This is a genomic window from Phormidium sp. FACHB-1136 (assembly GCF_014697375.1).
Taxonomy (GTDB): domain Bacteria; phylum Cyanobacteriota; class Cyanobacteriia; order Phormidesmidales; family Phormidesmidaceae; genus Nodosilinea.
The window spans coordinates 1-46,444 of the sequence record NZ_JACJRS010000046.1 but is presented as its reverse complement, the minus strand read 5'-3'; the positions used below and the strand labels follow the sequence as shown (position 1 = coordinate 46,444).

Here is a 46,444-nt window from a genome sequence, read left to right as displayed (position 1 = left end):
TTGAAGACTTTGAGCAGGATGGCCCTAAGATTCTTATCATTTTAGACAATGCAAGTATTCATAAAAAGGCAGAGATTCTAGAGAAGATAGCGAAGGAGATGCCCAACATTGTTTTAGAATTTCTGCCACCCTACAGTCCGGACTATAATTTAATCGAGTTAGTTTGGCACTCTGCAAAGGAATTCATTGCCAATCGTCTATTTGAGTCGATTGAGGATTTAGAAGCGCTTGTTCATAACCTATTGAACGAAGGGCAGCTTGTCATCAACTGGGATCGCAAGATCAAAAACAAAGGAAACACAGTCAATGCAATTTAAATGCATATCAGCTTATGCCCAACGTAGACCCGCTGGTACAGCTTCTCTGTCTGAAATGCCAAAACAAGAAATCCAAGGTCGTTATCGTTCCTTTAGTGGAGATATTGCAGTCGGCCTTGAAATATTTGAGGCATTTGCCCACATAGGTAGTAGCGGAGGAGATAGTTTCAGATCAATAATTGATCAAAGAGATCCTACTCAAATAATCTTTAGGCTGGCATCATCTAACGAGTCTTCTCAATATAGAAGGCTAACATTATCTTTTGGGGTTCCAGACAGCAGCCGATACGCAAGGGATGGAGCTGTTTCACGTTTGTCAATCTATAGAGATGGTCAGTTTAGTGGCTATAGGGATGTCAGACCGGGAGATCAAATCACTTGGATTATTGACGTCTCAAATACAAGAAGTCTAGCTCTTGAAGCTACGTGTACAAGAACGACGAGTGCCTATTATTCAGGAGGACGAGCCTGCTCATCTATTTACTTTTTTGAGGAAATTCTAGAGCCATGAAGCGCAGAGATTTTATTACGTTTAGCTCGGTTGGTGCTTGTGCCTTTACGGTTAGTTTAGGTGCATTAAAACCGCCAGAGGCTAAAGCGATTATTTTTCTTTTCTTTCTCAAGACAGTTGCTGCACCTAGCTTGATGAGTATGGCGTTAGGTGGGTTAGCCCTTGCCGCGCTTGGGTCGGGTTCTAGGGTGGGGCGTCAAAGGCAAGAATGGTTTGACTCACGCTTAGAAGCACAACTTGCCCAGAGAGAATTTGTTCGGCGATCCTTTACCGATATCAATATCGCTGAAAGCACTAGGCCGGGGCAGACCTACATTGTGGGTGCATTTCGTGAGGAACCTCTGGGCAACAGTGTGGGGCTGGCTTTTCCGCGTATGAACAATGGCCAAGCTACGATGTCGGCTTTTGCTGGCCCTGGCCCCATTGGGATGGCTGTGGCGGCTGAATACCTCAAGCAACACGAGAATCTTTCTCCTTCTGATGTTCAGGCGGCTATTTTGCCGCGTCCTAGAGGGGGCATTCAGCTAGCCGACTGGAGGACTTGGAGTTCAGGGGGATCGATTATTTACCCGAATACGTTCTCAGATACAGGCACTCGCATTTACTACAACGCGGTTGAACCTCGATTGGGCGGTTTTGGCACCATTGATGTCACCATCAATGCCCATCGCATGGTTCGGATACCTCGAATTCGGGTGGAGTTCGCTTGATCTAATACTCGTCCAGAATCAGGGAATCAGCGGGAAAGCTACCGACACCGACTTTGCCTCCATCCGCCACGGTTCACGCTTTCGGGGCTTGGTGGAAGGGGAATCATTGGGCTAAGATCCCAGGGTTCTTTGGTGTTTTGGCGATCAATTATGGGGCACAGCGGGGTAGAACCCTGGGATCTGGGCTACAAAGGAAATCACTAGGAGAATAGCGATGACAATTCTGGTTCCGCCATCCTTACAAAGTCTTCCGGCTTCTCTCTCCATTGAAGGGGCTGTCAGCATTGTGGTTGAAGAGGGAATCCCTATCTTTAGGGCATCCCAAGCCCTTCAGCATCGCATTGAGACCTTGCTGCAAAAACAATCCGAGGCAACCCTCACTCCAGAAGAAATCGCCGAGTTCGACCGCTACGAAGAAATCGACGACTATCTCGGTTTTGTAAATCGCACCATTCGCAACCTGTATCTTGAGAATGTTCATCCCATCCGCCACGGTTCGCGCTTTCGGGCCTGGGTAGAGGGAGAATCATTACTCCACGATCATGCAGGGGCCAAAGATACCCCAAACGCCTGAAGGTCAAGCACATCGACATTGTGGGAATAGTTATCTAGGGTGATGGCGACAACTTTTCCTTCATTGTCGTAATCCAGAATGAGATCGTCGGTAATCGCGTCGGTTGTTACCACGGGCTTACTGGTTAGCTCAATGGCTAAGGTGTCTGTTTCTGGAAAGTACCGGATTTTCATCTAGGTTCTTCACCTCGCTGTTGTCGTCGATAGAAATTGCGATCAAAAAATGCGTTATGAACCGTTTCACCATCGTCTAGCGTGATCACCCGTAGCACACGGTTATTGGCTTCAACAATGTTTCCCCAGTAGGAAATCCGGCGATTTTCTTGTTGTTCCGTCTTGACCGGGTTCGCTAAAACACGCTCGATCCACTCCCGCTGAACTTCAGGGTGCTTGTGACGAGCAAAATCCTCGAAGTAGTCTGTCGTTTTGACCATTATCCTACATTCGCCCTAGGCAGCGGAACCGGGTGAGGCTGTCTATAGGGTAGATGTATTGTATGGTCTCAGGAGATTTCACCCCCTCATCAGGGGGGAGTGGCGATGGCTAGTAAGCGCTGGTTGGCGGCCTCTAGGTTGAATTTTTCGGGGTCAAAGTCGTAGCCAGTTTGTTCCCAGAGTTTGGCATAGTCGGGGTCTTCGGGGTCGTTGCGGCGGTCTAGGAGGTCTTCGTAGCCCCAGACTCCGGCGCAAAATTCCGGTGGGCAGTGGCGCTCTCCGGCGATGCAGCTAGGCAGGGGGCGTCGGGCGGGGCGGGCTACCAGGTGAAGCGGAGACCTTGGGAGACGAGGAAGGCTTGCAGGGCTGGCATTTGGCCTGTGACCACAATCTGGGCCGGGGTGAGATCGGCGGGTTTGCCCTCCCGCAGCAGCCAGCCAGCGGTGGCCCCAGCGGCCCCACCAATGCTCCATTCACCGTAGTGGACGCGGGTGACGCCGTTGACGATGTGGCTGACGGCCATACTCTTACCGCCAATCAGCACGTTGTCTACGCCCTGGGGCACGATGGCTTCCAGGGGAATTTGCAGGGGCCGCACCACAAATTCCTTAATGCTGGCGGCGGCGGCTTCGTAGGAAGGTCTCCAGTCACGGTAGCGGCAGCCGTGGATGTCGATGTCGTAGTGGGCGAGGGCCACGGCGGTGGGGCTAAAGTCTCGGCCCCCGGTCATGTCTTCGCGCAGATCGGCTTCCACGGCCATAAAGCTGTCTTGGCCATAGGCGGGACGGCCCAAAATACGGCGACCCTCGCGAATGTAGGGCACCATGCTCAGGCCCGACTGGGTGCCCAGGGGTGAGTCTTTGCCCATCAAGAAGGTGAGGGGCAGTTTGTCGGTGGTTTCTCGGTCAATCAGCCATTCCGCAAACATCAGGGCGTGAATTTCGCCATAGTTGAGGGATTCCACCGACAGCCCACCCATCCAGTCCTGCTTTTGCCCAGTGAGGCGAATATCCTCTTCGGTCAACACCAGGGGCGGATCCATAAAGTGCCAGTCGTTGCCCTTGTTCCAGTTAATCAGCGTCATTTCCCCCGGTCGGGTGACGTTGACATTGCCGCTATCGGTGGCATGGCTGACGATGCGGCGATAGTTAAATACGCTGCTGCTGTTGAAAAAGGGGAACCCCTCTAGGTCAAACTCCTGCCAGTGCTCTTCCTTGGTGAAGGCGGGCTCGATTTTTTGCAGTTCCTTCAGGCTGGCCTTGCCATCATCCAGCGTAGCCAGCACGAAGGGATAGGTGTAGGCTTGGGTGCATTCCGGGTTTTCGCGGGGGGGCGCGTTCACTTCCCCAGTGAAGGACTGGGCATCGGAACCCGTGCGGTGGGGCAGGTTGGCCCAGCCCACCAGTTCCCCGGTGTCGGTGGCGTCAATCACCACCATGCGGCCACCGGGGGGTGGTTGCAGGCGCACGGGAATTTTGTTGTAAATATCGCTGTCCGACCAGCTATACCATTCCGAAAGCTCGCGGGAGAGCCTTCCGGTGGGGACATAGTTGGGATCGAGGGGAATCCGTCGCACCCCATAGACCGCCGTTACCACCCGCCCCGACGCATCAAAGGCCGCTCCTTTAAAGGCCGTAGAGGTGGCCCAACGGCTTTCTGGCGCACTCTGCACCGCCTGCCGCAGCCACATTTCCGCCGCCGTGGCCCCCGCCCTGGGGGAAAAGCACAGTTCTCCCACCCAGCAGCTATTCACCGCCGCCACCGATTGCGGACTGCCCAGCCCCGTCCAGGCAGGCAAATGTACAGGCTGTCGGCGAATGAGCGTTTTAAAGGCCTCCCAACTGGGGGAAAAATTCCGCCGCCAGCGCATGGCCCGCGATTCATCAATGGCCGACACCCCCTGGGAGCTGATCTGCCCGCCCAACCAGGGGGTGAGTTCAATCATGCAGGTGGTGGCCCCGGTTTTCATGGCGTGGGAAGCCGCCGCTACCCCGCCCAGGGTGCCGCCAATCACTACCACCTCGCAGGTCCACACTTCCTCGGCAATGGGCAGAGGGTTCAGCACCGGACGCCCGTTGGCGGTCTGAATTTGGCGAATTCCCTGGGCCACCTCGGCCCGGTTCACCACCTGCCCCACCGGACGCTGGGCCATCACCATCGGCCCCCGCCAGGAACCGCTCACGGTGCGAAATGCCGCCAGCAGTACACTGCTCCCCAATACCGCCCCCATTACCAGCCCCGATAGCCGGGTCATGCGGCGCTGGGCGCGTCTGCGCTTGAGGGGAAGAGAACGATACCGACGACGTTCCAGCATGGGCCAAAGGGCAACAAAACTCAGGATTTCGCTTAAGGGTAACAACGAAATTCAAAGACGACGCAGGAACTTTCCGACCGGGCTAGATGCCTATCTAATTTGGGCTTAAAATTTGGGCCACGGGGGTTAGGGCTTTGGGGCATCTGTCTGGCCTCGGCCTTCCCCCGGTGATTGTGGTTCCCTATGCTAATGGCCTAACGCAGTGGCTTCACCCTCCTCCCCTCCTTCTCCCTTGACCTCAGCCCTGCGTCGGCTGGGGGAAGTCCCCCTGTGGGTGATGCTGTCCCTGGTACTCAATGGGCTGCTGTTCCTCACGGTGCTGGTGCTCTTGCGGCAAGTTAATCGTCCTCCTAATGCGGGGTTGTCGGCAGCTAATGCCTTTGCCGCCGAGGGCCAATCTGCCCCCGTGGCTCCGCCCACCCTCGGAGATCGCCGTACCCTCGACTACCAACAATGGGTGGCCCTGCTCGAAGCCGAAGCCAACGCCGCCGCCTTGGCCGATCTGCCCAGACAAACCGTGCTGCTGGGCGACTCCATCTCCCTATGGTTTCCCCCCGCCCTGCTACCGGGGCGCAGAACCTGGCTCAACCAAGCCATTTCCGGGGAAAATTCCAGCGGCCTGCTCCATCGCCTCTCCCTGATCGACCCCAACCCGGTAGAATCCGCCTTTATTATGATCGGCATCAACGATCTCATCTGGGGCGGCGACGAGGCAACCCTAGTCAACAATCTGCGGGCCATCGTCAACCATCTACACACCCAACATCCCCAGGCCAGAATTGTGGTTCAGTCCATCCTGCCCCATGGAGGCCCAGCGGCTACCTGGGAAGGGCGGGAACGGCTCCTGGCCCTGCCCCCCGAACGCATTGTGGCCGTGAATGCCCAACTCAAGCAAGTCGCTGCCGAATCTGGCGTGGAATACCTCGATCTCTACCCGCTCTTTGTCAACGGCGAAGGTTACCTCCGCCCCGACCTCACTACCGATGGCCTCCACCTCAATGCCAACGGCTACCTGGTTTGGCGCAGCGCCCTCGCCCTCTACAACGAAACCGACTATCGTCCCTAAGCTCTTTGCCCCTAGCCCCCTAGGATAGGGTAGGCTCTGCAAAGACTGTGTAGGGGAAGCATGACGTGAAGTCATGTCGTTCACCCATGGGTCACCTGGGGGTGATTGGAATCCGCTAAAGAACCCGTGCTTTCAGCAGCGCACCCGGTAAGGTCACCAGCTTGCGAGGGGAAGGCACGTAGGCCCGCCGAGTAAACACGTCGTAGCCGTTCTCTTCGATCACGTCCAGAATTTGGCGATACAGATCCAACGCCGCCCACACGGGCCAGCGGGCATCGGGGCTGAGCAGGCGAATTCCGGCTTCGGCTTCGGCGTAGTAGTGGCGGGCGCGGTCGATCTCAAAGGCCATCAGGGCGCGCCAGCGGTCATCCACCACCCCAGCCATCAGGTCGGCTTCGGTGTAGTGGAACTGGGCTAAATCCTCTAGCGGGAGATAAATTCGGCCTCGGCGGGCATCTTCCCCCACGTCCCGCAGAATGTTGGTGAGCTGGTTGGCAATGCCGAGGGCTACCGCCTGGGGGGTGGGGTCAATGGGTTCTTTGGGGTGCCAGGGGGCGGTGTAGAGTTCTGTATCGATACCCATCACCGTGGTAGACATCAGGCCCACGGTGCCCGCCACCCGGTAGCAGTAGAGTTCTAAGTCCTGGAAGGTCTCGTAGCGGTTGCGGTGCAAGTCCATACGTTGGCCCGCAATCATATCCCGGAAGGGCTGGATATCGAGGGGGAACTTCTCTAGGGTATCCACCAGGGCCACGTCTTCGTCATCGACGGGACAACCTGCAAACACCGATTCCAGTTGGGCTTCCCAGCGGTCGAGGGTTTTCTCGTTGGTGAACTGGGCTTGGGGGCCATCCACCAGCTCATCGGTTCTCCGGCACCACAGGTAAATAGCCCAAATAGCGCGGCGCTTGGCGGGGGCCATTAGCAGGGTGCCCATGTAGAAGGTCTTTGAGTATTTTGCCGTGACTTGACGACAAAGCTCGTAGGCTTCCTCGATGGAGGAGAGGGATGGGCGTGGGGGAGAATCAGTCAGTTGCAGCATCAATGTCCCAATCTGGAGAAGGTAAATCTCAAACCGACCACAGGTGTATCTGCTTAACTAGCCTCTCATAACTGCACCCAACATGGGAAAAACAGTTAGGATTGGCCCAAGGCGACCCAGATTACACGGCATTTCGCGATGGACATAGCCAGGGAGGGGAAATGCTGCAACAGGCAACGGGCTGTGGCATCGATACAAGCGTCTATACGAGACACGGGGGCTAGTTGTGTTGATTATATGTTGCAATCCGTAACATATGTCGAAAAATCCGATTTGGCTAGGGCGACCTCGGCGGTGGCCTCGTCCCAAAGTTGGGCCAGCCCGGATAGAATAGAAAGCCGCACTCACTCGGTTCTGGCTTGGTTTTGGCAATGACCCTGGGGTCTGGGTTGCCCTAAAATCAACGGCCCACTCTCCTAGGCGAGTCCCTACTCCGGGACATAACCGGAACCGAGCTGGTGCGGATCGCCTGTCCATCTCGATGCTTGCGGGGAGCCCAACTCGTGCCTGAAACTAACTTTGATTTGCTTGTTCAATCCGATCCATTGTTGGCCACCATTGTGCAGCGCGAACTGCAACGCCAGCGGGATCATCTGGAACTGATCGCCAGCGAAAACTTCACCTCGGCGGCGGTGATGGCGGCCCAGGGGTCGGTGCTCACCAACAAATACGCGGAAGGGTTGCCCAACAAGCGCTACTACGGCGGCTGCACCTTTGTGGACGAGGCCGAGCAACTGGCCATCGACCGCGTGAAGGAACTCTTCGGAGCCGCCCACGCCAACGTGCAGCCCCACTCCGGTGCCCAGGCTAACTTTGCGGTGTTCCTGGCCCTGCTGAATCCCGGCGACACCATCATGGGCATGGATTTGTCCCACGGTGGGCACCTTACCCACGGGTCCCCTGTGAATGTGTCGGGTAAGTGGTTCAAGGTGGTGCAGTACGGCGTTAGCCGCGACACCGAGCAGCTCGACTTTGACAGCATTCGCGCCCTGGCCCTAGAGCATCGGCCCAAGCTGATCATCTGTGGTTATTCCGCCTATCCTCGCACCATTGATTTCCAAGCCTTCCGCGCCATCGCCGACGAAGTGGGCGCGTATCTAATGGCGGACATTGCCCACATTGCTGGATTGGTCGCTGCTGGGCTGCACCCCAACCCCGTGCCCCACTGCGATGTGGTCACCACCACCACCCACAAAACCCTGCGTGGCCCCCGTGGCGGACTGATCCTCACCCGCGATGCCGAACTGGGCAAGAAGTTTGACAAAGCGGTATTCCCCGGCACCCAGGGCGGCCCCCTAGAGCATGTCATCGCCGCCAAGGCCGTGGCCTTTGGGGAAGCCCTGCGGCCTGAGTTTAAGACCTACTCTGCCCAGGTGATTGAAAACGCCCAGCGCTTGGCCTCTCAACTGCAAACTCGTGGATTCAAAGTGGTTTCCAACGGCACCGATAACCACCTGGTGCTGGTGGATCTGCGCTCCATCGCCATGACTGGCAAGCGGGCCGACCAGCTAGTCAGCACCGTCAACATCACCGCCAACAAGAACACGGTGCCCTACGATCCCGAATCTCCCTTTGTCACCAGTGGTCTACGCCTGGGTTCCCCCGCCATGACCACCCGTGGCCTGGGCAGCGACGAGTTCGCCACCATCGCCGACATCATTGCGGATCGTCTATTGAATCCAGAGGATACGGCCATGGAAAGCCAGTGTCGGGATCGGGTGTCGGCCCTGTGCGAACGCTTCCCCCTCTATCCTCACCTGGGCGGTCGGGTTCCGGCCCTGGTGTAGATCCGAAAATCTCTCCCATCTAGGGGCGCACGTTAGGGGCGAATGGTCGCTCCCCTAGGACCAAACGCCATGGGGTAATGACAGAATGGACTCCGTTTAGCCTTCATGATCTGTCATAATCTCCATGGAGTTTGGTTTGTCTGGCCAAAGTCGAACTATCCTATGGGCTGAGTCAAGTTCCTAGGTTCTCGGCTTTTGTCCCTTTCCTGAGTCTCACCCTTGGGCGTTACTCCTAGGCGTTGACTGCTTGGTTACGCCCTGACCTAGCCGATCACGTCAACAAAAATTGTCCGGCCATTGTTAAGGCCCGGTAACGCTCACCAAACGCTGCTCTGCCCTTGATTCAATCAGACTCTCGTTGGCGCTGTTAGGTTTCCTTCCTGAGGAGTTCAGATGCCGTTTTATCTGTATCACTTTCTGGCCTTTGTGGTCTCCATGGCCGTTGTGCTGTTAACAACGCCTATTGTTCGTCGCATTGGCTTGAAAAGTGGTCGGGTAGATTTGCCGGGGGGGCGCAAGGTCCATAACCAGCCCATGGTGAGACTGGGCGGCGTATCGATTTTCCTCGGCACCTTCACCGCTCTGATCCTAGCCTGGGCCACGGGGGGCTTCTTGGACGGCAGCGGCCAATACCTGGCTCCGCCCCAGGAGTTTCAAATTTGGGGTGTTACCGTTGGTGGCTTGGCCTTTTTCCTGATTGGCTTGATGGACGATCTGTTTGGCCTATCCCCCATCAGCCGTCTGATTATGCAAGCCCTCGTAGCCACCATTGCCTGGCATGTTGGTGTCAGCATCGATTTTTTAACCATTCCGACCTACGGCCTGGTTCCCCTACCAGACTGGATTAGTCTGCCCGTCACCATCTTCTGGTTGGTGGGCATGGCCAACGCCATCAACTGGATCGACGGCCTGGACGGCTTGGCTGCTGGGGTGTCTGGCATTGCGGCTATGGTCATGATGGTGGTGTGCCTGTTTATGGGGCAACCCGCCGCTGCTCTGATTGCCGCCGCCCTAGCCGGAGGTGCCCTGGGTTTTCTACGCTATAACTTCAATCCCGCCAAAATTTTTATGGGCGATGGTGGAGCCTACTTTATGGGCTTTACCCTGGCCGGAGTGGGCATTATCGGGCTCGTAAAAACCGTCACCACCGCCGCTGTGTTGCTGCCCTACCTGATTTTGGCGGTACCCATCCTCGATATGTCTGCGGTGATTTTGGATCGCCTGCGTTCCGGCAACTCCCCCTTCATTGCCGACAAGCGCCACCTCCACCACCGTCTTCTCAAGGCCGGATTGTCTCACCGAGTCACCGTTCTATTTATTTACGTCCTTACTCTCTGGGCCGGTAGCCTTGCCTTAGCCTTTGCGGGCATCCCGAGCGGTGTGGCCTACGCCCTAGGAGCCACCGCCCTGCTTAGCTATACCGGATGGCGGCTACGTCAGCAGGCCCGGTAAGGCCTGGAAGAATTGACGACGAATTAGACCTATATTCCCCTATCGAACAGATCCACCTGTTCCCACGTTGAGCGGCGTAGGTTTAGGGTAGGCCGTGCCCACCCTATGGTGATGGGTCGTCCCGGTGTGGGGAAGCAGGGGATGGGTTGTCCCGAAGAGAAGGATCAGCCAAATTGTTTTTTGGCGGCTTCGTAGGTTGCTTCGGTAATTTGGGTGATGCCCTGATCTTGGGCAAATTTCTCGATTTTCTTGCGGGCAGCGGGACGTACAAAAAAGGGGATTTCCTTCAGACGAGCTTCAGCTTCAGCAGTCCAATCCATTGTGATTCCTCTCCTCAACCGGGCCGTGGTCGCGCCGTGCCAGCCAACACGGCGATTTTTTTGCACTTTGATTCAAACTTCTTTACGATACCAGGGTCAGGCGATGCCTTGGCAACGGGTTGACCGATGGTTAGGAGGAAATGGACATGAAAAAATTAGGACTGATGGCCCTGGCGGCGGTGCTGGCCTTGGGGATGGTACTGGGGATTGGCCAAGTCGTTCGGGCCGATATCATGCAGGAACCTGTGGTCTACACCATCGATGGCCAGCCCTACGAGGGTTACTTTGCGATTAACCCAGGCTTTGGCAACAACCAACCCCTGGTGCTGCTGGTGCATGATTGGAACGGGCTGGATAGCTACGAAATGCGCCGTGCCCAAATGCTGGCGGAACAGGGCTATGCCACCTTTGCGGTGGATCTCTACGGTCAAGGGGTACGGCCTCGCAATACTGAGGAATCCCAAGCCGAAAGCGGTAAGCTCTACGCCGACCGAGCCACCATGCGGGCACGTCTCGCGGCAGGTTTGGCCGAGGCCCAGCAGAGGATGGGCGTAGATGGGGATCGGGTGGTGGCAATTGGCTACTGCTTTGGCGGTGCAGCGGTGCTAGAAATGGCCCGTGCGGGGATGGACTTGGACGGTTTTGTCTCCTTCCACGGCAGCTTTGAAACCCCCGCAGGCCAAGACTATCGCCAAACCCAGGGCCGAGTGCTGATTCTACATGGCTCCGACGACCCCGTGGCCCCCATGGCCGACGTGGCCCAACTGGCCGCTGAAATGGATGCCGCCGATGTGGACTTTGACATGGAAATCTACGGCGGCGTAGACCATGCCTTCACCGTGTGGACAGCGGGGGATCGCTACGATGGGCGGGCCGACCGCAAATCCTGGCGGGCGCTGCTCACGTTCCTGGGCGAAACCATCGACTAGGGAGGGTTAATCATCCAGCAAAACAGAGGGGTTGCCAGGAAGCGTGGCGGGTTGCCCCGTTCGCTGGGGATGACGGTTACCGAGGGAATTACGGCTGCGGCTATCGCCCTTACCCTGGGCGATGGGCACCGTGAAATGGAACTGGCTACCCTTATTCTTGCCCTCCGAGTCGGCCCAGATGGTGCCGCCGAGTCCCTCAACAATCTGGCGGCACATGGCCAACCCTAGCCCGGTGCCGCCAGTGGTACGACGGAGGGCTCCTTCCTCTTGGTAGAACCGATCAAACACCGCATCGAGGCGACTGGGTTCAATGCCTCGTCCGGTGTCAGCGATGGTGACCTGGAGGTGGGTGGGACTGGATCGGGTCACCTGGATGGTAATTCTGCCACCAGCGGGGGTAAACTTACTCGCGTTATCGAGCAACTTCACCAGCACCTCCACCAGCCATTCTCCATCCGCCCGCACCAGGGGCGCAGACTTAGGAATTTTTACCTTAATGTTGGACACCGGGGCACCCGTGTTGTGGGCGTTCACACTGCTGAGGGCCAGATCAACGCATTCCTGGATCGAGAGGGCTTCCATATTCCACTCCACCCGTCCGCTTTCTAGTTTCGAGAGCGTCAGGAAATCCTGCACCAGTTTACGCATCCGTTCCGCATCTTCTAGAGCGGCCTGAATCATCACCTGGCGTAGTTCAGCAGGCATATCCGGCTCCGTAGACAGGCTCTCTAGGCAAACCTGAATGGTAGACAGGGGGGTGCGCAGTTCGTGTCCGGTGATGGCGATCAGGTTGGCGCGAGTCAAATCTAGGGCTTCGAGCTGACGGTTGAGGTCTTGCAGGTTGGCGTAGGCTTCAGCCTGAATGATGGCCACACTAAGCTGAGCGGCAATGGCATCGACCAACTCCTTGTCGTCCTCCGTCCATTCGTAGGGGTTGGCCTGACAGTGATGGAGCTCAATCATCCCCACCAGTCGGCCCTGGTAGGTGAGGGGGGCCATCAGCCAAGACTGAATCCGCCACCGATCCAGCAGCAGCCGAATGGCATCCAATTCGTAGCGGAAGGGGGACTCTGGATCGTGGGTGTCGGGGATAGCGACAATGTCCTTCGTATCCTGTACGTAGTCGAAGAGGGGACTGGTGGCTAGGGGCCAGGTTTCCCCCAACAGCGACTCCACCGTGGGCTGGCGATGCTCATACTCAATGGTCGCGGTGGCGTCGGTGGCGGCACAGGGGTAGATGAGGCAGCGACACACGTTCAAGGCTTGCCCCAGTTCCGAGGCCGCTTTTTCAAAGATTTCCGTGGCATTGAGAGACTGCCGAATCACCGAAGTAATGGAATTTACCAGACGTTCCCGCTGCTCTTGGGCCGCGATGGCTTTGTAGGCCTTCAGCAGCTTGTACTGCCCCGCCTGCAGATAGGTCACCAACCGCTGGGTAAAGGGATCGGGGTTACCCTTGCCATCTAGCCGTTCTGAGGGCATAGCGGCGGGGAAGAGGTAACGGGCCTTAGCCGACTGCACCTTGTTCAGAATGTCGGGTCGATATTGGGCAATGCGATCCAGCAAAATGTCCGCCGACCGCTGGGTCACGTAGGGATCCTGAGTCCAAATCCCCTCAAAGCGACGGTTTTGATCGAGGGAAGATTGCTCAGAATCGTCGTGGGCGGGGCGCTCACGGCAGATCAAACAGGCTTGGTAGTTGTCGCTGATCACCACTAAATGCCATTCATGAACCAGGGCATCCTCGGCCTCGAAGGCGATGGTTTCGTAGTTTTCAGATCGGCTAGTGAAGCTGGTGCCCGCTGCCGACAACACATAGATCTGATCACTCAGATCTGCGATGCGCAGATAGCGGCTGGCCTCTTGTAGGTAAAACCGCTCCTGCTGAAAGCTAGCGACGACGAGAGCCCCGCCCACACCGGCCAAAATATGGTCTTCCATGGCGTGGGACAGGGCGGTTAGGGATGTCTTGAAGTAGAGTCTAGGTCTAAGCTGGGGAATTGCCGTTAACAATTCTTCCACGACAGATGTGGAATTGCTCATAGTTCAAGCCAGAGAACCGTCATTGCAATCTCGCCCTAGGGGTGCGCAGGCAAAGTCAACCCCTTGCGATGACTGCTTTCGCAGCATTACTTCACCCTAGCCTACCAGTTGACGACATGGCCTTAGCACTTTGTAACCTTTCGCCAAGGTATAGCCACGGTGGGGATTGACGAGCCACCGTGGCATGGCGATTAGCCCCCTACCGTCACGCTGTTGTAAAGACTCATCGCCTTCTCAACCCCATCGGTTAGGCTTTTTTCCAGTGCCCGCACGGCCACATCCACCACCTCATCCATAACCTGCCGCTCCGCCTTCGAGAAATTGCCCAACACATGGGACACCACCGCCTGATCCCGTTCGGCCTCGGTGCGGGCGGCACCAATGCCAATGCGTAACCGACAAAAATCCTGGGTTTTGAGATGGGCAATGGCCGATTTCATGCCATTGTGCCCCCCCGCCGACCCCGCCAGCCGCAGCCGCAGTTTTCCCACAGGTAGATCCATATCGTCATACACCACCAACACGGCACCAGGGGTGATCTTCACCCAATCCAGCACCGCCCGCATCGACTGTCCCGAACGGTTCATGTAGGTGAGCGGCTTGAGCAGATGGATTTTCTGGCGATGGAGGCCGATGCCAGCCCCGTATTCTCCCTGAAAACGACGCTCCTCCTTGAGGGGAATCGCCCATCGCTTGGAGAGGCGATCCACCACCTCAAAGCCAATGTTGTGGCGGGTGCCTGCATATTTGGGGCCAGGGTTGCCTAGCCCCACAATCAGGCTAATCGGCAGACGCTCTGGGGTCACAGCGGCATCAGTCATAGCGCGTTCGCAAGATCACACAGATGGGATGGGTGGGGTCGGCGCTTGTTGTCCCTAGCGGTAAACCTACCGGGCAGACGAAGGTGCCATTCCCCGGAAAGGGGTCAATTACTGGGCCGGGGAGTTGCCAGCAGTGCCATTCTCGCCCTTGAGAGTCTCTTCGTGAAGACTGGTCTCAGCGGGAGAGTCCTCCACTGCCGCCTGGGCTACCACCGCTGGTTCAGCGTCCACCACAATTTCCGCTGGCTTCTCCTGGGGAGATAACACCTTCGAGGGCTGGGGATCCAGGGTAGCCTTCATGGGGCTGGTGACGACCTTCTCGATCTGCTGGGCTTCCTTTTTAAATTCCTCCTCAAATTCCTTAGAGGCGTCCTGGAACCCCTTAATGGCCTTCCCCAGGCTACGGCCAATCTCCGGCAGTTTTTTGGGGCCAAACACCAGCAGGGCCAAGACCAAAATCACGGCCATCTCCGGTAGGCCAACACCAAACACATTCATACACCAACTCCTACCCGCACCGGGTAAACCACAACCATCGGTCTTTCCCCATTATGCCGGGGCAACCATCGTAATCCGCCGTTGCTGTTCCTAATAACGCTGCCCCAATTCTGAACACCAGCCATCGAAAAAGGGCTAGCTCGGACAACATCCGCACTAGCCCAAGGGGTTAGGTTGAACAGTTTCGCCCTAGGCCAACCACCCTACATGCCGATGCTGCGCCAATCAACGTCGAAGCTATCGAGGATGATGGAGGAGTTGTAGAGCTGGAGAATAATCAGCAAGAAGACGAAAAAGAGTCCAATGAAAACCCCCATCAGGGGTGTGGTGCCCCAGCCAGGGGCTACTTTCCCATACTCAGAATTGAGGGGCTTGAGAACATCTCCCAACCAAGTCCGTTGTGCCATGGATCCTTCCGCTATCAATACTTTAATAGTTCGTAATATTATATGATGGAGAGGTTTCTACCTCTCATAAAGTTTATGGAACCCGCAACAGTTCTTATTATTTCCGTCGCAGCGGTGTTGGTCGCCGTCACGGGGTTTGCCGTCTATCTCTCCTTTGGCCCCCCCTCCAAGCAACTGGCCGATCCCTTCGATGAACACGAAGACTAAAAACGGTAGGCCATGGAGCTTGGCTAGACGAGGGATTCCGCAATGGGCCTCGGCTACAAAGCCTCTAGCCCCAACCGCTCTAGCTACGACAGGCCGTCACCCCGCTTAAGTGGTTCGGTTTTTAGCGATTCGTTGGGGAAGGGAGCACGGTTCGGTGCTATGATAGGTAACCTGTGCTTGGCATAGCGGCCTTCAAGGCCACCTGTTTTCACTCCTAAAATTTTGCTGCCCTTGTCCTATGATTAAGCTCCGCCTGAAGCGTTTTGGCAAAAAAAGAGAAGCTAGCTACCGCATCGTCGCCATCAACAGCGATGCCCGCCGCGATGGTCGCCCCCTAGAGGAACTGGGCTTCTACAATCCCCGCACCGACGAAACCCGTCTGGATGTGCCCGGTATTGTGCGCCGCTTGCAGCAGGGAGCACAGCCCACCAAAACCGTGAAACACATCCTCGAAAAGGCTAACGTTTTTGAGCAACTGAAGGCTCAAGCCTAGTCCCGTATCGGATCGACAGCATGAGTAGTCCCGACTTTTCCGGTCTGGTCAAGTTCTTGGTAGAGCCCTTTCTAGACGCTCCTGAAGCGTTGCGCATTGACTGTGAGCAAAATGCTGTGCAGGCTAAGGTCTGGATTCGGGTTGCCTTTAGCGGCGATGAGCGCGGCAAAGTCTTTGGCCGAGGGGGACGAAACATCCAGGCGATTCGCAACGTGGTGCGGGCCACGGCAGCACTTTGGGGCTGGTCAGCTTATTTTGATGTCTTCGGGGCATCGGAACAGGAGGGAGCTACCCCTCATCGCGGTAGCCATCCTCCCCGGAAACCCGCCCAAAAGCCAAAACCTCAGCTACGCCACAAATCCTAGTTACATCGGCCTTACCCGATGGGGTTTGTGGCTTTTTGCCGTTTCATGCTGTGGTCATGACCTCCACCGTTCGGATTGAAATTCCTCGGCCCGATGGGGCCATTGCACTCTCCGGCTACCGAGGTGAAAACTTTAAACTGTTGACCCAGCAGACAGGCGCAACCTTGGTGCTGCGAGGTCAAGAGCTGCTGATTTCAGGCACCGAAGCCACGGCAGAACGGGCACGTCGTTTGGTGGAAGCCCTGGAGCCGATCTGGGGCCAAGGGCAAACGGTGACTAGTGCCGACATTATGACGGCCTGTCATGCCCTCGACACCAACCAGGTGGAGGAACTTCAGGCCATTCACCAAGATGTGGTGGCTCGTACCCGCCGGGGCGAAGTCGTGCGGGCTAAAACCTTTCGCCAAAAACAGTACATCAAAGCCCTGCGTAGCCACGACCTCATTTTTTGTGCGGGGCCAGCCGGGACGGGTAAAACCTTTTTAGCCACCCTGGTTGGGGTGCAGGCATTGCTCAACAACGAATTTGAGCGCCTGATTCTCACCCGTCCGGCGGTGGAAGCTGGGGAACGGCTGGGCTTTTTGCCGGGGGATCTTCAGCAAAAGGTGAACCCCTACCTGCGGCCCCTCTACGATGCCCTCCATGAACTGGTCGATCCCGAAAAAATTGCCAACCTGATGGAGCGGGGCATTATTGAGGTGGCTCCCTTGGCCTACATGCGAGGACGCACCCTCAGCAATGCCTTCGTGATTTTAGACGAGGCCCAAAATACCACCCCCGCCCAAATGAAAATGGTGCTGACCCGCCTAGGGTTCCACTCCCGTATGGTGGTGACGGGGGATACCACCCAAACCGATCTACCCGATTACCAAGCCTCTGGGCTGTCCGTAGCTCAGCAGATCCTCCAGCGGGTAGAGGGGATTGCCTTTTGCAAACTTGGCCAAAGCGATGTGGTGCGCCATCCCCTCGTTCAGCGCATCGTCGCCGCCTACGAAACCTACGACGCCCAAAAAGCTAAGCGCTCCAGCTAATCGGATCTGGTCAGAATCAGGGCGAATCGGCGATGGGAACGGGGTATATCCTCTTCCCTAGAAAGCTGGTTAAAACCTGTTGCTCTGGACGTTGTCGATGACCTTAAAGCTGCACTACATCCAGGCGTGAGGTGATCAGGCGATCCATCCAGGCGGCTAGAAAGGTGCGGTTGTTGACCTGTTCTTGGGGGTCGGTGGTGTCGGCGGCGTGGGGGAGTAGCCCTTGCAGAGAGGCGCTGGTGACGCAGAACATCGACTTTTGGAAGCTTTGGCAAATCTTCACCCGCACATCGTCTAGGCCGCGACCGTGGGCTAGATAGAATTCGGTCAAATAGTCTGGCAGAAAATGGCGCATGTCCTGCATCAGCAGCGTCGGGGGAATGCCTGCACCGCCCACGGGGATGGGGTCGGCGTAGAGGGCACCGTACTGGAAGCGGCTTTGCTCAGCGGGGATTTGGTCGGCCTGGGCGTTGTAGGAGACCGTACCCAAAAACGGCGCACCCCGAAAGAAGACGGCCTCCACGTAGGGCACCGCCACATCCATCAAAAAGGTTAGCCCCGCCGACTTGGGCAGGAGGTCGTAGGTTTGGCCGTTAATTTCGACGTTGTAGGTGATGGGATTGCTGGCGGCGGCAACCAGGCCCGCTTTAATAAAGGCGACCACTTCGGGGATGGTTTTCACCGTCCCGGCATCGTAGGCATCGGAGAGGTCGATGAACAGATCGCTCATCACCCGCCAAAATTGACCCAGGGCGCTGTAGTAGGCGAGTTGGCGCACCTGCTCGGTCAGGAAATCGGGGAAGACCGCGTTGATACTGCGCACCAGGGGATTGGCCTTGGTTTTGGCGGTGGTGGCTTGGCGGCAGAGATCGAGAAATGCCTGGGAATCCAAAAACTCGTCCATTTTGCCGCCGCCGTGCCAGAGCATGGCCTTCATGCAGTATTCGGCGTACTCAAAGTTGATGCGGTCGTGCCACCAGTGCTTGAGTAGTTTGCCGAAGGACACCTCGCCATTGAAGTATTTAAAGAAGGGAAATAGCACCAAAAACTGGTGGTCGGCAATGTAGATTAGGTTTTTCGAGTAGGCATCCAGCACCACTCCATAGCTTTTCAGAATGCCCACCACCTCTAACACGTTGGTTTCCGAGTCGGGCAACAACGCATCCGCCGACAGCAGACGGTCGATAAACGGCTCTAGGGGATGAACCGACGCGGGTTTGGGGAGGGTGTTGGTCATGGCTGCGAGGTTTCGATAGGGCTATCGGCAAGGGGGGCAAGGGGGGAATTGACGATCAGGACAGCAGCGGGGAAATCACCGGGGCATCCAGCACCAGGGTATCGGCAACGAGGGAGTCATTCAGGGGCGCTAACCGTAGGGTGCTGGCCTGGACAAAACCTTGGTAGGGCTCGTGGAGGGCCAGGGTAGTGTGTTCGCTCCAGCGGGCCATCCAGTTGGGCTGAAGGCCAAAGGCGATGATCATACTGGCCAAGGCCAGGGCAGGAAGGCGGTCGCGCCAGGTCACACTAGGTAGGTCAACATCCAACTGGGGCGAGGCACTGGGGAGGGACACCGCCAGTCGCCCAAAGAACGCCCGATTCACCAGCAGCAGGAAGTACACTGCCGTGAGACCTGACCCCACCATGCACAGGAGCGTTTGCACCGGGAAAATCAGGAAACTACCGCGAAACACCAAGAATTCCGAGATAAAGCCCACCATGCCGGGAATCCCCGCACTGGCCATCACCCCCAAAATCATCAGAGAACCGACGAAGGGTAAGCCCCGTTCGGGGTTCAGCAGCCCCCGCAGCACGGTGAGATCGCGAGTGCCCGTCGTGTGATAGACCACCCCCACTAGCAAAAACAGCAGCCCCGAAATCAGCCCATGGCTTACCATTTGGAACACGGTGCCCACAATGCTGAGGGGCGTGGACGCCGCCGCCGCCAGCAGCACATAGCCCATGTGGCCGATGGAGCTATAGGCCACCATTTTCTTCATGTCCGTTTGGGCAATGGCTGCCAGGGATCCATAAAGCACGCTGATCACCGCCCAAGTTGCCATCACCGGAGCCAGGGCCATCCAGGCATCGGGGAATAGCCCCAGACCAAACCGCACCAGGCCGTAGGTGCCCAGCTTCAACAACACCCCCGCCAGCAGTACGGATACTGGGGTCGAAGCCTCGACGTGGGCATCGGGCAACCAGGTATGGAAGGGAAACAGGGGCACCTTGATGCCAAAGCCAATCAACAGGGCCACCAGCAAGATGATTTGCTGCGCCAGGGGCAGGGCCGTGGCCAAACCGCTGTCGTAGTCGAAGCTGGTGTTGCCCGACAGCCAAACCAGGCCCAGAAATGCGCCTAGGATCAAAATTCCTGATAGGGCCGTATAAATTAAAAACTTGGTGGCCGCATAGCCCCGTCTGGCTCCGCCCCAAATGGCGATCAGCAGATAAAGGGGAATCAGTTCTAATTCGTAAAAGATAAAGAACAGCAGCAGGTTAGCCGAGAGGAATGCCCCCGCCACCGCACCGTTGATCAGCAGAATCAGGGCGTAGTACAGCCGAGGCCGATGTAGCTGGGGATCGCTGATGTAGATCGCCACAATCCCCAGCAGGCTATTCACCGCCAGCAGGGGCAAGGAAAGGCCATCCAGACCCAAGCGATAGCTCAGCCCCAGCGGCTCCACCCAGGGCAGCAGTTCCTCGAACTGAAAGCCCGGTGTGGCGATGTCAAACTGGGTGGCCAGGACGATGACCCACAGCAGCGTCAACCCAATGGTGAGACCGCTGACTAGCTTGGCGGTAAAGGCCGTAATGTTTCCGGGCCAGAGGATAACCGCCAAAGCCCCAACTAACGGGATCAGAATCAGTACGCTCAGCATCGCTACCACAGGCTCCAGGTCATGAAGACGCCAATCAGGCCAACACCAGCCATGATGGTGAACAAATACAGTTGAGATTGGCCAGACACACTATATTTCAAACTTTCTCCGCCCAAGAGGGAGGCTAGACCGACGGCATTCACCAGGCCATCCACCACGTAGCGGTCAAACCAGTTGCTGAATCGCGACAGGCCACCCACGGCGGCGACCACGGTGTTGGCATAGAGCCGTTCGGTATAGAAATCGTAGGCCAGCAGGTCTTGCAGAATTCGCACCGGACGATTGCGCGACCGGGACAGCGACTTGGAGAGAGGAATCACCGACCCCAGGGCAACCCCTGACACCCCAAAGGCCACCAGCAGCAATGTCACAGGCAGGTTCCAATACTCCACAGGCGGCAACAGCGACATCCGGGCCATCATCACGGGCACCAGCAGCGTCACGATGGACAGGGACACCATCGGTACGGCCATTGGCCAGGGAACTTCTGGGGCACGACGAGTTTTAGGTTGGGCCTGCCCCAAAAAGACTAGGCGGAAGACACGGGTCAAATTTAAGGCCGTTAAACCGTTCACCACAAGGAAGACCAGGGCCAGCAGGGGCGAACTTTGACTGAGGAAATCCGCTCCCATCCGCAGCCCCCAGAAGCAACCGAGGGGCAAAATTCCCACCATGCCCAGGGAGCCAATCACAAAGGCCAGAGTGGTGGCGGGCATCCGTGACCACAGCCCCCCCATTTCCGTCAGGTTTTGGCTGGTGGTGGTGGTGATGATGCTGCCCACCCCCATAAACAGCAGCGCCTTGGCCACCGCATGGGTCAACAGCAGGGTAATCGCCACACCGGGCCATTCCGTGCCAACGGCCACGAAGACCAGGCCCAGATAAGCACTGGTGGAGTAGGACAGGGTTCGCTTGAGGTCAATCTGGGCCAGGGCCACCAGGGATCCACCGATGGCCGTAATGCTGCCCAGGGCAATCAACACCCCCAGCGTTACCGGGGACAGCACCACAATCGGTTGCAGCCGGATTAGCACGTAGGCTCCGCAGGTGACAACGACGGAATTGCGCAGAATCGACGCCGGGTTTGGCCCTTCCATGGCCTCATCCAGCCACAGGTGCAGCGGAAACTGGGCACATTTGCCAATCGGCCCCGCAATCAGCGCCAGCCCCAGCAACGTCCCGACCAGGGGCGACAGGCTTTCGGTTTTGACCCACCCGTAGAGGTCGTTAAAGTTCAGGCTGCCCGCCATTGCCGCCAGGGCTACCACCCCCATCAGCAGTAGCACATCGCCAATGCGTTTGGTCAAAAAGGCATCGCGGGCAGCCGTCACCACCAAGGGCTGGGCATACCAAAAGCCCACCAACAGGTAGGTCGAAAGGGTCAGCATTTCCAGCAGCGAGTAGGAGACGAACAGCGACCCGCTCAGCACTAGGCCGCTCATGGCCGCTTCAAAAAAGCCCATCAGCGAGTAAAACCGCGCCAAGGCCCAGTCTTTTTCCATGTATCCCAGGGCAAAAACCTGGGCCAACAGGCTGAGGAAGGTAATCAGCTCCAGCGCTCCCAGGTTCAGCACCGAGATATCGAAGGCCAATTCCAAATGCAGGTCGGCAAATTTGAACCAGGAGAAAATCAATTCCTGGGAACCCTGATTCCAAATGGCCTGAAACACCAACAGGCCATGGACAAAGGCCAACAGCGTCATGGCAATGTTGAGGTAGGCCGCTGGCCTTGGCCCAGTGCGGCGGATAAAGCCCATCGACCACGGCAGTGCCAACACCACCCCCAGCAGCCCATAGATCGGCAGCAGCCAACTGGTCTCCACCCACATCTGGTTCATAAGTCTGTCACTACCTCGTCTAAAAAATCTGCGACAGGCTACCCACCCTTTTCCAGCGTTGCTGCCAATCTGGAAAAAGTGGCCGTCACCGCAGACCTATCCCTTCCAGCCTGACGAATTCGCGGCCATTGCACCATTAAGATATGTAAATAGGGCCATACTGGAAGGGCTGATTTAGCCCCTTGATCACCAGTACCTGATCCGTTGTGAAACGGGAACAGAGGGACTGCGCCACCACCTATTAGCCATCATCCTACCCGATTCGGGAAGCCCCACTGAGATAACGCCTGACGCCACAGACAATAGATTCCAGTCAATCAAAACGCAAGATAATTCTTTGACATGGCAATCTCGATGGTTGCCGTTCTAGGTCTGATTGGGATGCCCCACTGGCGTTAGCGGAAGACCTGTAATGGTGGTGAGGACTCACCTAACCCATGGACGTCAACCCCCCATCCTGCAAGGTTTTGAGGATAAGGTTTAATAATACTCAACATTAGCAACAATCATTGAGGCTTATATTGCAAAAGTGTCAATCGACACCTATGCTTAGGTTGTCATCAAAGAGAAATCAGGTCTTTTCGCCTTTACCGCACTGGACAAGTCCCGTTTCTTGTGATTTCGGGATTGCTTATCGTGCCTGCAAATCGCTGAGCTACGGATGGGTAGGTCAGACCTAGATTTAACAAGGAGATTACGACAATGCCAATTGCTGTTGGAATGATTGAAACCCTGGGTTTTCCGGCTGTCGTGGAAGCGGCGGACGCCATGGTGAAAGCCGCCCGTGTAACCCTGGTGGGCTACGAGAAAATTGGTAGCGGTCGCGTGACCGTGATCGTGCGCGGCGATGTGTCCGAAGTACAGGCTTCCGTGTCCGCTGGGGTGGAATCCGCCAAGCGCGTCAACGGTGGCGAAGTGCTGTCTACCCACATCATTGCTCGTCCCCACGAAAACCTTGAGTTTGTCTTGCCCATTCGCTACACCGAGGCTGTGGAGCAGTTCCGAAGCTAGGTCAAGACTAGCTTGATGGGCCTTCGCCCCAGTTCTGTAACGGCAGTTCAGAACGGTGTGAACGGCTTTCCTTCTGAAATGAACGTGTGTCCAAAGGTGTTTGGCCCAGGACTACGTAGGTTACGCACACAGCCAGTAAACAATACAAGCTTAAGGAAGGGCTTACAAGCATGGCAATTGCAGTTGGTATGGTAGAAACGCTGGGTTTCCCCGCCGTGGTGGAAGCCGCTGATGCGATGGTGAAGGCCGCTCGCGTCACCCTGGTGGGCTACGAAAAAATTGGTAGCGGTCGTGTCACCGTCATCGTGCGCGGCGACGTGTCTGAGGTGCAAGCCTCTGTGGCCGCTGGTATTGAAAATGTTAAGCGCGTGAACGGTGGCCAAGTGCTGTCCACCCACATCATCGCCCGCCCCCACGAAAACCTAGAGTTCGTGCTGCCCATTCGCTACACCGAAGCGGTGGAACAGTTCCGTGAGAGCGTCAGCGGCATTCGTCCCTACGGCAGATAGGTAAGCCATGCTCTTGGCTAAGGTGCGTGGCACGGTGGTTAGCACCTGCAAAGAACCTAGCCTCAGCGGGGTAAAGTTTTTGCTGGTGCAGCTCATCAGCGAAACGGGGGATCTACTCCCGGATTACACCGTGGCGGCAGACGTGGTGGGCGCAGGCACAGGCGAATGGGTGTTGATTACCCAGGGCAGCGGTGCCCGCCAACATCCTGGCTATGAAGGGCGTCCGGTGGATGCAGCGGTGATCGCCATTGTAGACACGGTGAGCCTCGATAGCGGTGCCCTCTACGACAAACGGCACGACTTCAGCTAGGGATAGCCAAGCGGCTACGGCACCGTCCAGGGTTGGGGAACCGCTCTGGACATTGCCTATCCGGGCTAATGGGTTCCTGGGTAAGGGCGCTGATTTTTTTGGAGACTTGGATCATGACGGTCAGCACGCTGGCGGCGTCCCGTGTGTCGGATGCCACTCCTGAGGGAGCTTTCTCCAGGTTTGAGTCCGTAGGTGATGTGCGCCTAGGCCAGGGGGTGGTTATTGCCCCCAGCGCGGCTTTGCGGGCTCAGGTGGGGGCAACCTGCGTCGTGGGTTCTCGCACAGTTATCCAGGAAGGGGTAACGATTAATGGTCTGGGGCAGGCCAGGGTTCTCGGTGATGATCAGCGGCCCTACACCGTCTGGATTGGCCAAGGGGCCACCCTCACCCACCGAGTCATCATCCAAGGCCCCGCCTACATCGGCGACAACGTTTTCATCGGGTTTCGCTCCACCCTTTTTAATGCCCGCCTAGGGGCCAACAGCATTGTGATGATGCACGCCCTGGTGCAGGATGTGGAGGTGCCCCCCGGCAAGCTGGTGCCGTCAGGATCGGTGATCACCCGCCAAAGTCAGGCCGATGGGTTGCCGGACGTGAGTCCTCAAGATCTGGCCCTGGTGAGGGAATTACTCGGCTATGGCCCCGCCCCCGCTGACCTAAATGCTTTATCGGCTCAGCCAACCGTGGCTAGCCCTAACGTAGCTGGCTCCAACTTAAACGAACGCGATGGATTAGGTACTATGCAAACTCAACAGCTTTCCCCCGACGTTGTGCAGCGGGTGCGCCAATATTTGGCCCAAGGTCTGCGCATTGGCACCGAGCACGCCGATAATCGCCGCTACCGCAGTGGTGTGTGGCAAACCTGTAGCCCCATCCAGGCCACCCGCGAAGGGGAAGCCTTTGCCGCCCTTGAAGCCTGTCTGGCAGAACACCGGGGCGAGTATGTGCGGATGTTTGGCATCGACCCCAAAGCCAAGCAGCGGGTGGCCCCGGTGACGATTCAGCGGCCCGATGGTAAGGCGGTTGAGGTCAGCGGTTCCGTACCTGCGGTGTCCAGTGGGGCCAGCCAGGCCTATCGTCCGGCGGCGGTGGCGACATCGGGTTCTTTGTCTGCTGAGGTGGTGCAGCAGGTGCGTCAGTTCCTTAACCAGGGCTACCGCATCGGCACCGAACACGCCGATGGCCGCCGTTACCGCAGCGGTGTGTGGCAAACCTGCACCCCCATCACCTCCAACCGCGAGGGTGACGTAATTGCTGCCCTAGAGGCTTGTTTGGCCGACCACGCCGGGGAATACGTCCGGCTGTTCGGCATTGATCCCCGCGCCAACCAGCGGATTGCGCCCATCACCATTCAGCGTCCCGATGGTAAGCCCGTGGGTGGAGCCTCGGTTCCCGCCGGGACAGGCTTTGGCCGTTCCGTGGGTCAGCGTCCGGCTTCCGGTGGCTCTGTGAACCTCAGCGGCGACCTCGCCCAACAAGTACGCCAACTGATCAGCCAAGGCTACCACATTGGTGCAGAGCACGCCGATACCCGTCGCTATCGCAGCGGTGTGTGGCAAACCTGCGCCCCCATCACCTCCAACCGTGAGGGCGATGTGCTGGCGGCGGTGTCCCAGTGCATGGCGGCCTACCCCAACGAGTATGTCCGTATCTTCGGCATTGACCCCAAAGCCAAGCGCCGTGGCCCTGAAGTGACTGTGCAACGCCCTGGAGCCGCTCCTGCCTCTGGCCCCAGCGTCCCGGTGGCGTCCTACTCTGCACCCCAAGCCTCTGCTCCTGCCCCTGTCAGCCGTGGCGGTGGTCAAGGGCTGAGCCAAGACGTGGCGCAGCAGGTAAACCAGTTTGTGAACCAAGGCTATCGTCTCAGCCTGGAGGCTGCTGACCAGCGTCGCTACCGCAGCAACGTCTGGAAGACCTGCGCCACCCTGGAAGGGAGCCGCGTGTCGGATCTGCTGTCGGCGATTGATGGCCAACTGCGGACACACCAAGGCGAGTACGTGCGTCTGGTCGCCGTGGATCCCAAGGCCAAGCGTCGGGCCGCAGAAGTCACCATCCAGCGCCCCTAGGTTGGGGCGATTCTAGGAATACGGATAGCCAATGATAGGGCCACTGCCAACGGCGATTGCCAATTCTGACGCTCCTGCTGTGGAGGGACAGGTTGAGGTAGCCGAGGGCGTGGCCCTTGCTGATGGGGTTGTGCTGGATGCGGCTCCGGGGTGTCGGCTGGTGTTGGCCCCTGGGGTGTGCGTCGGCAGCGGCGTGATTATCCAGGCTGTCCGAGGGGATCTGGTGATTGAGCCGGGAGTTGTCCTCGGCAGTGGTGTGCTAGTTTTTGGCACAGGACGTATCGGCCAAAACGCTTGCATTGGCGCAGAGAGTACCTTAATTAACCCTGCTATCCTATCCAACCAGGTGGTGCCGCCTAAGTCGCTCCTGGGCGATCCCAGCCAGTCGTCTCGGAACGGAACGACTCCTAATCCAGCGGAGTTTGAGCAAGCGGTATTTGTTCAAGCCGCATTCAAGCAAGACGCTTTTGTTCAAGAGGTGCCCTCCCAAGAGGCGTCCTCTCAAGAAATCTTCATTCAAGAAACGTTTGTTCAAGAGACTTTGGTTCAAGAGACCTTGGTTCAAGAGACCTTGGTTCAAGCAGCTCTCCCCGAAGATTGGCCAGAAAATCCGGCTGACGCTGGCTCTCAGTCCCCGCATAATGACGCCGAAACCGATGCGGTGACGGGAGAAGCTTTAGAGTCCGAACAGGCCGATTCACCCAGTACGACGAATGGCACCCGTCCACCCGCCCACGGTCAAAAACAGGTGCAGGACTTATTAGCCAAACTGTTTCCCCATCGGCAACCCCTAGGGGTTCTAGATAATGGCGACACTTCTGGGGGTGTGTCTCCCGAAGACAAGCCTTAGAATGGAGTTACGGATACCATCCCCTAGAGGCGCTCTATGCAAGCCGACGGTAAATTAGCCTCCAAACAAGATTTGAAATTGGCCACCAAGGCCAAGCTAAATCTGGCCACCCCTCCAGCGGGCCAGTCGGAGGCCAAAAGTCGGTTTGAGAAATATCGTGGTTCGGCCCTGGGGATGGTGTCGGCGGCGGGATTTCCGGTGGTGGTGAAGGCGGCGGATGCCATGCTGAAGGCCGCTGATGTGTACCTGGTCGGCTACGAAAAAACCGGGAGCGGGCTGTGTACGGCCATTGTGCGGGGCGGCGTGGCCAACGTGCGGATGGCAGTATCGGCGGGCGTCGAAGCGGTGGAAGAGGCGGGCCAAACGGCATCCTCCAGCCTGATTCCTCGCCCGTTGCCCAATCTGGAGGCAGTGCTGCCCATCTGTGCCCGGTGGGAGCAACTGCGGCGGGAAGGGAAAAGTCGGCTGGGCAGTCAGGCTATTGGGTTATTGGAAACACGGGGCTTTCCGGCCATGGTGGGCGCTGCCGATGCCATGACCAAATCCGCCGATGTGGAGCTGATTTCCCACGAAACCATTGGCGACGGGCTATGTACGATTTTGATTCGTGGTTCCTTGCCCAACGTGGCCATTGCCATCGAGGCTGGGATGCACGAAGCCGAACGCATTGGCGAACTCCATGCGGTGATGGTGATTCCTCGGCCCTTGGACGATTTGGCCGACTCCCTGCCCCAGGTAGAACTGGAGGAAGAACAACCCCTGCGTCTACCCATCAACTTGGAGGCCAAGCAGGAGGAGGCGGTTGCCGAGCCCCTAGCCCTGGAAGCTACTGCCAACGAAGAACTAGCTCAACCTCTCAGCCTAGAGCTAGAACGCGAACTGGCCGACGAAGAGCTTTAACCAAGCCAAGGAACAGTTGCTGCTGTCGTCAAGCGCTGTGTGATTGGCAAGGCCTGTGTTACCCAACAGCGTTGTCCCAGAGTGGCATCTTTCTCCTATGGCACTCCCCAGGGACAGGACAGTTACCAAGCGTAATGTGGGGAGCGCATCCCGAAGATCTGCGGTATTCTTGGGGCAATTTCCTGAATAGGTCAGCCCCATGAAGCGGCGTACCATTTTTTATCGTGCGGTGGTCGTAGTCATTACAGCCTTGTTGATGGCTATTCCCTTCGCCACCCAGGCTCCAGCCCAAACCCCCAACCCTAATTCTCCCCCCCTGCGAAATATTGTCCAAGGGTACGAGCCTGTGTTTATGGCGGGCGCGAGTGCCTATTCCGTGTTCACGACGGATACGGCTTCGGCCCACCAGGTTTGGTATCGAATTTCTGGCGGCGATGCCCTCTTTCGGCAGCGGCTACGGGTTTACCAGGAAAATGCTGGCCCCCGACCCCAAAATCAACTCCCCCCCGACAGTGCCCGCCGCCAGGAGTTACTCTCCAATGATCCGACGGGCTGGTTTATGTTTCCAGCCACAACGGGGATTTCCACCTACTATTTTGATGGCGATCACCGCTCTAGGGGAAGCCAAGAGTGGCAGGATGCCTTTGGACTGAAGGTGCAGCGTACCCGCTATGCCAACGGTAATCTCTATGAACTGGGTTTTGAAGATCAGGAAAGCCTTGACGACTTTAACGATATTGAAATCCAGGTGGTTATTCTACAACCGCAGCCCTAACTAAGCCAAAGCGATCTCCCTTAATCCTTGCAAACGATGCCTGGATTTTCCCCTGACCGGGGGGATCCCCTTGCCCGTAGCCTATGACCTATGTCCAAAAACCTGATTTTGTTCCGCCACGGTAAGTCAGACTGGGAGGCCAGCTTTAACCGCGACCACGACCGTCCCGTGGCCGAGCGGGGGCGACGGGCCGCAAAAACCATGGGGCGTTGGTTGGCGGCGGGAGATCGGGTGCCCGATCTGGCCATTACGTCCTCAGCGGTGCGGGCCAAAACCACCCTAGAACTGGCGGCAGCGGCGGGGCAGTGGGCTTGCCCTATCCAGGAAACCGGGGATCTCTATGAAGCGACGGTGGAAACAGTGCTGGCGGTGATTCAACGGCAATCGGACGCCTACGCCAATCTGATGCTGGTGGGCCACGAACCCACCTGGTCGGATACCCTGACGTACCTGATGGGGGGTGGCACGGTGCGAATGCCTACGGCGGCGATGGCCTGCCTAGCGTTCGAGGTGGATCAGTGGACGCAGGTGGGGCAGGGCCGTGGTAGTCTGCTGTGGCTGATGCCCCCCAAACTGCTCAACCCTGTGTCGATACCATGATCGCCTTACCTCCCCCGCAATACCACGTCTGGAAAACTTACCCCTGTGCCTACACCCACTACCCGGCCCTGGGCGATCAGGACACCCCACCTCTGCTGCTGATCCACCCCATTGGGGTGGGGCTGGCGGGGTGGTTTTGGCATAGATTTGCCCAGGCTATGGCCTCAACGGGAACCAGCCCCGACCTCTATGTGCCCGATCTGCTGGGCTGCGGTCACAGTTCCAAACCGAAGGTCGCCTACTACGCCGAAGACTGGGCCGATCAGGTGGCCCATTTTTTGGCCCAGGTGGTGCAGCGGCCCGTGGTGCTGGTGGTGCAAGGGGGCTGCTTGCCCATTGGCCTATGGTTGATGGCCCACCCCAAAGCCCAGGGCTTGATCCAATCCCTAGTGCTGAGTGGCCCACCGGGGATGAAACTCATGACCACCCCCACCTCCCCACGCCGCCAAACCCTGCTATGGAATCTGTTGTTTAGCGGTCCGGTGGGGTCTGGCTTCTTTCGCTATGCCCGTCGAGAGGCCTTTTTAGCCTCCTTTAGCCGTCGCCAACTGTTTGCCGAGGAACAGGACATCGACCGGGAATGGCTGGATCAATTGCAGCAAGACGCCCAGGATGCAGGCGGACGCCATGCGGTGTACTCCTTCCTGGCGGGCTTTTGGCGGCAGGACTATACCGCCTTAATGGCCGCCATCCCAGTCCCCACCTTGGTGATTTTTGGCGACGCCGCCTCCGGCATCAACCGCCTCAGCCGTACCGACCCACCCCAACAACGCCTGGAAGATTATCTCCGCCAAATCCCCACCGCCGCCGGAAGAATGATCCCTGGCCGCAATGTGTTGCCCTACGAATCCACCACCGCCTTTATGGAGATCGTGCGGGACTGGTTGAGGGGCGAATTGCCGACCTAGGCACTGCGATCACTGCGTAGGGCCAGTCCACTGAAAATATGGGGTCTTGGGAATTATGCCTATCGTGCGGAGACATGGGGTGGATCAGGCTACCGGGTTTTGGCGGGGGCTGAGGCTTGGGTTGGCGACCATTGCGGTGGGCGGTGGGCGGTGCGGGCGGTAACGTGCCATATCCGACTACCGCAAAGATGGTTGTAGAAGGCAACCATGCCAACAGCTACCTTGAACCAAAAATACACGGGGGAAAGCAGGCAGTAAAAGAACCCGTGGCGGCGGGAGTAGGTGGAATGGGCGGGCCGAAAGCGCATGGCGAGGGCGACCTGTAGCAGAGTGCTGAGAATGAGCAGGCCCATCATGGCTAGGTTGATGTTTTCAAACATCAAATCTCGATCCGAGATGCTGAGGTGGATGCTGATCATCATCGGCACCACCTGCCACACCAGCAGATAAAACCCTTGGCTAAACAGCAGCATCAGCAGCCAGTAGCCCTTTTGCACCGGGTCGAGGTGGGGGGTGCGGGCCACCCGATTCAGGTACAAACTGGCCACCTCCAGCCAGCCCTGGCTCCAGCGTTGTCGTTGCAGCCACAGCCCCCGCAGTTGGGTGGGGGCCAGTTCGGTGGTAATGATGGCGGGATCGTGTACCAGACGACAGCCCCGCAGCAGCCCCCGCACGGTGGCATCAATGTCTTCAGTCAGGCGGGTGGGGGAAAACCCCAGTTCCCGTAGGGCCGCTGTGCGCCAATAGCCGTTCGATCCGCCAAACAGGGCGGTATCCGCCAGCAGGGAGCGGCCATAGTGGCTGATGCCGTAGGTGCATTCAAACTCCACAGCCACCAGGTGAGTCATCCAGTTATCTTGAGCGTTACGAATGATGTTGCGCCCCTGGACGCCGTCGTACTGCCCCGTGGACAACCAGGCCCAGGCACGCCCCAAACAATCCGGCGCAGGATGATGATCGGCGTCAAAAATGCAGGTCATCGCGCCCTGTACCTGAGTTAGAGCGGCATTCAGGTTTTCGGCCTTGGATCGGCTCCCTGCCACGGGCAGCAGCACCAGGGCCGGATAGCGACGGGCCAAGCGCCGCAGCCGATCCTCCACCGGAAGGCCTGTGGGGGTGTTGTAGGCCAAAATCACCTCCCATCCTGCCGCTGGAGCCTTGACCTGGGTGAGCCAGTGCCGCAGGGTTTCTTCGATGATGTCCTGCTCGTTGGGCAAGTAGGCCGCCACCACCACCGAGACAAAGGGCAGTTCCACCGACAGCACCCCTAGGCGATTATCCAGGGGGTCGCCCAATGAATCGCCCAATGAATCGCCCAATGAATCGCCCAGGAAGTTGCTCCGGTGAGCCTCAGCCCGCCGCTGCCGCCGTCCTTTGGGATATAGCCATTGCTGAAGCCATCCACGGGGCCGATGGAGCGGCACCCACCACTGCTGAAGGGCCACCACGACGGTTTCGCTGTTGATCACCACCAGGCCGATGATCGCCACAATGAGGAGGGCAAGCTGCACCAAAATCAGGCTGTGCCCCTGGTTGAGCCAAAGGATATAACCCGCCATGGGGGTCAACAATAGCCAAGCACTCAACCCCACCCAACGTCTAACCTGGGCCAGCGTTGACCCAGAAAACAGCCCTAGGCTTAGCTTCATAGGCGTTGATTAACTCCTGAAATCGCAAGGCTGTAGCAATCGGCCATCCAGACAATACACCCCTGGGCTAGATCCGGTCAGGTCGTCTCCCCAGGGGCAATTCATAATCTATGTAGCACGATTTCACCCCATCCTAAGGTTGAGAAGGCTGGGCCAACGTGGGCTGCGTCCCAAGACACTAACGGCCAGATGGAGGGGTGGAGGGATAGTACAGCATTTGGTTGGCGTGGCCCCAAAAGGCTTCTAAATCGTAGAATTCGCGGGCTTCGGGCATGAAGACATGCACCATCACTTCCCCGTAGTCCATCAAAATCCAGTTGCCCTCCATTTGGCCCTCCACCCGCAGGGGGCGGCGGTTATAGTCCTGCTCTAGGGCCGATTCGATGGAACGGGTGATGGCCCGCACCTGCACCGTGGAAAACCCCGTCACAATCACAAAATAATCCGCCAAATACGACACATCCCCCACCTGCACCAGGGTAATGTTGCCCCCCTTGCGCTCATCGGCGGAGGCGGCAATGGCATAGGCCAATTGCAGGGCCGGATCCTCCTCCACAGGGGGGAATCCGGCGGAGGCTTGGAGAGTAGTGGTGTCGGTGTTTTGGGGATTGATCATGGGGAATTAGGGATTAGGGGTTGGGAGAAGGGGGAAACAGGAAGGGAGGTGGGTTAGGGTTGGCTGCGATGGTGGGCGAGGAACCAGTTGCGGGTGTGGAGGGCGCGGGGGTGGATGGGTTTGGCTTTTTCCATCAGGTGGGCGAAGGTGTAGTCGCAGGTTTGGTAGACGGCCTGGGGCAGGTTGCGATAGCTCAGCCGTCGTAGCCGTTTGAGGTCGTCGCCTTTGCCGCGTCCGGGTTCGAGGGTATCGGCCAGGAAGACCACGCAACTGAGGGGCGACATGGCCGGACGCCCTAGGGTGTGATTGGCGATGGCGGCTAACACCTCCGGGTCGGTCACGCCTAGGTCTTGCTGGGCCACCAGGGCACTCACATCGGCATGGAGCAGGTGGGGATTGACTTCATCCACGGGATCAATGTCTAGCCCCGCCTGCTGGGCCATGGAGAGGAGTTTTTCGGCTGGGAAATACTTGGCCAAGTCGTGCATCAATCCCGCCTGGGCCGCTTTGACCGGATCTAACCCGTGGTGCTGCGCCAAATCCACCGCCATGGCTTCCACCCGTAGGCTATGGGCCAACCGGGGTTTCGGCATCTGTGTCTCTAGCCAGGGTAACACTTGCCCCCGCCAGGGTCGGCCTAGGGCAACGGCATCAGTAAGGGAGGGAGGGGACGCAGTCAGGGGATCTTCTCTCGTCAAAACGGATTTCAAGAGGGATGGCAAAACGGATTTTAAAGCTGAATCTATTGTATAGCGTGTCTCTCCTGGCGAGTGGATGGCCTAGCCGCTCCACCCAGGATCCCCAGACGAGGCCCGTGTTGCAGCGGCAAAATTGACAAGGGCCAGGGAAATCCGCTTTATTAGCTCATTCCCACATTAGGTCTTCTGGATTGTCCTGCCATGTCCGATGCTCCATCTCAACTAGGTCGAGGGGTGATTGCGGCAGGGCATCGGCTCACGGCGGAGGCCGGGGCGGAGATGTTGCGCCAGGGCGGCAACGCCTTTGATGCCGTGGTGGCGGCGGCGTTCACAGCCTGCGTTACCGAGTCGATTCTGACCTCGCTGGCGGGGGGTGGTTTTTTGCTGGCCCACACCGCCGATGGCCAAAATCGCCTGTTCGACTTTTTCTGCCAAACGCCCCAGCACAAGGTACCTACTGACCAGCTTCAGTTTTTTCCCATCCAGGCCAACTTTGGCGACACGGTGCAGGAGTTTCACATTGGGTTGGGGTCGGCGGCGGTGCCGGGAACCCTGGCGGGTCTGCTGGAGGTGCATCGCCAACTGGGGCGCTTACCCCTCAAGGCACTGGTGGCTCCCGCTCAGCAGGTGGCAACCCAGGGAACCATCCTTGAGCCGTTTCAAGCGTTCTGTTTTCAGTTAGTCAGCCCTATTCTGATGGCGACCCCAGCGGCCCAGGCCATCTATGCGCCCTATGGTCGCTTGCTGCAAGGGGGCGATACCTTCTGCCTGCCAGACTTTGCCGCGTTTTTAGATCAGCTTGTCCATGAAGGAGCCGACCTGTTGTACCAAGGTCGCCTTGCTGACCAGATTGTCCACGATTGTGAAACCCAGGGCGGTCATCTGCGGCGGGAGGAATTGCAACAGTATCGGGTGATCGAACGCCAACCCCTAGCCATTCCCTACCGCGATGCCCTGCTGCTGACCAACCCACCCCCCAGTTCTGGCGGTGCCCTGATCGCCTTTGCCCTGGAACTCTTGGCCACCGTCCCCCTCTCCGACCATGGTAGCCCCCGCCATGTGGCCACCCTGCGCGAAGTGATGCGCCTCACCAACCTGGCCCGTCAGGATGGCTACGATGCCCACCTATACCGCGATGATGTGTTAGCGGAATTTTTGGGCTCCCCCCACCTAGCCCCCTACCGCCAACAGCTTATCGAGGCGCTCGGTTCCACCGCCGTCAACAAATGGGGCAGCACCACCCACATCAGCGTCATCGATGGCGAGGGCAACGCCGCCAGCATGACCACCTCCAACGGTGAAGGATCGTCCTACGTGATTCCAGGGACGGGGGTGATGCTGAACAATATGCTGGGCGAAGAAGACCTCAACCCCAACGGGTTCCACCGCTGGCAGACCAATCAGCGCATTTCCTCGATGATGGCCCCCACCATGGTCTTAGAAAACGGCAAGCCTCGGCTGGTACTGGGGTCGGGTGGATCCAATCGGATTCGCACCGCCATTTTGCAGGTGGTGTCCAACGTGCTGGATTTTGGCATGGATATCGACGCTGCCGTCATCGCGCCCCGCCTTCATTGGGAACGGGGATCGTTTCACCTCGAACCGGGCTACGACCGCCACACCCTAGAGCAGCAGGGCATTGGGGCCGAGGACGACTGTACCTGGTGGCAAGCCCCCAATATGTTCTTCGGGGGCGTCCATGCGGTCGCCCGTTCGGCCAGCGGAGACCTTTCCGGCGTTGGCGACGCCCGTCGTAGTGGGGCTTGGGTGGTGGTGGAATAGGGAAAGGAATCTGCCCTAAGGCCCATGGGGAACAGACCTAGGCGGCAAAGGCTGGGCAGATTAGGATAGCGGCTTGTGTTAGGGAGTCCTGATAATGTCAAGGAAATTTCCGTTTTGGTATACCACTATTCAGAAAATCTGTTTATTCTGACTACAGAAAGTTTACGTCGCTCAGCTTTCCTCGCCCGCCTCTGTGATTGCACTGCCAAGCTTCCCTTCTCCATGGCTTGTCCTCAGGAAATGGCCCGTCGGCAGTGTTTTGTCCGTCTACCCCGTCGTTCACGACACAGTCTTTGATTTACCCACCCATAGCCCTTACTGGGAACAGCAGGTTTCTGATGGATTGCAGCACCATTCAGTTCAAGTATGCCGACCAATTTTCTGAGGCCGACATGGCCCAGGTGATCCGCCTGTTTCGGACAGCAGCCTTCTGGGCGCAGGATCGCACGGAAGCCGACATGGCCACCGCCATTGCCCACAGCTTTCCGGTGGTCACTGCCTGGGATGGCAAGGTGCTGATGGGCTTTGCGCGGGCCACCTCCGATGGCGTCTTTCGGGCCACCATTTGGGATGTGGTGATTGACCCGGCCTACCAGGGTGGCGGGCTAGGCCGCAAAATGGTGGAAACCCTGCTCAGCCATCCCCACATGAGCCGGGTAGAGCGGGTGTATTTGATGACCACTCGCCAGCAGGGCTTCTACCAGCGCATCGGCTTTGAGGAAAACCCTTCCACCACCATGGTGCTGTTCAACAACACCGCCGTGGAAATGCTGCCCGCCCTGAGCCAACCCGAAAGCGTCACCGCCCTCACCGCCTAACCCATCTACCGGGTGTAGCGCATCGAAACCCAACCATCCAGGATTTGGGGCGAGTGGGGTGCTGGTTCTAGATCCGGCTTGCTTGTCCCCGATATCAGCAGGCGAGAAGACCTCGCCCCGACGGCTGGTCGGGCTGGGCCTTGGGGGTTGTCAAGTCGGGTTGGGTGTGGGTAGCTCAGAAGGGTCAGCGGGGGCTTGGGGATCTCCTCAGGCGACTTAACGGCTTACGTTACTATTTAAAAACCTTTCTCTGTACCCAAAGGTTTCAGCGAATTTTCTTCGTTAGACTCAATTTTGTTTCCCGTTTCCCGTTCCCTAGGCTATGGCTATGCAGCAGACCCAAGACCTCCATGTTGTTGAGACCCGTCCCCTCGTGAGTCCGGCGTTGCTGCACCACGAGCTCCCGATGACCGATGAGGCGGCGGCGCTGGTGTCTGAGGCGAGAGATCGGATTCGCCACATTCTCTACAACGAAGATCGGCGTCTGCTGGTGATTGTTGGCCCCTGTTCGGTGCACGATGTGGATGCCGCCTATGAGTACGGCCAAAAGTTGGTGAACCTGCGCCACGAGCTATCGGGTCAGTTGGAAATCATCATGCGGGTCTACTTTGAAAAGCCCCGCACCAACGTGGGCTGGAAGGGCTTAATTAACGACCCCCACCTGGACGGCAGCTACGACATCAACACGGGGCTGCGTTTGGCCCGCAAGCTGCTGCTGGATTTGGCCCACCTGGGTCTGCCCGCCGCCACGGAATTGCTGGACCCGGTGACGCCCCAATACATCGCGGATGTGATTGCCTGGACGGCGATTGGCGCTCGTACCACCGAAAGCCAAACCCACCGGGAGATGGCCTCCGGGCTGTCCATGCCCATCGGCTTTAAAAACAGCACCGATGGCAGTCTGCAAGCGGCGGAAAACGCCATGGTTGCCGCCAGCCAGCCCCACCATTTTCTGGGCATTAACCACCACGGTTTGGCCAGCATCGTTACCACCACGGGCAACCCCGATTGCCATTTGGTGCTGCGGGGGGGCAAGGGCGGCCCCAACTTCAGCCAAGCCCATGTGGAAAAAGCCGCCGAAGAAATGGCCAAGCTGAAGCTCAACCCACGCATGATGATCGATTGCAGCCACGCCAACGCCAACAAAGACCACACCCGCCAGGTGTCGGTGCTGGAGGATGTCGCCATCCAAATGCGGAGTGGTTCGCGCCACATTCTAGGGGTGATGATTGAAAGCCACCTGAAGGCGGGCAACCAATCCATCCCCGACAACCTGCGAGAGTTGACCTACGGCCAGAGCATCACCGACGCCTGTGTAGATTTCGAGACCACGGCCACCATGCTGCGGCAGTTGGCCAGCGCCGTGGAACCATCCTTGGTGGCGGCGTCCTAGGGGTATGGGTCTTGCTTCCGACAGTCCGGTTCACGACAGTCCGGTTCACGCCGGACTTGTTTCCGACCGCCCTGTTCCCAAACCGGGCACCCTAACGGGCCTTGGCATTGGCCCCGGCGATCCCGACCTGATTACCCTCAAAGCCCTGAAGGTGTTACAGGCGGCTCCAGTGGTGGCCTTTCCCCAGGGGCGACCGGGGCACATGGGGGTGGCCCAGCGGATTATTGCCCCCCACCTGCAAGCTCCCCAGCGACAGCTTCCCCTGGAGTTTCCCTTTGTGGTGGAGGATGACCAGCTTCAGGCGGCTTGGCGGCGGGCGGCGGAACAGGTGTGGGCGGTGCTGCAAACGGGGCAGGATGTGGTGTTTGCCTGCGAGGGCGACATCAGTTTCTACGGTACCTTCACCTACTTGGCTGATGCCCTGAGTCTTGCCCATCCCGAAGTCACGATCAACCGAATTCCGGGGGTCTGTTCTCCCATGGCGGCGGTCAGTGCCCTGGGCATTCCCCTGACGGTGCAGGCGGAAAAGCTCGCTGTCCTGCCCGCCTTCTACGGCGTCGAAGACCTAGAACACACCCTCGATTGGGCTGATGTGGTGGTGCTGATGAAGGTGAGTTCGGTCTATGCCTCAGTGTGGGACGTGCTGAAGCGGCGGGATCTCCTGTCTACCAGTTCCGTCGTGGTGCGGGCCAGTCAGCCGGATCAGATTACCTACCGCGACCTCGAAAACTCTCCCGACCTAGACCTACCCTACTTTTCCCTGATAGTGATTCGAGTTGGTAAGGCTTGGCCCCTGGTTGCCCCCTAATTGCCCCCTAATTGGCCCCTAGTTGACCCCTCATTGGCCACCCAACTTACCCCAAAGGGGGGCATGATTCGCTAGGCTAGGGCAGGAACTTGGCCGGAAGATCTCCGTCAACGGATGGGGATCGTCCGCACAACACACACCGCATTCACCCGATGGGTGAGGGATCAAGAAGCACGATGAAACCGTTGAAAGGGCTACCCATTAACCTGGCGGCACTCAAACCTAACCCCGCAGCGCTCAAGGGGATTCCTGCTGTCCTGCGTCAACCCCAGTGGATCGCCGCCATCGCATCGGTGGGCTTCCATGGGGCGCTGTTTGCGGTGGGGCCATCGTTCGCCAACTTGCAAAGCATGGCGATGGGGTCACCGGGGTTTGGCAACCAACCGGAGCGTCGGGTGCCCATGATTGAACTCACCCCCGAAGAGCAAAGCCGCCTACCCGATTTCAACAGCCCTGCCTATTCTCTCCTGCCGGGGGAACTCTTGCCGGGAGAGTTTCCCCCCGGCAACCCCAGCGACTTGATGGATCTGTTTCCGCCCGCTGGCAGTCGGACGAATCCGCCTAGCTTCCCTAGCTTGCCGCAGGGGTTGAGTGCCCTACCTCGGTTGTCCACGCGATCCCCTCTGGGATCCCCTGTTACCGTGAGCCCCTTTCCGTCCCGCCTTGGGCGCGGTTCCGTCGTGCTTCCCACCCCCTCCGGTGGCAATCGCCCCAATCTGCCCACCCCACCCCAAGGGAGTGCGGCACCTGGCAGCGATCAACCGGATCGCAGTCTAGAGGCATCTACCCCAACCACTACATCGCCCCGGCAACCTGGGGCCGAAGCCTTGCGGCCCACCGACGAGGAAGCCGTGGCGACCAACCGCCCCTCTGAGCCCCTAAACGCTGAGTCTAGCGATTCGGCGGTCTCCCCAGAACTGGCCCGTTCGCGAGAGTTAATGGCACGGGTGGAATACAGCCCAGACCTAACCACCACGGCAGAATCGACGGCAGCCGCGAATGCCTGGGCCGACCGCCTCGCAGAGGCCCTGGGCGAAGAACCCGCTACCGCTGAGGAAACCTTTGCGGTGGAGGTGCCCTACGACCTGCGCCTTTGCCTCAATCCAGAACCCAGTACGGGGCTGTTGGGCTTTGCACTGCTGCCCGGTGAGGAGGAAGGTACAGTGGACATCTCTACGACGGTGCTCAAGAGTACGGGGTACCCCTTCCTCAACCAAACGGCGATTCAAACGCTACAAGCCCTAGCCGCCAATTCCGAAACCCCCTTGACCCCAGGCACGATCTATCAAGCGGTGGTTACGGTGCTGTACGACGGTGAAAACTGTATTGACACCGAAACCCTATTGAAATCTAGGGCGGAGGAAGCGGAGAACACCGCCGCCGGATCCTCAGATGCAGATGCCAAGCCCGAAGACTAGGGCGCAGGGGCTGAGGGGGCTTACCCACCGCTGACCGGGGGAATCAGCACCACTTCATCGTCTGGGGAGAGGGGCGTATCGGCCTCAACAAAATGCAGATTCAGGCCCAGACGAGTTTGGTTGCGCCAGGGTTCTAAATGGGGATGATCGGCCAAGGCGCGATCTAGCACTGTCTGTACTGAGCTTTGGGGCGGAAACTCCCACCGCACCTCCGGCACCCCGTAGGCTTCTTGGTAAATGGAAAAGAGCTTCACCGTGACGGTAATGGAATCCATGGCAAGTGCGGCTTTAACGTAACTGACCGATATTCTCAACCCTACCCTGCCCTACCCTCAAAGGATAGGATCAGAGGGGCCGAGAGTGACCCATGGCTGGCGGGGTTGATCTGGGCTAATGCTCCCTAAACTTCCCCTTGCGAGGTGTTTTGTGGTTCATCACGGCCATTCCCACTCCGATCATGTCCACCACGGCCATCACCACCCTGCGCCCAAAAACTTTACCCGCGCCTTTCAGATTGGTATTGCCCTCAATGTTGGCTTTGTGATCATCGAAGCGGCCTTTGGTTGGTTTAGCCAATCCCTAGCGCTACTGGCGGATGCGGGCCACAATCTCAGCGATGTGCTAGGGCTCGTACTCGCCTGGGGAGCCAGCTATTTGGCCCAGCGTCCCCCCAGCCCCACCTATACCTATGGCCTGCGACGCACCCCCATCCTGGTGGCCTTGATGAACTCACTGCTGCTGCTGCTGGCCGTGGGCGGCATTGCCTGGGAAGCCCTGCGGCGATTGCAAGACCCCAACCCCGTACCGGGCATGACGCTGATTTGGGTGGCGAGCGTTGGCATTGTGATCAACACCCTAACGGCGATTCTGTTCTTCTCAGGTCGCGACCATGACCTCAATATTCGCGGTGCCTTTTTGCACATGGCTGCCGATGCCCTGGTTTCGGTGGGGGTGGTGCTGACGGGGGTGGCCATTTTGCTGACGGGCTGGCTGTGGTTTGATCCAGCCATCAGCCTGATCATTGTGGTGGTGATTGTCGTGGGTACCTGGCAACTGTTTCGCGATGCCCTTGGCCTGATGCTCGACCGCGTGCCCAAGCACATTGAACCCCTAGCGGTACGCACGTTCTTGCAGGATCTACCGGGAGTGGACAGGGTTCACGACCTGCACATTTGGGCTATGAGCACCACGGAAACGGCCCTTACCGCCCATTTGGTGATGCCCACAGGTAGCCCAGGGGACAGCTTTTTGGCCCAGGTCAGCGACGATCTGCACCACCACTTTGATATTGACCACACCACCCTACAAGTCGAAATGGGCGACGACCAATACCCCTGCCGCCTAGAACCCGATCACCAGGTCTAAGCCTCTCTGGGGCTGGGGTGGTGCTGCACCGAGGGGGATGCTTAGGTCGCCAGGGCCGTGAACAGTTCGGAAATCGACCGGGGCGTCGCCTCTTCCTGGGCCACAATCTCTACAATGCGGTTGCGGGCGGCGGGTTCAAACAGGGCTTCTACACAAACTTCCGCCACCTTCATACGGGGCAAGCTGCCCTCAAACAGGGTATCCGCTGGGGCCATCACCAGGGGGCGAGGGTCGTCGTCCTCGTTTTTGAGGCCACCGGGGCGCACGATGGTAAAGGCAATGCCGCTGCGTTGTAGGTAGGCTTCGGCCTGTTTTTTCCAGTACAGCACCAGCCAAAACAGGTTCAGCGGGTGAAAGAACTTGGAGACACAGAGGGACGACACCATCACAAAATGCTCGATTCCAGCGGCCTTGGCGGCATCCACCAGATTTTTGGTGCCGTCGTAATCCACCTGATACGGCCCAGTGGGGTCTAGGCTGGGGCGGGCACCCGTGGCACAGATCAGCACCGTACAGCCCTCTAGGGCCGTTTTCAGGCTGGCCTTATTCCCCACCTCTCCCGGTACCAGTTCCACCTCTGGGGGCAGCTTGGCCTGGGCCGTGGCCACATCTCGCACCAAGGCTTTGACCGGAATGCCGCGCTGTACCAATTGCGCCACAATCCGCGATCCCGTTGATCCGGTTGCCCCGGCCACCAATGCTTTCATGGTTCATCCCCCCTCAAGGCTTCTAGGTAAACACGCTATAACGCTCCCATGGTAAAGAACGCCCCTCGATTCGGAAACCCCATTCAGGATCGCTACCTTTGAACGCACGGCCATCGCCCCTGGCGGTAACCGTTCTTAACCGTTCTGGAATCTGGGCTCAAAGCCTAGCAACCCGCCCCCTGCAACCGATTCAGGCCCACGCTATCTGTGCCAAAGTTTTTGGTTCATGACAAGTCGCGTCTACTGTATACAGGGTTAGCTATAGTGGTTTTGTATCAATGGTAACCATAAAATGACTTCATCTTCCCGTAAGCAAGCCCGTTGTGGCCGATCCTTTATTCAGTGGTCAGTGGTGTCGAGTTCTGGGCAACCTCCCAACCGACGGCCCGATCCCGACTTTGTGGTAGACCGACGGCGGCTCCGCCAGTACCTCGCTTCCCTAGAAGGCTTGTCTGGAGAGTAGATCCCAGCACCCACGGATAACCTTGGCGGGAGCCTAGGCGACCATCCATGGATTTTGTTAGATCCGTAACCACTTCGGCTAACGATCAAGGCCGATTGGGTGTATTCTGTTTTCGTAATTTTGGCATACTTTTTCGGTTCGCCCCTCCTCCCCGTCGTTCGTTATGGAAGCCCCAGGATTATGAGCACAGATTTTCAGTCGGATGCCCCCTTCTCGGAGCCGGAAAAGCCCATGGTAGACCTCAAAGAATCCGAATCCACCGCCGAAGCACTAGGCGATGAAGCCACCCGGCAAATTAAGCAAGCCTGGGAAAAGGTCTCCAGCCTGCTGGGCGACCTGCCCGACTATGTGTCTGAATTTTTTAAGCAGTACCGTCGGCCCATTGTCACCGTCGGCCTGATTGTGGCGGCGATTATCACCGTCAAGATCGTCCTAGCGCTGCTCGATGCCATCAACGATCTGCCCCTGCTGGCCCCCACCTTCGAGCTGATTGGGTTGTTCTATACCGGGTGGTTCCTCTATCGCTACCTGCTGAAGGCGTCCAACCGTCAGGAACTCCTCAACGACATCGCCTCCATTCGAGATCAGGTGCTGGGCAAGAGCTAGCCCTTCAACTCCCCTCATCCGGTACGGTTACTGTCCCCTGCGGTATCGCGGTCGAATTTCTATACTGTGAGTACTGAACGCTATTCGACCTCCCACCCAGGGGATCTTTATTGCTATGGCCGATTCCAAAGTCCTCATCCAAGCCATCGAACGCCTCGACCACCGCGTCACCATTGGCGATGTGGCGGCTGAGGCGGGCTTACCCCTCCACGAAGCCCAGCAGGGTGTCTTGGCCCTAGCTAGTGACGTTCAGGCCCACCTGCAAGTCTCTGAGTCCGGGGAAATTGCCTACGTTTTTCCGAAAAATATCCAGGGTATTTTGCTGAGTCAATCCTGGAAACTACGTTGGCAAGCCACCTGGGAACAAGTGTGGCGTATCTTGTTTTACCTGATTCGCATCTCCTTTGGGATTGTGTTGATCCTCTCCCTCGTGTTGATTGTGTTGGCCATTATTGCACTGGCCATCGCCGCCGCAGCGGCTTCTCAGCAGGGCAATGATCGGCGGGACAACCGATCCGGTGGGGGCATGATTTTTATCCCCAGAATGTGGTTTGGGCCGGATCTATTTCGGATGTTCGACTATCGCTATGATCGTCGCAGCCCGTCCAAGAAAACTGATTCTGATAGCAAGATGAACTTCCTGGAAGCGATTTTTTCCTTCCTGTTTGGCGATGGCGATCCCAATGCTGGTTTAGAAGAACGTCGCTGGCAGGCGATTGCTTCCGTCGTAAAAGCCAACAGTGGCGTAGTAGTGGCAGAACAAGTGGCCCCCTTCCTCAGCGATTTAGGCCAAGGCTGGAGCCAGGAATTCGAGGACTTTATGATCCCGGTGCTGAGCCGCTTTAACGGTGTGCCAGAAGTCAGCCCAGAGGGAGGCATTGTCTATCAATTTCCTGAATTACAGGTAACCGCCCAGGAACGTCGGAAACTGTCGCCACCCCAGTTTTTGCAAGAACTTCCCCGCAAATTTAGCCATGCCAGTTCCGGGCAAATTATCGGAGCCATTGCCCTGGGTAGCGCCAACTTTATCGGTGCGCTGGCCCTGGGGTCTATGTTGCAGGATCAAGCCTTAGTAGCCAGTGCAGGAGAGTTAGTCATTTTCGTTAACTCAATCTATTGGCTATTGCTGGGCTATGGATCAGCGTTTCTAGGCATTCCCCTAGTTCGCTACTTTTGGGTGCAGCAACAGAATCGTAACATTGCCCGCCGCAACCAAGAACGCGAACAACGGGCCGAACTGCTGGCTCAACTGGATGATCCGGTGCGGGAAAAACTGTCCTTTGCTAAAACCCTGGCCGGACAAACCATCGTGGGTACCGATGATCTCGCTTACACCACCGAAACCGATTTGGTGGATCAGGAGATTGCCAACAAAGACAAAATCGACGAAGAATGGCAACGGCTGCTTGAACAGCGCCAATCTCCTTAACTATTAGCCCTTAACCCTTGGCCCTTAACCGTTGGCCCTACAGGACTCGGGTTAACGCCGTAATTTTGGAGAGCTTGGCAGCTTCTAGCCCCGCCAAGTCTTGCGACGTGAGCCAGCCGTCTTTGGTTAATTTGGCGAGAAGAAACAGGATTTCCTCATCCCCGTCGTCTCCATATTTGCCATCCAGGTCAAAGCGACGCGCACTTAAGAAGTCGTGCAACTGCCACACCTCGTCAAGGGTGGTCAGGTGGCCGGATTGTTGCCGCACCACCTGAATAATCGCCTCCACCTCGCGGCTACGGGCGATGGCTAGCGCCGCCTTGACGAGGCTTCTCTCTTGGACAGTCCACTGGGATTCGGTAACCTGCTTCATTGAGTATTGGTATAGTCAATCGACTCTTTTAATATCTCTCAATATTAAGGCATTTCACAAAACTTCACATTGATATCATAATTCAGCCGGATCCCTCCAGGCGAGAACTCCGGCTGTGGAAGAAGACCTGCGCCCGGATTAGCGGGCGAAATTCAGGAGTTCCTTGGGCGAGGCCAGGAGATCGATGGCCACGAAGAAAATCTTGCCCTCAGGATTGAGCAAAAACCGCCAAGCGATATTCATGCCCACACCCGCCCCAAACCAGGGGGTCTGCACCTTGCCCGTCACTTTGATCTGCGTGAAGCCCTCGTCCGCTGGTTCGGAGACCCCCCGTTCAGGCATGAGCCTGAGGTTCTGGCATTCTTCCTTGAAGAACCGCAGAATATTTTCGCTGCCGACAATGGGGCGACGGAAGGGCGGCTGTAGGCCACCATCGGGGGCGAACAGGCCAATCAACGCCTCAAAATCATTGGCATTGAGGTTGTTCATATAGGACAGGACGGTGGGATTATCCAGCCCCTCAATCGTGACCTGGGTGCGTTGGCCCATGTCCTGCGGAGGCACCACAGGCTCGGCAACGCGCTGATCGGCGGCTAACTTCCCGGTATCAAAGCCCATATCGACGACCGCATTACGCAGCACCGTAATCTGCTGACCAGAGTCAAGGTTGCGGATGGCTTGCAGCACAGAGGCCGCATTGGCGGATAGGGTGTAGCCCTCAGGGATAGGGGCGACGAAACCTTCCTCCATCCATTGGCCAAGGCGATACCAAAACCCCAGCTTAATGTTGGGCGACCAGGAGGCATAGGTACGACAAACGGGGGTATCAGCCCGGTTGGCGAGGTCGCACATCGCCTGGGACTGCTGCGGGAAGGACATTTTTTTAATTTCTTCTAGGGTCGGCTCAGCAAATTGCATACTGGCCGCACCGGGGGCCGCGATGGTAATGGCTCTCCCCATTTCAAGGTAGGCAAACCAGATGAGCGCGAGCTGATCTTCGGCACTGAGTTGATTAAAGCGGGCAATGGTGGCAGGCACCGCGTCCGCACTGAGGGTATTGGGAAAAATGGAGCGAGCAGAATCAATGGTAAAAGGCATTGTTAGCCTCCGTTGTCGGTTTTTCAGCAAATCCTAACATGGGGGGTGGAGTAGGCTCCTGATGATCAGAGTACGTAACAATGGCCACTTTTCCTGTGAAGAAGTTCAAAGGCTGGCCAGCGGACTGAATATGGAAACCATTGATAACACATGGCCCCTTTGCCATCGCCCATGCCAATGGCCTATCGGATGGCGATGGAGGGCGGCAGGGTTACACGGTGGACGGAGCCTTCGTCCATTCGGTGTGGAAGGTGCCTTCTTTGTCGGTTCGCTGGTAGGTGTGGGCTCCGAAGTAGTCGCGTTGGGCCTGGGGATACTTTGCCTTGAGGAAGCAGAGAAAGTCCCAAACCTAAGTGATCAGAGGGTCAGACACATTATCGAGTTCTTGTATCAGCAGGTCTTTGGGTGTCATGGCATACCTACCTCAAAACCAAAACCTCATTACCGTTACTCCACCATGACATAGCGAGTAAGCACCCGCATGATTTCGTGGCTGCGCCCGGTGGGTTGAGGGGTGCTCCATTCGCGGACTTCGGCAAAACCGAGGCGATAGAGTTCGTGGATGATGCGCTCTACACCGTGGGCGCTGCCGATCACCAAAATACGAATCACCTCTCGCCCTGGGGCGTTGGCGGGTGCGAGGGTGACTTGCAAGGCCGGGTCAGCCAAGGTTGACGGGATAAAGGCATGAGGCATGGAAGGCTCCTTTGTTGCTTAATGGATCACAACATAGCACCAATTTCAGGATTGTGATCCACTAAGCAACATTTACGTTCTCGTGACTCTCTGCCAAAGTTGGAGCATGGGTAGAGCAAGCCACGCACTAAAACAGGTGTTAGACACCTACGGCATTAGCCAAAATCAGCTTGCCGGAGCTATGGGTGTAGAGCGGGGCAGCGTTTCCCGCTGGTACCACGACAAACGCGACCCAACGGCTGAGACAGTGGTGGAGATTGTAGAAGCTTTGAAAAGTCTTAATTTTCAGGCTGCTGAAAAGTTCGTGAGGCTATATTTAGTCGATAAGTTAGAAGAAAAAACACCAAGCTAGTTTAACTGAGCGTTTTTACCTGCCAAAGAAAGAAATCTCTAAATGTAGCTATGATCGACATTACAATTTTTGATATTACGAAAGACGAAGTGATTGATAGCAACACTCCGGACAGTTTTTTGGGGTTGGGTTGGAAAAAAGCTATCCACCGCATAGAGTGCAGGTGCAAGTAAAACACGGTGCACCGATGGATAGCCTCAACAGCAT

51 protein-coding genes and 1 pseudogene are annotated in these 46,444 nt (G+C 57.6%); 31 read left to right on the top strand and 21 right to left on the bottom strand.

All coding sequences use genetic code 11. From position 1 onward, the window contains the following. The 4 genes from H6G62_RS14920 to H6G62_RS14905 all read left to right on the top strand — a co-directional run. Positions 1-317 (top strand): transposase (locus H6G62_RS14920; protein ID WP_190496501.1); only part of this gene is annotated, 317 nt, incomplete at its 5' end. Then, complete coding sequence (locus H6G62_RS14915; RefSeq protein ID WP_190496499.1) at positions 307-828, top strand: hypothetical protein; 522 nt, start codon at positions 307-309, stop codon at positions 826-828. The genes H6G62_RS14920 and H6G62_RS14915, both read left to right, overlap by 11 nt. Next, positions 825-1,538: a twin-arginine translocation signal domain-containing protein gene (locus tag H6G62_RS14910; RefSeq protein WP_190496497.1), complete on the top strand. Its 714-nt coding sequence runs from the start codon at positions 825-827 to the stop codon at positions 1,536-1,538. The genes H6G62_RS14915 and H6G62_RS14910 overlap by 4 nt, the downstream gene beginning before the upstream one ends. A gap of 214 nt (positions 1,539-1,752) precedes the next feature. Then, positions 1,753-2,112 (top strand): hypothetical protein, encoded by a 360-nt coding sequence (locus H6G62_RS14905; protein WP_242052041.1) that lies wholly within the window; start codon positions 1,753-1,755, stop codon positions 2,110-2,112. On the opposite strand, the gene H6G62_RS14900 is transcribed toward H6G62_RS14905, so the two are convergent. From H6G62_RS14900 to H6G62_RS14890, 3 genes are all read right to left on the bottom strand, one after another. After that, positions 2,079-2,285 (bottom strand): DUF2283 domain-containing protein, encoded by a 207-nt coding sequence (locus H6G62_RS14900; RefSeq protein WP_190496495.1) that lies wholly within the window; start codon positions 2,283-2,285, stop codon positions 2,079-2,081. The genes H6G62_RS14905 and H6G62_RS14900 overlap by 34 nt on opposite strands. After that, complete coding sequence (locus tag H6G62_RS14895; RefSeq protein WP_190496492.1) at positions 2,282-2,545, bottom strand: hypothetical protein; 264 nt, start codon at positions 2,543-2,545, stop codon at positions 2,282-2,284. The genes H6G62_RS14900 and H6G62_RS14895 overlap by 4 nt, the downstream gene beginning before the upstream one ends. Before the next feature lie 319 nt (positions 2,546-2,864). Next, positions 2,865-4,859, bottom strand: a complete 1,995-nt coding sequence (locus H6G62_RS14890; protein WP_199325001.1) for an FAD-dependent oxidoreductase — start codon at positions 4,857-4,859, stop codon at positions 2,865-2,867. A gap of 202 nt (positions 4,860-5,061) precedes the next feature. On the opposite strand from H6G62_RS14890, the gene H6G62_RS14885 reads away from it, so the two are divergent. After that, a complete protein-coding gene (locus H6G62_RS14885) occupies positions 5,062-5,925 on the top strand; it encodes a GDSL-type esterase/lipase family protein (protein ID WP_347239361.1) in 864 nt (287 codons plus the stop codon). A gap of 115 nt (positions 5,926-6,040) precedes the next feature. On the opposite strand, the gene crtB is transcribed toward H6G62_RS14885, so the two are convergent. Beyond that, the gene (gene crtB / locus H6G62_RS14880; RefSeq protein WP_190496490.1) at positions 6,041-6,967 is read right to left on the bottom strand and encodes a 15-cis-phytoene synthase CrtB; all 927 of its coding nucleotides are present in this window, start codon (positions 6,965-6,967) and stop codon (positions 6,041-6,043) included. Positions 6,968-7,470: 503 nt separating this feature from the next. Between crtB and glyA the strand changes: the two genes are divergently transcribed. Further along, positions 7,471-8,754, top strand: a complete 1,284-nt coding sequence (glyA, locus tag H6G62_RS14875; RefSeq protein ID WP_190496487.1) for a serine hydroxymethyltransferase — start codon at positions 7,471-7,473, stop codon at positions 8,752-8,754. A gap of 393 nt (positions 8,755-9,147) precedes the next feature. Continuing rightward, complete coding sequence (locus H6G62_RS14870) at positions 9,148-10,206, top strand: MraY family glycosyltransferase (RefSeq protein ID WP_190496485.1); 1,059 nt, start codon at positions 9,148-9,150, stop codon at positions 10,204-10,206. 164 nt (positions 10,207-10,370) lie between these two features. Here the strand turns inward: H6G62_RS14870 and H6G62_RS14865 are convergent, their stop codons facing one another. Continuing rightward, the gene (locus tag H6G62_RS14865; RefSeq protein ID WP_190496483.1) at positions 10,371-10,526 is read right to left on the bottom strand and encodes a PCP reductase family protein; all 156 of its coding nucleotides are present in this window, start codon (positions 10,524-10,526) and stop codon (positions 10,371-10,373) included. A 146-nt stretch (positions 10,527-10,672) separates the two neighbouring features. On the opposite strand from H6G62_RS14865, the gene H6G62_RS14860 reads away from it, so the two are divergent. Then, complete coding sequence (locus H6G62_RS14860) at positions 10,673-11,455, top strand: dienelactone hydrolase family protein (protein ID WP_199324996.1); 783 nt, start codon at positions 10,673-10,675, stop codon at positions 11,453-11,455. Between the two features lie 6 nt (positions 11,456-11,461). On the opposite strand, the gene H6G62_RS14855 is transcribed toward H6G62_RS14860, so the two are convergent. The 4 genes from H6G62_RS14855 to psbH all read right to left on the bottom strand — a co-directional run bounded on the left by H6G62_RS14855 (position 11,462) and on the right by psbH (position 15,224). Continuing rightward, positions 11,462-13,498 (bottom strand): DICT sensory domain-containing protein, encoded by a 2,037-nt coding sequence (locus H6G62_RS14855; RefSeq protein ID WP_190496480.1) that lies wholly within the window; start codon positions 13,496-13,498, stop codon positions 11,462-11,464. Positions 13,499-13,689: 191 nt separating this feature from the next. Then, complete coding sequence (pth, locus tag H6G62_RS14850) at positions 13,690-14,319, bottom strand: aminoacyl-tRNA hydrolase (protein ID WP_190496478.1); 630 nt, start codon at positions 14,317-14,319, stop codon at positions 13,690-13,692. A gap of 108 nt (positions 14,320-14,427) precedes the next feature. Next, positions 14,428-14,817, bottom strand: coding sequence for a TatA/E family twin arginine-targeting protein translocase (locus tag H6G62_RS28615; protein WP_190496476.1), 390 nt, complete (start codon positions 14,815-14,817; stop codon positions 14,428-14,430). A 203-nt stretch (positions 14,818-15,020) separates the two neighbouring features. Next, complete coding sequence (psbH, locus tag H6G62_RS14840; RefSeq protein ID WP_190496474.1) at positions 15,021-15,224, bottom strand: photosystem II reaction center protein PsbH; 204 nt, start codon at positions 15,222-15,224, stop codon at positions 15,021-15,023. Between the two features lie 75 nt (positions 15,225-15,299). On the opposite strand from psbH, the gene psbN reads away from it, so the two are divergent. The 4 genes from psbN (at position 15,300) to H6G62_RS14820 (ending at position 17,320) form a co-directional block, all read left to right on the top strand. Next, complete coding sequence (gene psbN / locus H6G62_RS14835; protein WP_190496472.1) at positions 15,300-15,431, top strand: photosystem II reaction center protein PsbN; 132 nt, start codon at positions 15,300-15,302, stop codon at positions 15,429-15,431. A gap of 238 nt (positions 15,432-15,669) precedes the next feature. Next, positions 15,670-15,924 (top strand): 30S ribosomal protein S16, encoded by a 255-nt coding sequence (gene rpsP, locus H6G62_RS14830; protein WP_190496470.1) that lies wholly within the window; start codon positions 15,670-15,672, stop codon positions 15,922-15,924. A 20-nt stretch (positions 15,925-15,944) separates the two neighbouring features. Continuing rightward, positions 15,945-16,289 (top strand): KH domain-containing protein, encoded by a 345-nt coding sequence (locus tag H6G62_RS14825; RefSeq protein WP_190496468.1) that lies wholly within the window; start codon positions 15,945-15,947, stop codon positions 16,287-16,289. 56 nt (positions 16,290-16,345) lie between these two features. Then, entirely contained in the window at positions 16,346-17,320 is a 975-nt protein-coding gene (locus H6G62_RS14820; protein ID WP_190496466.1) for a PhoH family protein, read from the top strand. A 103-nt stretch (positions 17,321-17,423) separates the two neighbouring features. Here the strand turns inward: H6G62_RS14820 and H6G62_RS14815 are convergent, their stop codons facing one another. From H6G62_RS14815 to H6G62_RS14805, 3 genes are read right to left on the bottom strand one after another with little or no spacing between them, the layout of a single operon-like run. Beyond that, a complete protein-coding gene (locus H6G62_RS14815; RefSeq protein ID WP_190496464.1) occupies positions 17,424-18,557 on the bottom strand; it encodes a CO2 hydration protein in 1,134 nt (377 codons plus the stop codon). Positions 18,558-18,612: 55 nt separating this feature from the next. Continuing rightward, complete coding sequence (locus tag H6G62_RS14810; protein ID WP_190496462.1) at positions 18,613-20,199, bottom strand: NADH-quinone oxidoreductase subunit M; 1,587 nt, start codon at positions 20,197-20,199, stop codon at positions 18,613-18,615. 2 nt (positions 20,200-20,201) lie between these two features. Next, positions 20,202-22,037, bottom strand: a complete 1,836-nt coding sequence (locus tag H6G62_RS14805) for an NAD(P)H-quinone oxidoreductase subunit F (RefSeq protein ID WP_190496460.1) — start codon at positions 22,035-22,037, stop codon at positions 20,202-20,204. Between the two features lie 702 nt (positions 22,038-22,739). On the opposite strand from H6G62_RS14805, the gene H6G62_RS14800 reads away from it, so the two are divergent. From H6G62_RS14800 to H6G62_RS14760, 9 genes are all read left to right on the top strand, one after another. Continuing rightward, complete coding sequence (locus H6G62_RS14800; protein WP_190496457.1) at positions 22,740-23,048, top strand: carbon dioxide-concentrating mechanism protein CcmK; 309 nt, start codon at positions 22,740-22,742, stop codon at positions 23,046-23,048. 170 nt (positions 23,049-23,218) lie between these two features. Continuing rightward, positions 23,219-23,557, top strand: a complete 339-nt coding sequence (locus H6G62_RS14795) for a carbon dioxide-concentrating mechanism protein CcmK (RefSeq protein WP_080806052.1) — start codon at positions 23,219-23,221, stop codon at positions 23,555-23,557. 7 nt (positions 23,558-23,564) lie between these two features. After that, the gene (locus H6G62_RS14790; protein ID WP_190496455.1) at positions 23,565-23,867 is read left to right on the top strand and encodes a EutN/CcmL family microcompartment protein; all 303 of its coding nucleotides are present in this window, start codon (positions 23,565-23,567) and stop codon (positions 23,865-23,867) included. Between the two features lie 113 nt (positions 23,868-23,980). Beyond that, positions 23,981-25,933: a ribulose bisphosphate carboxylase small subunit gene (locus H6G62_RS14785; RefSeq protein WP_190496453.1), complete on the top strand. Its 1,953-nt coding sequence runs from the start codon at positions 23,981-23,983 to the stop codon at positions 25,931-25,933. 31 nt (positions 25,934-25,964) lie between these two features. Next, positions 25,965-26,783, top strand: coding sequence for a hypothetical protein (locus tag H6G62_RS14780; RefSeq protein WP_190496450.1), 819 nt, complete (start codon positions 25,965-25,967; stop codon positions 26,781-26,783). A gap of 36 nt (positions 26,784-26,819) precedes the next feature. Beyond that, positions 26,820-27,683, top strand: a complete 864-nt coding sequence (locus H6G62_RS14775; RefSeq protein ID WP_190496448.1) for a BMC domain-containing protein — start codon at positions 26,820-26,822, stop codon at positions 27,681-27,683. A gap of 199 nt (positions 27,684-27,882) precedes the next feature. After that, positions 27,883-28,458: a hypothetical protein gene (locus H6G62_RS14770; RefSeq protein WP_190496446.1), complete on the top strand. Its 576-nt coding sequence runs from the start codon at positions 27,883-27,885 to the stop codon at positions 28,456-28,458. A 90-nt stretch (positions 28,459-28,548) separates the two neighbouring features. Next, positions 28,549-29,058: a histidine phosphatase family protein gene (locus tag H6G62_RS14765; RefSeq protein WP_190496444.1), complete on the top strand. Its 510-nt coding sequence runs from the start codon at positions 28,549-28,551 to the stop codon at positions 29,056-29,058. After that, the gene (locus H6G62_RS14760) at positions 29,013-29,966 is read left to right on the top strand and encodes an alpha/beta hydrolase (protein WP_347239360.1); all 954 of its coding nucleotides are present in this window, start codon (positions 29,013-29,015) and stop codon (positions 29,964-29,966) included. The genes H6G62_RS14765 and H6G62_RS14760 overlap by 46 nt, the downstream gene beginning before the upstream one ends. Before the next feature lie 89 nt (positions 29,967-30,055). Here the strand turns inward: H6G62_RS14760 and H6G62_RS14755 are convergent, their stop codons facing one another. The 3 genes from H6G62_RS14755 to yqeK form a co-directional block, all read right to left on the bottom strand. After that, positions 30,056-31,615 carry a glycosyltransferase family 2 protein gene (locus H6G62_RS14755; RefSeq protein ID WP_190496442.1) on the bottom strand — a complete coding sequence of 520 codons (1,560 nt, stop codon included), beginning with the start codon at positions 31,613-31,615 and terminating at the stop codon, positions 30,056-30,058. Positions 31,616-31,793: 178 nt separating this feature from the next. Then, on the bottom strand, positions 31,794-32,231 hold the full coding sequence (rsfS, locus tag H6G62_RS14750; protein ID WP_190496440.1) for a ribosome silencing factor: 438 nt from the start codon (positions 32,229-32,231) through the stop codon (positions 31,794-31,796). A gap of 53 nt (positions 32,232-32,284) precedes the next feature. After that, on the bottom strand, positions 32,285-32,824 hold the full coding sequence (yqeK, locus tag H6G62_RS14745; RefSeq protein WP_190496438.1) for a bis(5'-nucleosyl)-tetraphosphatase (symmetrical) YqeK: 540 nt from the start codon (positions 32,822-32,824) through the stop codon (positions 32,285-32,287). Positions 32,825-33,130: 306 nt separating this feature from the next. Here yqeK and ggt point away from each other — a divergent pair, with 306 nt between their 5' ends. The 5 genes from ggt (at position 33,131) to H6G62_RS14720 (ending at position 39,148) form a co-directional block, all read left to right on the top strand. Then, on the top strand, positions 33,131-34,711 hold the full coding sequence (gene ggt, locus H6G62_RS14740) for a gamma-glutamyltransferase (protein ID WP_190496436.1): 1,581 nt from the start codon (positions 33,131-33,133) through the stop codon (positions 34,709-34,711). Between the two features lie 338 nt (positions 34,712-35,049). Beyond that, entirely contained in the window at positions 35,050-35,529 is a 480-nt protein-coding gene (locus H6G62_RS14735) for a GNAT family N-acetyltransferase (protein ID WP_190496434.1), read from the top strand. 328 nt (positions 35,530-35,857) lie between these two features. Continuing rightward, positions 35,858-36,922: a 3-deoxy-7-phosphoheptulonate synthase gene (locus H6G62_RS14730; RefSeq protein ID WP_190496432.1), complete on the top strand. Its 1,065-nt coding sequence runs from the start codon at positions 35,858-35,860 to the stop codon at positions 36,920-36,922. A 4-nt stretch (positions 36,923-36,926) separates the two neighbouring features. Then, positions 36,927-37,730, top strand: coding sequence for a precorrin-2 C(20)-methyltransferase (locus H6G62_RS14725; RefSeq protein ID WP_190496430.1), 804 nt, complete (start codon positions 36,927-36,929; stop codon positions 37,728-37,730). A 176-nt stretch (positions 37,731-37,906) separates the two neighbouring features. Then, complete coding sequence (locus tag H6G62_RS14720) at positions 37,907-39,148, top strand: hypothetical protein (RefSeq protein WP_190496428.1); 1,242 nt, start codon at positions 37,907-37,909, stop codon at positions 39,146-39,148. 20 nt (positions 39,149-39,168) lie between these two features. Here the strand turns inward: H6G62_RS14720 and H6G62_RS14715 are convergent, their stop codons facing one another. Next, positions 39,169-39,423: a MoaD/ThiS family protein gene (locus H6G62_RS14715; RefSeq protein WP_190496426.1), complete on the bottom strand. Its 255-nt coding sequence runs from the start codon at positions 39,421-39,423 to the stop codon at positions 39,169-39,171. Between the two features lie 151 nt (positions 39,424-39,574). Here H6G62_RS14715 and H6G62_RS14710 point away from each other — a divergent pair, with 151 nt between their 5' ends. Next, the gene (locus tag H6G62_RS14710) at positions 39,575-40,513 is read left to right on the top strand and encodes a cation diffusion facilitator family transporter (protein ID WP_347239359.1); all 939 of its coding nucleotides are present in this window, start codon (positions 39,575-39,577) and stop codon (positions 40,511-40,513) included. A 41-nt stretch (positions 40,514-40,554) separates the two neighbouring features. Here the strand turns inward: H6G62_RS14710 and H6G62_RS14705 are convergent, their stop codons facing one another. Then, entirely contained in the window at positions 40,555-41,220 is a 666-nt protein-coding gene (locus tag H6G62_RS14705; protein WP_190496422.1) for an SDR family oxidoreductase, read from the bottom strand. Positions 41,221-41,512: 292 nt separating this feature from the next. Here H6G62_RS14705 and H6G62_RS14700 point away from each other — a divergent pair, with 292 nt between their 5' ends. The 3 genes from H6G62_RS14700 (at position 41,513) to H6G62_RS14690 (ending at position 43,718) form a co-directional block, all read left to right on the top strand. Beyond that, positions 41,513-41,683 (top strand): hypothetical protein, encoded by a 171-nt coding sequence (locus tag H6G62_RS14700; protein ID WP_190496420.1) that lies wholly within the window; start codon positions 41,513-41,515, stop codon positions 41,681-41,683. 180 nt (positions 41,684-41,863) lie between these two features. Continuing rightward, positions 41,864-42,289 (top strand): CAAD domain-containing protein, encoded by a 426-nt coding sequence (locus H6G62_RS14695; protein ID WP_190496417.1) that lies wholly within the window; start codon positions 41,864-41,866, stop codon positions 42,287-42,289. 115 nt (positions 42,290-42,404) lie between these two features. Then, the gene (locus H6G62_RS14690) at positions 42,405-43,718 is read left to right on the top strand and encodes a hypothetical protein (RefSeq protein WP_190496415.1); all 1,314 of its coding nucleotides are present in this window, start codon (positions 42,405-42,407) and stop codon (positions 43,716-43,718) included. Positions 43,719-43,755: 37 nt separating this feature from the next. Here H6G62_RS14690 and H6G62_RS14685 read toward each other — a convergent pair whose 3' ends face one another. The 4 genes and pseudogenes from H6G62_RS14685 to H6G62_RS14670 all read right to left on the bottom strand — a co-directional run bounded on the left by H6G62_RS14685 (position 43,756) and on the right by H6G62_RS14670 (position 45,885). Then, the gene (locus H6G62_RS14685) at positions 43,756-44,091 is read right to left on the bottom strand and encodes a hypothetical protein (protein ID WP_190496414.1); all 336 of its coding nucleotides are present in this window, start codon (positions 44,089-44,091) and stop codon (positions 43,756-43,758) included. A gap of 138 nt (positions 44,092-44,229) precedes the next feature. Next, positions 44,230-45,189 carry an orange carotenoid-binding protein gene (locus H6G62_RS14680; protein ID WP_190496412.1) on the bottom strand — a complete coding sequence of 320 codons (960 nt, stop codon included), beginning with the start codon at positions 45,187-45,189 and terminating at the stop codon, positions 44,230-44,232. Between the two features lie 211 nt (positions 45,190-45,400). Beyond that, positions 45,401-45,505 (bottom strand): annotated as a pseudogene (locus H6G62_RS14675) (hypothetical protein); the annotation flags it as partial. A 131-nt stretch (positions 45,506-45,636) separates the two neighbouring features. Further along, positions 45,637-45,885: a hypothetical protein gene (locus tag H6G62_RS14670; protein ID WP_190496411.1), complete on the bottom strand. Its 249-nt coding sequence runs from the start codon at positions 45,883-45,885 to the stop codon at positions 45,637-45,639. 136 nt (positions 45,886-46,021) lie between these two features. On the opposite strand from H6G62_RS14670, the gene H6G62_RS14665 reads away from it, so the two are divergent. Then, positions 46,022-46,237 (top strand): helix-turn-helix transcriptional regulator, encoded by a 216-nt coding sequence (locus H6G62_RS14665; protein WP_347239358.1) that lies wholly within the window; start codon positions 46,022-46,024, stop codon positions 46,235-46,237. Positions 46,238-46,444 lie beyond the last annotated feature (207 nt).

Bases quoted from the DNA above. Each gene is read 5' to 3' on its own strand.
- H6G62_RS14915 (WP_190496499.1), top strand. From the start codon at position 307: ATGCAATTTAAATGCATATCAGCTTATGCCCAACGTAGACCCGCTGGT.
- H6G62_RS14910 (WP_190496497.1), top strand. From the start codon at position 825: ATGAAGCGCAGAGATTTTATTACGTTTAGCTCGGTTGGTGCTTGTGCC.
- H6G62_RS14905 (WP_242052041.1), top strand. From the start codon at position 1,753: ATGACAATTCTGGTTCCGCCATCCTTACAAAGTCTTCCGGCTTCTCTC.
- H6G62_RS14900 (WP_190496495.1), bottom strand. From the start codon at position 2,285: ATGAAAATCCGGTACTTTCCAGAAACAGACACCTTAGCCATTGAGCTA.
- H6G62_RS14895 (WP_190496492.1), bottom strand. From the start codon at position 2,545: ATGGTCAAAACGACAGACTACTTCGAGGATTTTGCTCGTCACAAGCAC.
- H6G62_RS14890 (WP_199325001.1), bottom strand. From the start codon at position 4,859: ATGCTGGAACGTCGTCGGTATCGTTCTCTTCCCCTCAAGCGCAGACGC.
- crtB (WP_190496490.1), bottom strand. From the start codon at position 6,967: ATGCTGCAACTGACTGATTCTCCCCCACGCCCATCCCTCTCCTCCATC.
- H6G62_RS14870 (WP_190496485.1), top strand. From the start codon at position 9,148: ATGCCGTTTTATCTGTATCACTTTCTGGCCTTTGTGGTCTCCATGGCC.
- H6G62_RS14865 (WP_190496483.1), bottom strand. From the start codon at position 10,526: ATGGATTGGACTGCTGAAGCTGAAGCTCGTCTGAAGGAAATCCCCTTT.
- H6G62_RS14860 (WP_199324996.1), top strand. From the start codon at position 10,673: ATGAAAAAATTAGGACTGATGGCCCTGGCGGCGGTGCTGGCCTTGGGG.
- H6G62_RS14855 (WP_190496480.1), bottom strand. From the start codon at position 13,498: ATGAGCAATTCCACATCTGTCGTGGAAGAATTGTTAACGGCAATTCCC.
- pth (WP_190496478.1), bottom strand. From the start codon at position 14,319: ATGACTGATGCCGCTGTGACCCCAGAGCGTCTGCCGATTAGCCTGATT.
- H6G62_RS28615 (WP_190496476.1), bottom strand. From the start codon at position 14,817: ATGAATGTGTTTGGTGTTGGCCTACCGGAGATGGCCGTGATTTTGGTC.
- psbH (WP_190496474.1), bottom strand. From the start codon at position 15,224: ATGGCACAACGGACTTGGTTGGGAGATGTTCTCAAGCCCCTCAATTCT.
- psbN (WP_190496472.1), top strand. From the start codon at position 15,300: ATGGAACCCGCAACAGTTCTTATTATTTCCGTCGCAGCGGTGTTGGTC.
- rpsP (WP_190496470.1), top strand. From the start codon at position 15,670: ATGATTAAGCTCCGCCTGAAGCGTTTTGGCAAAAAAAGAGAAGCTAGC.
- H6G62_RS14825 (WP_190496468.1), top strand. From the start codon at position 15,945: ATGAGTAGTCCCGACTTTTCCGGTCTGGTCAAGTTCTTGGTAGAGCCC.
- H6G62_RS14820 (WP_190496466.1), top strand. From the start codon at position 16,346: ATGACCTCCACCGTTCGGATTGAAATTCCTCGGCCCGATGGGGCCATT.
- H6G62_RS14815 (WP_190496464.1), bottom strand. From the start codon at position 18,557: ATGACCAACACCCTCCCCAAACCCGCGTCGGTTCATCCCCTAGAGCCG.
- H6G62_RS14810 (WP_190496462.1), bottom strand. From the start codon at position 20,199: ATGCTGAGCGTACTGATTCTGATCCCGTTAGTTGGGGCTTTGGCGGTT.
- H6G62_RS14805 (WP_190496460.1), bottom strand. From the start codon at position 22,037: ATGAACCAGATGTGGGTGGAGACCAGTTGGCTGCTGCCGATCTATGGG.
- H6G62_RS14800 (WP_190496457.1), top strand. From the start codon at position 22,740: ATGCCAATTGCTGTTGGAATGATTGAAACCCTGGGTTTTCCGGCTGTC.
- H6G62_RS14795 (WP_080806052.1), top strand. From the start codon at position 23,219: ATGGCAATTGCAGTTGGTATGGTAGAAACGCTGGGTTTCCCCGCCGTG.
- H6G62_RS14790 (WP_190496455.1), top strand. From the start codon at position 23,565: ATGCTCTTGGCTAAGGTGCGTGGCACGGTGGTTAGCACCTGCAAAGAA.
- H6G62_RS14785 (WP_190496453.1), top strand. From the start codon at position 23,981: ATGACGGTCAGCACGCTGGCGGCGTCCCGTGTGTCGGATGCCACTCCT.
- H6G62_RS14780 (WP_190496450.1), top strand. From the start codon at position 25,965: ATGATAGGGCCACTGCCAACGGCGATTGCCAATTCTGACGCTCCTGCT.
- H6G62_RS14775 (WP_190496448.1), top strand. From the start codon at position 26,820: ATGCAAGCCGACGGTAAATTAGCCTCCAAACAAGATTTGAAATTGGCC.
- H6G62_RS14770 (WP_190496446.1), top strand. From the start codon at position 27,883: ATGAAGCGGCGTACCATTTTTTATCGTGCGGTGGTCGTAGTCATTACA.
- H6G62_RS14765 (WP_190496444.1), top strand. From the start codon at position 28,549: ATGTCCAAAAACCTGATTTTGTTCCGCCACGGTAAGTCAGACTGGGAG.
- H6G62_RS14755 (WP_190496442.1), bottom strand. From the start codon at position 31,615: ATGAAGCTAAGCCTAGGGCTGTTTTCTGGGTCAACGCTGGCCCAGGTT.
- rsfS (WP_190496440.1), bottom strand. From the start codon at position 32,231: ATGATCAATCCCCAAAACACCGACACCACTACTCTCCAAGCCTCCGCC.
- yqeK (WP_190496438.1), bottom strand. From the start codon at position 32,824: ATGCCGAAACCCCGGTTGGCCCATAGCCTACGGGTGGAAGCCATGGCG.
- ggt (WP_190496436.1), top strand. From the start codon at position 33,131: ATGTCCGATGCTCCATCTCAACTAGGTCGAGGGGTGATTGCGGCAGGG.
- H6G62_RS14735 (WP_190496434.1), top strand. From the start codon at position 35,050: ATGGATTGCAGCACCATTCAGTTCAAGTATGCCGACCAATTTTCTGAG.
- H6G62_RS14730 (WP_190496432.1), top strand. From the start codon at position 35,858: ATGCAGCAGACCCAAGACCTCCATGTTGTTGAGACCCGTCCCCTCGTG.
- H6G62_RS14725 (WP_190496430.1), top strand. From the start codon at position 36,927: ATGGGTCTTGCTTCCGACAGTCCGGTTCACGACAGTCCGGTTCACGCC.
- H6G62_RS14720 (WP_190496428.1), top strand. From the start codon at position 37,907: ATGAAACCGTTGAAAGGGCTACCCATTAACCTGGCGGCACTCAAACCT.
- H6G62_RS14715 (WP_190496426.1), bottom strand. From the start codon at position 39,423: ATGGATTCCATTACCGTCACGGTGAAGCTCTTTTCCATTTACCAAGAA.
- H6G62_RS14705 (WP_190496422.1), bottom strand. From the start codon at position 41,220: ATGAAAGCATTGGTGGCCGGGGCAACCGGATCAACGGGATCGCGGATT.
- H6G62_RS14700 (WP_190496420.1), top strand. From the start codon at position 41,513: ATGACTTCATCTTCCCGTAAGCAAGCCCGTTGTGGCCGATCCTTTATT.
- H6G62_RS14695 (WP_190496417.1), top strand. From the start codon at position 41,864: ATGAGCACAGATTTTCAGTCGGATGCCCCCTTCTCGGAGCCGGAAAAG.
- H6G62_RS14690 (WP_190496415.1), top strand. From the start codon at position 42,405: ATGGCCGATTCCAAAGTCCTCATCCAAGCCATCGAACGCCTCGACCAC.
- H6G62_RS14685 (WP_190496414.1), bottom strand. From the start codon at position 44,091: ATGAAGCAGGTTACCGAATCCCAGTGGACTGTCCAAGAGAGAAGCCTC.
- H6G62_RS14680 (WP_190496412.1), bottom strand. From the start codon at position 45,189: ATGCCTTTTACCATTGATTCTGCTCGCTCCATTTTTCCCAATACCCTC.
- H6G62_RS14670 (WP_190496411.1), bottom strand. From the start codon at position 45,885: ATGCCTCATGCCTTTATCCCGTCAACCTTGGCTGACCCGGCCTTGCAA.